Source organism: Halorubrum sp. Atlit-28R (assembly GCF_003665955.1).
GTDB lineage: Archaea > Halobacteriota > Halobacteria > Halobacteriales > Haloferacaceae > Halorubrum > Halorubrum tropicale.
Genome location: NZ_QPLS01000011.1, coordinates 57,672 through 112,898, shown reverse-complemented (window position 1 = coordinate 112,898; position 55,227 = coordinate 57,672). Strand labels below are relative to the sequence as shown.

Here is a 55,227-nt window from a genome sequence, read left to right as displayed (position 1 = left end):
CCGGGCGCGGGGACGGACCCGTCGGTCGCGGCGTCCGACTCGCTCTCCGACCCGCCCTCGCCGTCGGCCATCTACTCGACGACGGCGACGGCCTCGATCTCGACGCCCGCCCCCTTCGGGAGCGCGCCGGCCTCGACCGCGGAGCGGGCCGGCGGCGACGCGTCGAAGTAGTCGGCGTACGTCTCGTTCATCTCGTCGAAGTCGCCGATGTCGGCCATGAACACCGTCGTCTTGAGCACGTCCTCGGGACCGGCGCCGGCCTCCTCCAGCACCGCGAGGAGGTTGTCGAGCGCCTGCTCCGTCTGGACCGCGATCGGGGCGTCGTCGAGCAGGTCGCCCGCGGGCGTCAGCGGGATCTGCCCGGCCGTGAACACGAGGTCGCCGTCGGTCGTCGCCTGGCTGTACGCGCCCACCGCCGCCGGGGCGTCGTCCGTGTGGATCGTCTCTTTCATGCGGGTGCGCCTTCGACCGGCGGCCTCAAGAGTACTCTGGAGCGGGACCGCCGGTCGGCGCGGGGCCCGGATCGCGGTCGCGGACGGTCGGAATCACCGTCAGACACAAGCGCATGGAATGGTAACACTCCACGTATGACGGGAGACCAGCTCCTGCCGCTCGCCGCGATATTCGTCGGCGTGGCGGCGCTGAACCTCGCGGTGACGTGGCTGCTCGTCCGGCGGAACCGCGACCCGGCGGAGCTGCTCGGTTCGGCCGCAACCCGGTCGTCGGACGGCGACGGCGAGGGGCCCGAGGTCGGACCGACGCTCGCGCTCGACGGCGACGCCGGCTCGGCGAGCGGGGCGGGGGAGCCCGACGGGGGCGACCCGCCGCCGCTGGACGCCGACGGCGAGACCGTCGTCTGCCGGCACTGCGGCGCGGAGAACCGGGCGGGGTACCGGTACTGCCGGTGGTGCGTCCGGTCGGGGTTCGTCGACGAGGACGCCGGCGTCACCGCGGGGACCGCGATGGCCGACCGGTCGCTGTGAGCGGTCGGGGCGCGCGCCTCGCGGGGGACGGGGCGAGCGGGCCGACTCAGGCCGCGTCGATCTGACACCCGGCCGCGTAGTCGATGCCGTCGATGCTGTCGATGCCGTCGTCGCCGCACACCGGACAGTCGGGGTTGCGCGCGTACGGCACCGTCTCGAACGAGAGGTCCATCGCGTCGTAGAACAGCATCCGGCCGACGAGCGGGTCGCCCACGTCCATGATCAGCTTCGCGGCCTCGGTCGCTTGGAGGCAGCCGACCGTCCCCGGGAGGACGCCGAGGACGCCCGTGCTCGCGCAGTCGGGCACCGTCCCCGGCTCCGGCGGCTCGGGGAACAGGCACCGGTAGCAGGGGCCGTCCGGCGAGAGCGTCGTCACCTGCCCCTCGAACTTGTAGATGGCGCCGTGCGACACCGGCACCCCCTCGATCCGGGCCGCGTCGTTCACCACGTAGCGGGTGGCGAAGTTGTCCGAGCAGTCCACGACCACGTCGTGGTCGGCGATCAGCTCGCGGGCGTTGCCCGCGTCGAGCCGCAGCTCGTGGCGCTCGACGTCGACGTCGGGGTTGCGGTCGGCGACGAAGTCGGCCGCCGAGTCGACCTTCTTCCGTCCCACGTCGCCGTCGCCGTGGATCACCTGTCGCTGGAGGTTCGAGCGCTCGACGACGTCGTCGTCGACGATCCCGATCGCCCCGACCCCCGCGGCCGCGAGGTACTGGATCGCCGGGGCGCCGAGCCCGCCCGCGCCGACGACGAGGACGCGGGCGTTGAGCAGCCGCTTTTGCCCCTCCGGACCGACGTCGTCGAGGATGACGTGCCGGGAGTAGCGGTCGAGTTGGGTCGCGTCGAGCGAGAGACTCATGCATACGACCTGTGCGGGCGCGGATATAATCGTGTTCCCGGGCTGCGGTCGAGGCGCCGACCCCGGCGGAACGTCGCAGTACGCGAACGACTGAAGGGGGTGAGCACTGAAAGCGAGTTATGTACTTCCCCGACGCGGACGAGTGGGAACGGCGCGACCCCGAGGCGGTCGGGCTCGATCCGGACGCCGTCACGGCCGCAGTCGCCTACCACAAGCTGAACGGGACGCCGCGCGAGCAGATCGACTACGACTTCGCGGACCACGAGACGTGGGACGACGCCGAAGGCGAGCACGGGCAGCGGATCGGGCCCCACCCCGCGCGGCGCGGCGGCCCCGCGGGGCTCGTCCTCAAGGACGGCTACCTCGTCGCGGAGTGGGGCGACACCCGCCGCGTGGACCAGGCGTTCAGCGTCGCCAAGAGCTTCCTCTCGGTCGTCGCGGGCGTCGCGTGGGACCGCGGCGGGATCGACTCAGTCGACGACCCCGTCCGCGAGTACGTCGACGACGGCGGGTTCGAGGGCGACCACAACGGGGCGATCACGTGGCGCCACCTGCTCCACCAGACCAGCGAGTGGGAGGGGACGCTGTTCGGCAAGCCCGACGCCGTCGACCGCAACCGGGCGGTCGGGAAGGACGGCGAGGCGCTCGACAAGTCGGAGACGCGGTCGCTCCGCGAGCCGGGGGCGTTCTGGGAGTACAACGACGTGCGGATCAACCGCCTCTCGCTGGCGCTCCTGCGAACGATCGGCCGGCCGCTCCCCCGCGTGCTCGCCGAGAACGTCATGGAACCCGTCGGCGCCACCGACACCTGGGAGTGGCACGGCTACCACAACTCGACGGTCGACGTGGACGGGACGGCGATGAAGAGCGTCTCCGGCGGCGGTCACTGGGGCGGCGGGCTGTGGATCTCCGCCCGCGACCTCGCGCGGGTCGGCCTGCTGTACCTCAACGGCGGGGAGTGGGACGGGAACCGACTGCTCTCCGAGGCGTGGGTCGATGCGTCGACCGAGCCCTGTGAGGTCAACGAGCGCTACGGCTACCTGTGGTGGCTCAACGAGGGGCGGACGCTGTGGCCGAGCGCCCCCGAGTCAGCGTACGCCGCCCTCGGCCACGGACAGAACACCGTCTGGGTCGACCCCGAACACGACCTCGTCGTCGTGCTCCGGTGGCTGCGCTACGACGAGAACGCCGAAGAGACCGACGCGCGGACCGAACAGGACCGGTTCTACGCGAAACTGCTCGACGGGCTCGACTGAGCCCCGAGAGCGAGGCGCGCCGACTCACTCGGTCGACGCCGCCACGGCGTCGGTCATCCAGCAGTCGTCCACGTCGCCGAGGGAGGTGTCCGTGTCCCCGCTCCCGCCGGCGACGCGCACGAGTCGGAACTCGTACCGACCGGTGACGCTGCCGTTCTCCCGGGTGACGACCTCGACGTAGGCGGCGTCGTCGACGACGTCCGGCACGGAGTACTGGGCGGTGTCGTACGTGAGCATCGGTCCGTACCGCGGCGTCTCGAACAGGTCGGCGTACTCCCCGGTCGAGCCGACCAGGTCCCTGTTCCCCGGCGAGGCGAACGCCCGGAGGGTCCGGATCCCGTCGTTCGTCGCGTTGTCGTTGTAGCGGAGCGCGTTCATCTGGATCTGGACGACCTGGAGCGCGGACCGCTCGCAGGTGGGCGACGGCGCCGTGTTCCGCGCGGCCTCGCCGGTCGGGTCGCCGTCCGCGACCGAGACGGTGTTCGCACCGTCGCCGTCGGTCGATCCGCCGCTCCCGCCGTCGCTCTCGTTCGCCGCTCCCGTCGGGTCCGAGTCGCCCGCGGCCGGGTCGCTCGCCCCGCCGCCCCCCACGCCGGCGAGGCCGTCCGGACCGCCGACCCCGGCGGCGCCGGCGGCGAACCCGGCCCCGGCCGCCGCGACGAGGAGGACGACGACGCCGACCGCCGCGAGGAGCGCCCGTCGGTCCGTCCGTTCGGTCGCCCCGTCGGTCGGAGTCGCCTCGTCGCTCGTCTCGGCCGCGGCGGCGTGGCTCGCGTCGGTCGCGGCCGCCTCGTTTCTCGTGTCCGTCGCGGCCACCTCGTCCCTCGGTCGAGCGTCGGCCCCTGAATCGCCCGACGAACCGGAGGCGGTGCGGTCGGCGGACCGGAGACCCGAACCGGCGTCATCACCGGTGGTTTCGGACGAGGCGGCGCCCGGCGCGGCGGCACCCGACTCGTCGCCGTCGTCCGTCACCGCGTCGGCGTCCGCCGGGCCGGTACCGGAGTCCGGTGCGTCGGCGGCGGGGGCGGCCGCGCTCTCGTAGGCCGCGGACCGGATCGGCACGCCGAGGAACCGGTCGGAAATGTCGTTCGCCGTCGCCGGCGGGACGCCGTACAGCAGGCGCTCTCGGAGGTCGGCCGGGGCCACCACGTCGGCGTCGAACCCGGCGTCGAGGTCGTCGAGCAGCGAGTCGCTCGCGACGACGACGGCGTCCGCCGGGGCGTCGGGGACGGACCCATCGGCGGCCGCGACCGCGAGCAGTTCGGTCCGTCGGCCGCCCTCGGTCACCGTGACCCGCGGCGGGTCGACGTCGACGGCGTCGGCGGTCGCCGCGTACGCCTCGGCGACGAGCGCCGCGAACGCGTCGCCGTCGAGCGACTCGAGTTCGGTCGCGAACGGGTCGGGCGGAATGGGCGCGTTCGCGGTCACGTAACGATCGCCACGTGCGTGAGTATGTGACGCGGTCTCTTTGCTCTTGCGTCGCCGTCGCACGGCGCCGCGGCTCGTCGGGATCGCGGACCGCGAGGAAAAACGTCGGCGTCGTCGGGGACGTTACTTGCCCTGTCGGTCGTTCGAGGTGACGCTCGGGCGCGTCTTCTCCGTGCCCTTGCCGCGCTTGCGCTGGCCGCGGCCCTTGGTGCCGGCGGAGGTGAGGCCGCGGTACGCGCGGCCCTTGTGGTCGTCCGAGCAGATCCAGTTCAGGTCGTCGTCGTTCTCGATCGCGGGGTGGGCGGGGTCCACGAGGATGACCTCGTGCCACTTCTGGGAGCCGTCCTCACCGACCCAGTAGGAGTTGAGCACGCGGAGGTTGCGGTACTTCCGCGAGGCGCGCTCCTCGGCGATGCGCTGGATCGACTTGCGCCGCGAGACGCGGTTGACGCCCTGGCGCTTCGAGCGGCGGCCCGCCTTGAAGCGCTGCTTGCGCGAGCCGCCCTTCCGGACGCTCACGCGGGCGACGATGACGCCCTGCTTGGCCTTGTAGCCCAGTTCGCGGGCCTTGTCCAGCCGGGTGGGGCGCTCGATGCGCTCGATGGCGCCCTGGTCGCGCCACTCCTGTTTGCGCTGCCACTGCAGCTCGGCCAGTTTCCCCTCCTTGGGGGACCGCCACGCCTCCTTGATGTGCGAGTAGAAGCTTCGTGCCATTGTGTGTCCGCGGACGGTTGCGATTCAGCCGCGAGGGGCCACATGTCGTCTCGTCCCGGGCGCGCGTCGGCCGACCCGACGTTCCCGGCGGCGAGTGCCCGCTGTGTCCGCACCAGCGAGTTGGCGGATTTACCCGCGGTCCGCCCTTAACCGCTTCGCTCCGCGGGTCGCGTGCGGAGGAGTGACAGGGAGGCTCGGCTCCGCTCCCGGCGCCCCGCGTCGATCGATTAAAGTTCACTTGTATCGATTAACCGCCAGTGGTACACATCGACGCCGCGCCGGGGCGACGCAGCCTCGACGGAGGGGGTGTCCGGTGGGGGGCGTGACCCTCGTCGTCGTCGCCGGGACGACCGAGACGGCCGCGATCGACGGGATCAGCGCCGCGGGCGCCGACCCAGACCTGCGCGTCCACACGCCGAGCGCCGACCTCGAGATCGTCGCGTCCGGCCGCCCGGGGCCGGGCTCGCCCGTGCCGGTGAGCCCGGGCGGCTGTCCGACCCCCGCGGTCGTCACCCGCGCCGTCCGCGAGCTGCTCGGCCCCGAGTCGCTTCCCGCCGCGTTCGTCGACGCCGGGCTGGGAGCGCCCACCGCGGCCGCGACGCGCGGCGTCGGCGCGGCGCCGGGCGGCGACGTGCGCGACCCGGAACCGGTCCCGGGGGCGGCGACCGTCTTCGAGCGCGCGCGGTCGCTGGCGCCGGCCCTCGCCGCCGGGAGCGGCGACGACGCGGGCGGCGACGGGGCGACCGAGCTCCTCGTCGCGGAGACAATCCCGGGCGGCACGACGACGGCGCTCGGGGTCCTGACGGCGCTCGGCGAGCGCGCCGCGGTCTCCTCGTCGCTCCCGGCGAACCCGATCGAGCGCAAGCGCCGCGTCGTCGCCGAGGGGCTGGACGCGAGCGGCCTCGACCCGGGCGGCGCGGCGGGCGACCCGATCGAGGCGGTCCGGCTGGCCGGCGACCCGGTCCTCGCCGCGGTCGCCGGGCTCCTCGTCGGCTGCGCGGACGCGGGGATCGACGTCACGCTCGCGGGCGGCACCCAGCTCGCGGCCGCGGCGGCGCTCGCGCGGCACGCCGGCGTCGACCGCCGGCTCCCGCTGGCGACCACGTCGCTCGTCGCCGACGACCCCACGGCGGACCTCCCGGCGCTCGCGGGCGACCTCAACCTAGCGCTCGCGGCGGCCGACCCCGGGTTCGCCGAGGGCGACCACCCCGCGCTGGCGGCGTACGCCCGCGGCGAGGCGAAGGAGGGCGTCGGGATGGGCGGGGCGCTCGCGCTCGCCGACCGGGCGAGGGTCACCGACGCCGCCGTCCGCGATCGGATCGCCGCCGTGACCGACCGACTGCTCGCCGAGCGGAGGGCGAGCGACGGGAGCGGCGACGCGGAACCCGGCGGCTCGACGCCGACCGACGGGGGCGACCGGCGGTGAGGGGGCTCGTCGGACACCGGACCCTCGGCACGCACTGCCGCGTCCACGCGACGAGCGACGCGTTCGACGCGTTCCCCGACGAGGTGGAAGGGTGACGGGGACCGGACCGCTCCCGGCCGCGGCGGTCACGCTGGTCGCCCCGCTCGCCGTCGCCGTCGCGCTGGACCTCGCGGTCGCGGAGCCGCCCCGGCGGGTCCATCCGGTCGCGCTGTTCGGGCGCCTCGTCGGGCCCTTCGACCGCGAGTGGGCGCGTCCGGGACTCGTCGGCGCCCCGGTCGCGGTCGCGCTCCCACTTGTTTCGGCCGCGGTCTGCGGCGGGGGCGTCTGGCTCGCGGCCGCCCGCGGGCCGCGAGTCGGCGACGTTCCGGTCCTTGCCGTCGCCGTCGCGGCCGCCGTCTGCTTCTCGGTCGCGAGCCTGCGCATGCTGCTCGACGTGACGAGCGAGGTGGTCGCGGAGAGCGAGGCCGACCCCGACGCGGCCCGGGAGTCCGTCCGGGCGCTCGTCGGGCGCGACCCCGCCGCCCTCTCGCCGGCCGACCTCCGGAGCGCCGCGGTCGAGAGCGCCGCCGAGAACCTCGCGGACGGGTTCGTCGCGCCCCTCGCCTGGTTCGTCGCGGGCGCGACCGTCGCCGTCGCGCTCGCCGCCGCTGCGGGGGGCGCCGCCGCCCCGTCGGCCGCGCTCGCCGCCGGCGTCGCGGCCGCGGCCTGGGCGAAGGCCGTGAACACGCTCGACTCGATGCTCGGCTACCGCTCGAAGCCGGTGGGGCGGGCGAGCGCCCGGCTCGACGACGCCGTCATGTTCCTCCCGGCGCGGGTCGCCGCGTGCTGTCTCGCGGTCGCCGCTCGGTCGCCCGGGAGCCTGCGACGTGCGCGGCCGCTGGCCCGCGAGCCCGCCTCCCCGAACTCGGGGTGGCCGATGGCGACGGCCGCGGTCGCGCTCGGCGTCCGCTTGGAGAAGCCGGGCGCGTACGCGCTCCCCGGGGGACCCGAGCCGCCGACCCCGACCGCCGCCCGGGACGCCGTGCGCCTCGTCGGCGCCGCGGGCGGCGTCGCGGTCGCGGCCGCGGCGGGGTGGCTCCTCGCGCTCGCGGGGGTGGTCGCGTGGTACTGACGGTCGCCGCGCTCCGCGGCGCGCTCGGGTTCTGCTCGCGGGTCCCCGTCGGCCGCGACGAGGCGGCCTGGGAGGCGTTCCGGCGGACGCCGGCGGCGATGCCGGCGGTCGCCTACGCGCTCGGCGCCCTGGTCGCGCTCCCGGTCGCCGCCGCGACGCTGCTCCCGGTCCCGGTCCCGTCCCCCACGGTCGCGGCGGCGGTCCCCGCGTGGCTGTACCTCGTCACCGGGATCACCCACCTCGACGGCGTCGCCGACCTCGGCGACGCGGCGGTCGTCCACGGGGACGCCGAGCGCCGCCGCGAGGTGATGAAGGACTCGGCGCTCGGCGTCGGCGGCGCGCTCGCGGTGGCGCTCGGCGTCTTCGGCCTCGCGACGGCGGCGACGGTGGCGGTGGACCTCGGCCGGCTCTCGCTCGTCGACGCCGTCGCCCTCGTCGTCGCCGCCGAGGTCGGCGCGAGGGGCGCCGCGGCCGCGCTCGTCTGCGTCGGCGAGGCCCCCCACGAGGGGCTCGGCTCGGCGCTGACCGCCGAGTCCGGCCCGCGGGGCCTGATCTGGGTCGCGCTCGCGGCGACCCCCGCCGCGCTGCTGGGCCCCGCCGCGGCCGCGGCGGGCGTCGGATTCGACGCCGCGTTCGTCCCCGGCGCGGCGCTGGCCGCCGCGGGCGCCGTTGCCGTCGTCGGGCTGGCGTGGGCGAACGCGCGCCTCGGCGGGGTCAGCGGCGACGTGCTCGGCGCGACGACCGAGGTCGCCCGGGTCGTCGGGATTCACGCGGGGGTGATCGCGTGGACGCTCTCGTGATGTGCGGCGGCCGCGGCACCCGGCTCGGCGAGGGCGAGAAGCCGCTCGCGGCGGTCGCCGGGCGGTCGATGGTCGACCGCGCGCTCGACGCGCTCGCCGCGAGCCGAGTCGAGACGGCGTACGCCGCCGTCTCCCTGCACGCGCCGCGGACGCGCGAGCGACTGGTCGCGCGGCGGGACGGGAGTGCCGACGATCCGGACTCGGAAGCGGTCGACCTCCGGGTGGTCGACACGCCGGGCGACGGGTACGTCGCGGACCTCCGGGCGGCCCTCGGAGCCGGACCGGACGCGCCGGCGCTCACCCTCGCGGTCGACCTGCCGCTGCTCGACGGTCCGGCGGTCGACGCGGTCCTCGGCGCGCACGCCGCCGCCGACGCCGACGCGCTCTCGGTCCGCGTGCCCGCGGCGCGCAAGCGGGAGCTCGGCGCGAGCGCCGACGCCGCGACGCGGTACGACGAGGCGGACGACGGCGAGGCGAGCGGGGGAGTCGACGGCGACCTCGTGCCCGCCGGGATCAACGTCGTCGGCGCGCTCGACGGCGCGGGCGACGAGGCCGTCCGGGCGACCCGCGACGCGCGCCTCGCCGTCAACGTCAATCGCCCCGGGGACCGCCGGCTCGCGGAACGGCTGCTCGGCGGCGACGGACCCGAACCGCTCCCGACCGGCGGGGTCGACTGGCTCGACGCGACGGCGACGCGCGAGGGAGGTGGGCGGTCGTGAACCGCGAGCGCGCCGCGGCGCTCGGCCGCGAGCCGCACGGGAGCAGCGACGACCCCGACCTGCTGGACTTCAGCGCGAACGCGAACCCCGAGGTCCCCGACGGCGTTGAGCGCGTCTACCGGGCGGCGTTCGAGCGGGCGCGGACGTACCCGCCCGAGCCGCCGGCGGCGTTCCGGCGCGCGGCCGCCGACTACGTGGGCTGCGACCCCGGGGACGTGGTCCCGACTCCGGGCGGGCTGGCGGCGATCCGGGCCGCGGTCGCGCTCGCGGTCGACGAGGGCGACACCGCCCTGGTCCCGGCGCCGAGCTTCGGCGAGTACGCCCGCGAGGTCCGGCTCCGGGGCGGCGAGCCGTCGTTCGCCGACGCCGACCGCGTCCTCGACGCCGACCCGAGCGGTCACGCGCTCGCGGTCGTCTGTACCCCGAACAACCCCACCGGGACCGGCTACGACCGCGACGCGTTGCTCGCGTTCGCGGAGCGCTGTCGGGCGGCCGGGACCGTCCTGCTCGTCGACGAGGCGTTCCTCGGGTTCACCGAGCGCGCGTCGCTCGCGGGGACCGACGGCGTCGTCGTCGCGCGGGCGCTCACGAAGCTGTTCGGGCTCCCCGGAATCCGGGCCGGCTTCGCGGTCGCGACGGGCGACCTCGGCGCGGCGCTGCGGGGCGCCCGCCGGACGTGGAACCTGGGCGCGCCGGCGCTCGCGACCGGCGAGTACTGCCTCCGGCAGGAGGAGTTCGTCCGCGAGACCCGCGAGCGCGTCAGGCGGGAGCGCGACCGGCTGCGGGCCGCGCTCGGCGAGCGCTACGCGGTGGCCCCCTCGGAGGCGCCGTACCTCCTCCTCGACGTCGGCGACCGCGACGTGGACCGCGTGATCGAGCGGGCCCGCGACCGGGGCGTCGCCGTCCGCGACGCGCGGTCCTTCCGCGGCCTCGACGCGCACGTCCGGGTCGCGGTGCGCCGCCCGGCCGAGAACGACCGGCTCCTCACAGCGCTCGGGGTCGGCGACGAAGCGGGAGATGACGGCGGTTCGAGCGGTGGCGGAAGCCGAGGTGCGGACGCCGATGTTTGAGGCGACCGTCAGCGAGGGCGTCCTCCGGCTCCGCCGACCGGGGACGCGCTGGCTCTCGACCGGCTGGGACGGCGGGCGGTCGCGGGCGGCGGCCGCGTACAACGTCACCGTCTCGGAGGGGTTCGACCGGACGGACCTCGCGGCCTACCGCGACGAGCGACTGGCGCGGGCTGGATTCGCCGGCGATGCCGACGACAGCGTCGGCGACGGCGGTAGCGGAGACCGAAACCCCGACGCCTCCCCGGCGCTGTTCACGGGCGTCTCGATGGACCACGCCAGGGGGGCGCGGCTCGGACCCGCCGTCGCGTACGCGACCGTCGGCCTCTCGAACCCCGCGATGCTGCCGGCGGATCCGGCCAGCGCGGCCGAGTCGCAGGGGCCGACGGAGGCCGCGGAGGGCCCGCCCGGCCCCGGAACGGTCAACCTGGTCGTCGGGACGACGCGGCGACTGGCGCCCGGGGCCGCGGCGAACCTCGTCGCGGTCGCGGCCGAGGCGAAGGCGGCGACGCTGCTCGCGGCGGCCGGCGTCCCGGGGACGACGAGCGACGCGGTCGTCGTCGGCGACGACCCCGAGGACGAGCCCGCGGCGTTCTCCGGCAGCGCCACGGCGGTCGGCGGGGCGGCCCGCGCCTGCGTCCGGGACGCGGTCCGCGCGAGCCTGCGGTCGCGGTACCCGGACGGCGACGTGCCCGGCCCGGCGGCCGACGCCGAACACGGCGTCGTCACCGACGAGCGGGCGGAGGTCTTCGACCCATGACACCGAACGACAACACCACCGACGAGGCATCGACCGACGAGAACGGCGAGGGCAGCGAGCGCGACGCGACCCCGGCCGCCGACCGGAGCCGCACCCCGGGCGGCGGCGAGGCCCCCGAGCCCGAACCGATCGAGCCCGCCGCCCCCGAGGAGTTCGGGCTCGTTCAGGCCTGGTGGGGCGACGGGAAGGGGAAGACGACCGCGGCGATGGGGATGGGATTCCGCGCCGCGGGCCACGGCTACCGCGTCCACATGCTCCAGCTGATGAAGGGCGGCGCCGACAGCGTCGAGGGCGTCCGCGGCGAGTACAACGCCATCGCCGCCGTTCCGGGGTTCACCTACGAGAACGCCGGTCACTACGGCTGGCACGGCCTGCTCGACGGCTCGGCCGACGACGAACACGAGGCGAAGGCGGCCGCCGCCTTCGAGCGCGCGGAGGAGCTCGTCGCGGGCGCGGCCGACGTGGACCTGACCGAGCCGCTCCCGCTCGACGGCGACCCCGAGGACGGCGTCCACATGCTGATCGTCGACGAACTGCTGTACGCGGCCGACCGCGGGCTCGTCGCCCCCGACGACGTCGTCGCCCTCGCCGAGTCGAAGCCGGGCGACCTCGAACTCGTGCTCACCGGGAGCCACGCCGAGCCCGCGTACCTCGACGGCGTCGCCGACCTGATAACGAACGTCCGCAAGGTCGCGCACCCGTTCGACGACGGCCGGCGCGCCCGGCGCGGGACGGAGTACTGACGATGGGGGGCGGGGTCGCGTGACCGACGGCGAGACGGCGGCGGCCGAGGGAGACGCCCGCACCGTCCTGATCGCGGGGACCGCGAGCCACGTCGGCAAGAGCACGCTGGCGGCCGGGCTCTGTCGGCTGCTCGCGCGGCGCGGCGTCTCGGTCGCGCCGTACAAGGCCCAGAACATGAGCAACAACGCGCGGGTCGCGCTGACGCCCGACGGCGAGTGGGGCGAGGTCGGCGTCTCCCAGCACGTCCAGGCGCGGGCGGCCGAGGTCCCGGCGACGACGGACATGAACCCCGTGCTGCTCAAGCCCCGCGGCGGCGGCGAGAGCCAGGTCGTGATCGACGGCGAGGCGGTCGCGAACGCCCCGGCGAGCGAGTACTACGACGACCGCTGGGAGGCGGCGCGCGCGGCCGCGGTCGCGGCCCACGAGCGCCTCGCGGCCGGCCACGACGTGATCGTCGCGGAAGGCGCGGGCAGCGTCGCCGAGATCAACCTCCGCGACCGCGACCTCGCGAACGTCGAGTGCGCCCGGTTCGCGGACGCCGACGTCCTGATCGCGGTCGACATCGAGCGCGGCGGGGCGTTCGCGAGCCTCTACGGGACCCTCGAACTGCTCCCCGACGACCTCCGCGAGCGCGTCCGCGGCGCCGTGATCACGAAGTTCCGCGGCGACCCGGGCCTCCTCGAACCCGGCATCGAGGAGATAGAGGCGCGGACGGGCGTGCCGGTGGTCGGCGTCGTCCCGCACGACGACCCCGGGCTCCCGGCCGAGGACAGCCTCTCGCTGCCGGACGCGGAGGAGGACGGACCGGGCGGGAGCGACCGCGGCGGGGGCGTCCTCGGGAGCGACGACGGCGTCGCCGACGACGCGGCCGTCCGGGTCGGGGTCCCGCGGCTCCCACGCATCTCCAACTTCACCGACCTGGAGCCGCTGGCGCGCGAGCCGGGAGTCCGCGTCGCCTACCTCCCGCTCGACGCCGCGCTCGACGGGGTCGACGCGGTCGTCCTCCCCGGGTCGAAGAACACGGTCGACGACCTGCTGGCGCTCCGCGACGCCGGCTTCGACGCGGCGCTGCGCGCGTTCGACGGCCCCGTGGTCGGCGTCTGCGGCGGGTACCAGATCCTCGGCGAGCGGCTCGTCGGCGCCGCCGTCGAGGGCGTCGGCGACCGCGAGGCGGTGCCGGGGGTCGGGCTCCTCCCCGTCGAGACCGAGTTCTCGACGGAGAAGCGCGTCGAGCGCGTGACGTGCGCCGTCGAGGGCGTCGGACCGATCGCCGGCGCCGCGGGGCGCGCGACCGGGTACGAGATCCACGCCGGGCGGACGCGGCGCCTCGGCGACGCGGCCGACGAGGGGGCGGAGACCGCGGTCGCGACCGAACCGCTCGGCGCGGGGAGCGTCGCGACCGAGCGCGTCCTCGGGACGTACCTCCACGGGCTCTTCGAGACGGCGGCCGTGCGCGACGCCTTCGTCGAGCGGGTCTTCGCGCACGCGGGGCTGGCGCGTCCAAACGGCGCGGCGACCGACCGCTCGCCGTACGACCGCGCGGCCGACCTCGTCGCGAAGCACGTGGATCTGGGCGCGGCCGGGCTCGACGGCCTCCTCGGGCCGACGGAGTGACGCGCGAGCGGATCCGGCGGCGGAAGGTATATTGTTCTAAGTCTCCAATACTGTGATATGAGCGACGCAGCCGACGCGGACGAACCGACGGGCGACGACGCGAAGACCGAGCGCGAGCGCATCCGCGAACGGAAGCGGCGGGAGCTCGAGGCGCGCCTCGGCGACGGCGAGGCGGTCGACGGGAGCGCCGGACCCGACGCCGGCGACGACCGCGGAGCGGCGGCCCCGAGCGAGCCGATCCACGTGAACGGGACGGACGAGCTCCGGCGCGCGGTCGACGAGCACGACGTGGTCTTGGTGGACTGTTACGCCGACTGGTGCGGGCCGTGTCAGATGATGGAGCCGGCGATCGAGGCGCTCGCCGCCGAGACCGACGCCGCGGTCGCGAAGGTGGACGTCGACGCGAACCAGGCGGTCGCCCAGCAGCTGGGCGCGCGCAGCATCCCGACGCTCGTCCTGTACGCCGACGGCGAGGCGGTCGACCGCTTCGTCGGCGCGCAGGACCGCGCGACGCTGGAGTCCGCGATCGCCGAACACGCCGCCTGAGGCGAGCCGTCAGTTCCCGGCGAGCGTCTCCTCCAACAGCTTCCGCTGCGCCGTCGCGAGGTGCTCGGCGAACGTCGACGGGGAGATGTCGAGCGCGCCGGCGACCTCGCTCGCGTTGGCGTCGCGGGGGCGCTCGAAGTAGCCCATGCGGTAGGCGGTCCGCAGCACCTCGCACTGGCGGTCGGTGAGGCGGCCGCGGTCGACGAGCGTCCGGTCCGGCGACCCGTCGCCGCGCGCCGCGCCCTCGACGAGGTAGCGGACCTCGACGCGCTCCGCCGTCCCGTCGAGCGCCGAGACGATGTCGCGCAGGCGTTCGAGGTCGGGGAGGTGGAGCGTCAGGAGGAGGACGCCGTCCTCGGCGCGGGCGTCCGCGATCGGGCAGTCGAGCTCCTCGATGACCCGGCAGGCGCACGTCCCGTCGCGGGGGCGCTCGTACCGGTACACGCGCTCGTCGCCGAGGTCCACGACGGAGGCGGGCTCCGGAACGCCCTCCGCGCCGTCGACCGCGTCCGGGTCGCGGGCGCGGAACTCCTCGGTGTGCGTGTCGCCCGCGTGCGTCCAGGTGACGCCCGTGATCGGGCCCTCGTGGGCGGTCGAGGCGGCGACGACCGGGCAGTTCCCCGTCCCGTGGATCGCGACGCCCGCGCGGACGCCGTCGGGCGTCGCGCCCGCGCCGCCGTCGGCCGGCTTCCCTCCGGTTCCCATCGCGTCGGGGTTAGTGCGACGGGCACAAAGGCCTGATCCCAGACGCGCGCGGCGCACCGATGGGTCGCACCGAGAACACCCGCAATACTGAGGGCCGGTCGGTATCGGTCCACGCCCCGGAGTCGCGGCCGTGAACCGAGCGATCCACGCGGTCGGAGCGGTCGCCCTGACCGGCGCCGGCGCCGGGATGTGCGCCGCGGCGGCCGCGGGCCTTGCGGGCGGAACCGTCGGCGGACCGGAGCTACCGATCGGGGCGGCCGTCTTCGCGGTCGCCGCGGTGAGCCTCGGGTACACCGCCGCGAGGGAGACGCGGGACGCGCTGCGGACGGACGGCTTCGGCGTCACGCGGGTCGACCTCGGCAACGCGACCGCGGTGGCCGTCGCGGCGCCGGTCACGTACGCGCTCTCGGTGCGGGTGGGCGTCGGCGCGGTCGTGGCGTCCGCGCTCGTCGGCCTCTGCGCGCACCTCCTGACCGAGACGTACGGGGCGCCGGCGTACTGCGGCTCGTTCGTCGGGATGGCCACGCCCGCGGCCGGCGCGGACCTCGCGTCGGTGGCCGCGGCCGGGCTCGCCGCCGCCGTCGCCTTCGTCGCCGCCAAGCGCGCGTTCAACGGGTTCGGCGGGAAGCTGGGGACGACGGCGTTCGTCGGCTGCCTGTCCGTGGCGGCGCTCGGCGGGCTGACGCCGGGCACCGGGACCGTCCCGGACCCGGCCGTCGCGGCGGGACTGGTCGCCGCGGCCGCGGTCGCCGCGCCCGTCACGTTCCTCGTGAGCGTCCGGCTCGGCCACGGCCCGGTCGTCGCGAGCGCGGTCGTCGGGCTCGTCGCCGGCGTCGTCTGCCCGCCGCTGTTCGCCGCGGGCGACGCGGTCGCGGCGGTCGCCTTCTGCGCGTCGTTCGCCGGGATGGCCACGCCGGAGCGGATCCCCGGCCCCGGCGCGATGCTGCTGGCCGGCGGGACCGCGGGCGTCGGGTTCGTCGGCGCGGCGCCGTACGTCGTCGGCTTCGGCGGGAAGCTCGGCACCATCGCGTTCGCCGCCTGCCTCGTGACCGCCGGCGCCCTGTCGCTCGGGCGCCAGGTCGCGCCGGTCGGCGGCGACGCCGTGACGGGGTGACGCGCCCCGGTCGGCGGTCGCGCCGCCGGTCGCGGGATCGTTACTTAAAACACCACGCAGTTCCGGCCGCATCGGGAGGGTCGTGGAGGCCCTGCGTCTATCCGATGACCGATCCGACCGAGACGTCCGAGCGGCGCTTCGAGTCGAACCCGACCGTCTGTCCGTTCTGCGGGGTCGGCTGCAGCGTCGAGTACGCCGGGCGCGGCAGCGCGACCGGCGTCGAGGGACCGGTGAACGAGCGCGGGGAGATCTGCCCGAAGGGGGCGGCCGCGTTCGACGTGGTCGACAACGACGACCGCCTGACGGAGCCGCTGGTGCGTCACGGCGGAACCTTCGTCACGGCGCCGTGGGAGGAGGCGCTCGACCGCGCGGTCGAGGGGATCGGCCGCGTCGTCGACGAGCACGGGCCGGACGCGGTCCAGTTCTTCGCGTCGTCGAACTGTACGAACGAGGAGAACTACGTCCTCCAGAAGCTCGCGCGGGTGCTCGGGACGAACAACGTCGACAACTGCGCGCGGCTCTGCCACGCCTCGACGGTCGCCGCGATGAGCGAGCGGTTCGGCGCGGGCGCGATGACGAACACCTTGGACGACCTCGGGGAGGCGGACTGCATCTACGTCAACGGGGCGAACCCGGCCGAGCAGCACCCCGTCGCGTTCCGGTCGTACGTCCTCCCGGCGGTCCGCGACGGCGCGACGCTGGTCCACGTCGACCCGCGCGCGAACGACACGACCGAGGCCGCGGACGTCCACCTCCCGCTGCGGCCCGGCACGGACATCGAGGTGGCGAACGCGGTCGCCGCGGTGCTCGTCGAGGAGGACCTCGTCGACGAGGCGTTCCTCGCGGAGCGCACGACCGGCTTCGACCGCCTGCGCGAGCACCTCGCCGGCGTCGACGTGGCGGCCAACGCCGAGGCGGCCGGCGTCGAGCCCGAGGCGATCCGCGAGGCCGCCCGGGCGTACGGCGAGGCCGACCGCGCAGCGATCGTGACGGGGATGGGGACGAGCCAGCACCGCTGCGGCACCGACAACGTCCACGCCCTGCTCAACCTCGCGCTGTTGACCGGCAACGTCGGGCGACCCGGGACCGGCGTGAACCCGCTCCGCGGGCAGAACAACGTCCAGGGCGCCAGCGACGTGGGAGGACTCCCGAGCGTCCTCCCCGGCTACGAGCCCGTGACGGACCCGGAGGCCCGCGAGCGCGTCGCGGCGGAGTGGGGCGTCGAGCCGCCGGCGGAGCCCGGGCTGACCGAGGTCGAGGCGACGCACCGCTTCGGCGACGAGGTGCGCGCGGCGGTCGTCTTCGGCGAGAATCCCGCGGTCACCGAGCCGAACGCGACCGCGGTCGCGTCGGCGTTCGACGACCTCGACTTCTGCGTCGTCATCGACCTCTTCGAGACGCGGACGGCGGCGCACGCGGACGTGGTCCTCCCCGGCAGCGCGTGGGCCGAGAAGTCCGGCACGGTGACGAACACCGACCGGCGCGTGCTGCGGATGCGCCCCAACGCCGACCTCCCGGGGAACGCCCGGCGCGACTTCGAGATCCTGACCGCGCTCGGCCGGCGGCTGACCGACCGTCCCGAGGCGTTCGACTACGACGGCCCGGAGGCGGCCTTCGACGAGCTGACCCGCGTCGCGCCGATATACGAGGGGATGAGCTACGCGGGGATCGGCGACGGCTACCAGCGGTGGCCGTTCGACGCCGACGAGGGGCGCGGCACGGAGGTGTTACACGCGGAGGCGTTCGCGACGGGGGAGCGCACCGCCCCCCTCGCGGTCGTCGACCCGGTCCCGCCCGCCGACGACCTCGACGCGGGCGAACTGGTGCTCACGACCGGCCGCGTGCTCCAGCACTTCAACAGCGGCGCGCTCAGCCGCCGCTCGGACCGGCTCACGGCGATGCGCGGCGAGGACGCCCTCCAGGTCCACCCGAGCGACGCCGCCGAGCGGGGCATCGAGGACGGCGACCGGGTGACCGTCTCGAACGGGCGCGGGACCGTCGAGGTCGCGGCCGACGTCACGCCGGCGGTGCGCGAGGGGGTCGCGTTCTGCACGTTCCACTACGCGGAGCCGCTCGCGAACGCGCTCACGGGCGACGCGCTCGACCCGGAGGCGAAGATCCCCGAGTTCAAGCACTCGGCCGTCGCGGTCGAGCCCGCCGCCGAGGCGGGCGACGGAAGCGAGGCGGCCGGCGACGACTGAGCGACCGCCGACGCCGCGTTCACGGCCGTCAGTTCCCGGTACTCGCCGCTGAGCCCGGGTATCGCCGGTGAGAAGCGCGGGGCACCGTTTATATGACCCAAGCAGAGAGGCTCCGCCATGGCTACATCCGGAGAGTACGGCCGGGACGACTTCGGCCAGGGCGGGCTGAACGAGGGGCTCGACGCGTCGGAGCTCGTCGACGAGATCGGGCTCGACGCCGACGAAATCGCGTGGCGGAAGGAGTTCGTCGGCTTCGACGCGGAGGACGAGCGCCGACTGAGCCGGTACGAGGACGCGTTCGCGGAGAACGCCGACCGGATAGCGGACGACTTCTACGAGAACCTCACCGGCCACCAGCAGACGGTCGACGTGATCGATCGGTCCGAGAAGGGGATCGAACAGCTCAAGCGGACGCAGTCGGCGTACCTCGTGACGCTCGCCGGGGGCGAGTACGGCGAGGAGTACTTCGAGGACCGGGCGCGGATCGGGAAGATCCACGACGTGCTCGAGATGCCGATGAAACACTACCTCGGCCAGTACGGCGTGTACTACGACCTCATCCTGCCGATCGTCGGGGACCGACTCGCGGACTCGCTCACCGACCGATTGGCCCCCGACGCCGCCGGCGAGGCGCTCGACGACGCGACCGCGGCGGCGGTCGAGGAGGAGGTCGACGACGCGATCGAGGATCTGCTCTCTATCCTCCGGATCGTCAACCTCGACATGCAGGTCGTCACGGACACGTACATCCACTCGTACAGCGAGAAGCTCTCGGCGGCGGTCGAGCGGAACGAGCGGCTGATGGCGGACGTGGAAGCGGAGGTCGAGGAGCCGATCGCCGACCTGCGCGAGTCGGCGAGCGACGTCGCCGACAGCGCCGCTGAGGTCGGCGACGAGGCCGAGGACCAGTCGGAGCGGGTCGCCGAGGTCTCCTCGGAGGTGGCGAACCTCTCGGCGACGGTCGAGGAGGTGGCGTCGACCGCCGACGAGGTCGAGCGGACCAGCGGCCGGGCGGAGACGCTCGCCGAGGAGGGGGCGGACGCGGCCGACGACGCCGCGGCAGCCATGGACGACATCGGGACCGCGGTCGACGAGGTGGCGGAGGACGTCGAGGCGCTCCAGGAACGCGTCGAGGAGATCGACGAGTTCGTCGACGCAATAAACGGCATCGCCGATCAGACGAACCTCCTCGCGCTGAACGCCTCGATCGAGGCGGCGCGCGCCGGGGACGCCGGCGCCGGCTTCGGCGTCGTCGCGGACGAGATCAAGTCGCTCGCGGAGGAGTCGCAGGGCCACGCGAGCGACATCGAGGCGATGGTCGAGGGCATCCGCGCCGACACCGACGAGACCGTCGAGAGCCTCTCGGAGACGACGGTCCGGGTCGACGAGGGGAGCGAGCGCGTCGACGACGCGGCCGAGAGCCTCACGGCCATCGCCGAGGCGGTGACGGAGACGGCGAACGGGATCGACGAGGTCTCGGACGTGACCGACGAGCAGGCCGCCGCGGCCGAGGAGATCGCCGCGACGGTCGACGGGGTGGTCGAGCAGTCGAACCGGATCAGCGATCGGATGCGGCAGGTGGCCGAAGAGAGCGAGCGGCAGTCGGCGGCGGTCGAGACCGTCGAGCAGGCCGTCAATCGGTTGACCGCGGACGACGGCGGGCCTCTCGCGGCGTCTCACACGGACGGCGGCCCTTCCGCGGCGTCTCGCACGGACGGCGGACGGTCGGTGCCGGCCGGGCTCCCGGAGGGGATGCCGCAGTTCGTGATCGACCGCCTCTCGGACGAGGAGCTGCGGGCGATCGCGGCCGGAGAGGTGGAGATGGACGACCTGCGGTGAACCGGCGGCGGTGAGTCGTCGGTGGTGACCCATCGGTAACTCCTCCACCTGCGGGTCGGGCTCACGGTGAAAAGTACGCGTCCGGCCCCCGAACTCCCGAGAGCTCGCGGAGCGGACGGGCGCCGCACCGGCCGCAGGCGGCGGGCTCGTCGGGGTCGTCGGGCCGCGCGAACACCGTGTCGCAGGCGTCGCAGGCGACGTATCGCAGCGCGAGCGACGGGGCGTCGGGCATGGGCCCCGTAGGCGGGCGACGCACTTGAACCGGCGCCTCGTGCGCTCCTCACATTCGGATTCGGCGTCGCCGCCCGGGCCGCTGTTGCCCGGACCCGGCGTCGCCGGACGACTCGATCCGCGACTCGTACTTCGCCAGCGACTCGTCGAGCGCGGCGTCGGCGTCGATATCGGCCGCGTCGGCGAGCGCGAGCAGCGCGAACAGCGCGTCGCCGACCTCGTCGGTCGCGATCGCGGTGGCGTCCGGGTCCTCCCCGTAGTCGGTCGAGGTCGCCACCTCCTTCGCGACCTCGCCGACCTCGCTCTCCAAGTCGAGGACGCGGTACGCGAGGTCGGTCTCTAACCCGTGCTCGGCGACGAACGCGGCGACGCGGTCCTGCTCGTCCATGGGCGTCAACTCCGCGCGATCGGGCAAAAGTCCCCCGCCGTCCGGTCGCCTTCGGTCGTGGCGAGGACGGCCGGTCGCGCAACCCCTAAGACGCGAGCGGCCCCACGGACAGTATGAAAATCGCCATCTTGGGCGGCACCGGTGACATCGGCGAGGGGCTCGCGCTCCGGCTGGCGGCTGACACGCCCCACCGGGTCGCGGTCGGCTCCCGGGAGGCCGAGAAGGCCGAGGCAAAGGCCGAGGAGTACACGACCGAACTGGAGAGCCGCGGCCTCGACGCCGCGGTGACCGGCGGCGACAACGCCGCGGTCGCCGCCGACGCGCGGATCGTCGTCCTCGCGGTCCCGCCGTACCACGTCGGCGACACCGTCGAGGCGGTGGCGGGGTCGCTGGAGGACGGCGACGTGCTGGTCTCGCCCGCCACGGGGATGAAACGCGACGAGGAGGGATTCCACTACCACAAGCCGGGCGCCGGCTCGGTGACGCGGATCGTCGCGGACGCGGCGCCCGACGGCGTCGCCGTCGTCGGCGCGTTCCACAACCTCGCGGCCGCGCGGCTGGCGAACCTCGACGCCGAACTGGGCGTCGACACGCTCGTGATCGGCGACGACGGGGACGCCAAGCGGACGGTCGCGGACGTCGCCGAGGGGATCGAGGGGCTGCGCGCGCTCGACGCCGGCGGGATCGCCAACGCACCCGAAATCGAGGGGCTCACGCCGCTTTTAATCAACGTCGCCGCGAACAACGACGGGCTCGACGACCTCGGCGTGCGGTTCCGGTAGCGCGGCGGGCGCGCCGCCGCCGTCGTCCGAATCGCCCCCGGACGGCGTTCCGTTAGGCCTTTGCGCGCCGGGGCCCTCCGGGCGGTAGATGGAGTACCTGGAGCGTCGGGTCGGGCTCGTCGAAGACCGGATCGAGTCGGTCATCGACGGCGTCGAGCCCGAGGAGCTGTCCGACGAGGTCGGACACGTCGTCCTCGCGGGCGGCAAGCGCGTCCGGCCCGCGGTGACCGTCCTCGCCTGCGAGGCGTTCGACGGCGACCCCGAGGAGGCGGTCGACTTCGCGGCCGGCATCGAGTTCGTCCACAACGCCTCGCTCGTGATCGACGACATCATCGACCGCTCGGAGGTCCGCCGCGGCACCGACGCCGCCTGGGCCGAGTTCGGCTACGGCCCCGCGATCATCGCAAGCGACGGCCTGCTCGGCGAGGCGTTCGCGCTGTTCTCGACGGACCCGCGCGCGATGCGCACCGTCGCCGAGGCGATGGTCGAACTCGGCGAGGGCGAGGCGACGGAGCTGGCGGCGCGCCCGACGAACGAAGCGGAGTACATGGAGCTCGCGCGCCGGAAGACGGGCGCGCTGTTCCGCGCCGCCGCCGAACTCGGCGCGGTCGCGGGCGGCGCCGAGCCGCACGCGATCGACTCGTTCGGCGAGTACGCCGAGCGCGTCGGCGTCGCCTTCCAGATGCGCGACGACGTGTTAGACGCCACCGCCGACGCCGACGACCTCGGCAAGCCGACCGGGCAGGACGCCGAGATGGACCGCCCGTCGGTGCTCCAGGTCACGTCGCTGTCGCCCGAGGAGATCAACGAGCGCGCCCGGGCGGAGTCGGAGCGCGCGCTGGCCGCGCTCGACGACGCCGACCCGCCGGAGACGGAGGCGATCGAGTACCTCCGCGACCTCGCGGAGTTCGTCGTCGTCCGCGAGCGGTAAGCGGAAGCGCGGTTTCGGGGCCGCGCTCGTCGAGGTCGACGACCTCCGGCGACCCCGTCTCGGGGAGCGCGGGCCCGTCGTCGTCCGCCTGCGTCGGCTCCGCGCCGTCGCCGGTCGCCGCGGTGGAGACCGTCTGGCTCATACAGCCCGCCAGCCCGGCGACGCCCGAGAGCCCCGCCGCCCGGAGGATCGTTCGCCGCGCGAAGCCGCCGTCGGAGTCGGAACCAGCGTGGGTCATGTCTGGACCGAGGGGAAGCGGCACCATAACCGGGTCGCGGCTTCCCGATCGGAGGTACGACCGACGAACCGGTTCGGCCCGTAGTATAGAAAAGAATCAGCCGCGGCGGGAGCGGGCGCGGATCAGTCGTCCGCCGGCTCGCCGGCGGGCGCGTCCGACTCGTCGCCGGCCGCCGCGTTCTCGCCGATCGGCTCGCTGTCCCAGTACGCGTGGCCGTCGTCGGCCCGGAAGCAGGTCGCCGTCCGGCCGTCACCCACGTCGTACCTCGGCGGCGCCGACTCGCGGCAGGCCGCGCGGGCCTCCGGGCAGCGGGTGTGGAACCGGCAGCCCGCCGGCGGGTTCCGCGGCGAGGGCACGTCGCCGCGGAGCGTCTCGAACTCCTCGTCGCGCGCCTCCGTGCTCGCGCGCGGGACGCTCGACAGCAGCGCCTTCGTGTACGGGTGCGCGGGGTCGTCGAAGATCTCCTCCACCGGCCCGATCTCGACGATCTCGCCGAGGTACATCACCGCGACGCGGTCGCAGACGTGGCGCACCACGCCGAGGTTGTGCGCGATGAACAAGAACGTGAGCCCGAAGTCGTCCTGGAGGTCTTCGAGCAGGTTCAGGATCTGCGCCTGGACGCTCACGTCGAGCGCCGACACCGGCTCGTCGAGGACGACGAAGTCGGGGTCTAGGGCGAGCGCCCGAGCGATCCCGATGCGCTGGCGCTGCCCGCCCGAGAACTCGTGCGGGTACCGGTCCATCTGGTCGGCGGAGAGGCCGACCCGTTCGAGCAGGTCGCGGGCCGTCTCGCGGCGCTGTTCCCGGTCGGCGACGTCGTGGATGCGGAGCCCCTCCGTGACGATGTCGCCGGTGGTCATGCGCGGGTCGAGGCTGGAGAACGGGTCCTGGAACACGATCTGGGCGCGCCGGCGGAACTCGTTCAGGTCGCGGTCGGTCATCGCCCGAACGTCGGTCCCGTCGAAGGTGATCTCGCCGGCGGTCGGCTCCCGCAGGCGCAACACCGTCTCGCCGGTCGTCGACTTGCCGCAGCCGGACTCGCCGACGAGCCCCAGCGTCTCGCCCTCGCGCACGTCGAAGGAGACGCCGTCGACCGCCTTCACGCTCGCCGACTCCTGCCCGAGCAGGCGGTCGACGATCGACGAGTCGTCCGCGTAGTACTTCTTCAGCCCGTCGACGGAGAGCAGCGGGTCGCTCATTCGCCCTCACCCCCGTCGGTCGCGGCCTCCGCGTCGCCGACCTCGTCGAAGTGATCGTCCGGGAGCGCGTCCGCCGGGTCGTACTCGCGCTCGGCGAGGACGCACGTGGCGCCGTGGTCGGCGGCGGCGTCGACGGTCGCCTCCGCGGGCTTGTCGAGGCACGCCTCCATCGCCTTCGGGCACCGGTCCGCGAAGTAACACCGGTCGCCCATCTCGGCGTCGACCAGGCTCGGGACGTTGCCCGCGATCGGTTCGAGCCGCGGCCGCGGGTCGTCCACGTCGGGGATCGAGCCGAGCAGCCCCTGCGTGTACGGGTGGACGGTGTCCTCGAACACGGAGTCGAGCGTGCCGCGCTCGACGACCTCGCCGGCGTACATCACGCAGACGCGGTCGCACATCTCCGCGATCACGCCGAGGTCGTGAGTGATGAGCACGATGCTCATCCCGCGGTCGGCCTGGATCTCCTTCAGCAGGTTCAGGATCTGCGCCTGGATCGTCACGTCGAGCGCGGTCGTCGGCTCGTCGGCGATCAGCACGTCCGGCTCGCCGGCGAGCGCCTGCGCGATCATCGCGCGCTGGAGCATCCCGCCGGAGAACTGGCCGGGGTACTCGTCGACGCGGTCCTCGGGGTCGGGGATCCCGACCTGGCCGAGCAGCTCGACCGCCCGCTCCATGCTCTCCTCGCTGGTGTAGTCGCGGCCGGGGACGAGCCCGTCGAGGAGGTACTTACCGAGCCCGTACCCCTGCGTCCGCGAGCGCGTCGAGCGGGGGTTCGCCCGCGCCCGGCGCTGTACCTCGACCGCCTCGGCGATCTGCTCGCCGACCGTGATAGAGGGGTTGAAGCTGCTCATCGGGTCCTGGAAGATGACGCTGAACGAGGGGCCGCGCAGCGACCGGCGCACGCTCGGCGGCACCGTCCGGAGGTCGACGTGGTCGCCGTCGACGTGGACCGCCCCCGTCCCGCGGAACTCCTCCGCGAGGTCGGGGTCGCGGTACCACACCTCGCCGGCCGTGATCCGGCCGGGCGTCTCGACGAGGTCGACGAGCGACAGCGCGGTCACGGACTTGCCGGAGCCGGACTCGCCGACGACGCCGAGGATCTCGTCTTCCCGGAGGTCGAACGACACCGACTCCACCGCGTTGATCTGCCCCTCCTCGGTGAAGAAGCGCGTCGAGAGGTCCCGGACCGACAGCACGTCGTCGGCCGCGGGCAGCCCGGTCGGGGCCGCGCCGGCAGCGCCGACGGCGTCGGCCGTCGCGGCGTCGCTCGCGCCGCCGTCGGTCGCGCCGCCGTCGGTCGCCGCGGCGGACTCGTCGGTCGGCCGCTCGGCGTCGCTCATGCGGCACCCCCTTCGCCCTCGATACCGGGGTCTAAGGCGTCACGCAGCCAGTCGCCGAGCAGGTTGATCCCGATAACCGACAGCATGATCGCGAGCCCGGGGATGGAGGCGATCCACCACTGCCCGGAGGAGACGTAGTCGCGCCCCTGCGCGATGTCGAAGCCCCACGACAGCGTCGTCCCCGAGAAGCCGAGGAACGACAGCGAGCTCTCCAGGAGGATGATCGCCGCCACCTGTACCGTCCCGAGGACGATGATCGGCGTGATCGCGTTTGGGAGGATGTGGCGGACGATGATCGTGTTGTCGTCGGCCCCGAGGGCGCGAGACGCCTTCACGTACTCCTGCCCGCGCAAGGAGAGCGCCTCCCCGCGGGCGACGCGGGCGAACCACACCCAGTTGACGAGGCCGACGACGATCACCACCGTTATCGGCAACACGAAGCTCTCGGGCATCTCCGGCGCGAGCCCGGCGGCGACGAACGGGTCGGGGACGTTCACCGCCGCGCGCCCCCACAGCCCGATGAGCGCGACCGCCAGCACGAGCGAGGGGAACGCGAGGCTCACGTCCGCGATCCGCATCAGCGCGTCGTCGACGCGCCCGCGGTGGTAGCCGGCGAGCAGCCCGACCGGCACGCCGATCGACGCCGCCAGCAGGGTGCCGAGGACGCCGACGACGAGCGACGTGCGGGCGCCGTACACCACCCGCGAGAACATGTCGCGGCCGAGTCCGTCGGTCCCGAACACGTGGTCCGGGTCGGCCGTGATCTCCACCTCCTCGGTGACGGTCTGGATCTCGCCGTCGACCATCTGCGAGGAGGTCCGCTCGGCCGTCTGCGAGAAGCCGAGCGGCGGTAGCTCGCTCTCGTTGAGCTGTTGCTCGGTCGGGTTGTGGGGCGCGACGAACGGGGCGAACGCGGCGGTCAACACGATGACCACCACGAGCGCCAGCCCGAGCTTCGCGAGCCCGCTACCTCTGAACTCCTTCTTGAGATTGCGTATGACACGTGAAGAGACCATGTTAGTCGGTCACCACCTCCGGGTCGAGGTAGGCGTACACCACGTCGACGAGGATGTTGACGAGGACGAAGCTCGTCCCGATGACGATCAGGCTGCCCTGGAGCGCGGGCCAGTCGCGCTGGTTGATGCTCTCGATGACCAGCGTGCCGAGCCCCGGCCACGAGAACACCGCCTCCGTGATCACGGCGCCGCCGATCAGCGTCCCGAGCTGGAGCCCGAGGACGGTGATCACGGGGATCAGCGTGTTCCGGAGCGCGTGCTTGTACCGGATCAGGGTCCGCGGGAGCCCCTTGGCCCGCGCGGCCTGGACGTAGCCCTTGCTGAGCTCGTCGAGCATGCCCGACCGCGTCAGTCGGGTGATGAGCGCCATGAAGTAGGTCCCCAAGGCGATCGCCGGCAACGTGATGTACGCGAGCCAGGTCAACAGCGTGCCGACGAACGGCTCGGCGGTGATTGCCGACAGCGCCACGTCGCCGACGTCGGCGCCGCGGCCGCTGGTGTTGAAGACGTTGAACTCCACGGCGAAGATCAGGATGAGCATGATCCCGAGCCAGAAGTTCGGCGTCGAGATGCCGCCGAGCGACAGCAGGGTCGCGCCGTAGTCGACCGGCTCGTTGCGGCGGGTCGCGCTGATCACGCCGAGCGGGATCGCGAGGACGATGGCGACGATGCTGGCGGCGACGGCGAGCTCGATCGTCGCGGGCAGGCGCTCGAAGACGAGCGTCGTGACCTCCTGACCGCGGATGTACGACCGGCCCATGTCGCCCTGAAGCAGTTCGAAGACGTACCGCCCGTACTGGATGTACAGCGGCTGGTCGAGGCCGAGCTCGGCCGCGATCGCCTGTCGCGTCTCCTGTGACGCGTCGAGCGGTGCCACCGCGTTGATCGGGCTGCCGGGGGTGACGAACCGGAGCGCGAACACGACGGTGACGACGCCCCAGACGACCCCGATCCCCTGGAGGCTTCTTTTGAGTACGAATCTTCCGAATGACATTAATAACGATATTGGGAGATGACGGGCGCGTTACTGCCGGGTGGCGGTGTCCGGGTCGATGAACTCGTCGGCCCGCGGCTCCCACGAGATCTCGTTCGAGACGCCGTAGACGCTGAACTGCTGGTGCATGAACACCCACGGCGCGAGGTCGTGGGCGAGCTGGTTCGCCTGCTGGAGGATCTCGACGCGCTCCTCGGAGTCCTGCGTCGTCTCGGCCTCGTTGAGCAGCGCGTCGAGGTCGTCGTTCTTCAGGATCGTCAGCGCGCCGTTCGAGGCCATCAGCGGCGTCATGGTCTGACTGCCGTCGAACTCGCCGTTCCCCCAGCCGAGGAGGTTGAAGTGCGGCTTGTCCTCGATGTTGCCCGTCGTGATGTCCTGGACGAGCGAGGAGAACTCGCGCTGTTGCAGCTCACAGGAGACGTTCGACAGCGAGTCGATCTGGTTCGCCGCGGCCTGCGCGATCTCAACGTCGCGGAGGTAGCGACCGATCGGGGTCTGGAGCGTGATCTCGACGCCCGCGTGGCCGGACTCCTCGACGAGCCGCTCCGCCTCGTCTGGGTCGTACGGGTACGGGTCGATGTCGGGGTTGTAGCCGACGTGGCCCTCCAGCGTCGGCTGGCCGGTGATGTTCCCGAAGCCGTTGAGCACGTTCTCGATGATGCTCTCGACGTCGACGGCGTAGTTCATCGCCTGCCGGAACTGCTGGCTGGAGAACGGCTCCACGTCGTACCGCATCTGGAGGAAGATGATCCGCGCGCTGGGCACGGAGTTGATCGTCGCCACGTCCGAGCCGTTCACCCGGGAGACCTCGTTCGGCGGCACGTTCGTCACGATGTCCGTCTCCTCGGCGAGCAGCTGGTTGACTCGCGTGCTCGACTCGCTGGAGGCGGTCATGGTGAGCTCGTCGACCTCGGGCGCGCCGTCCCAGTACTCCTCGTTCGGCTCGTAGACGACCTGGTTGCCCGACTCGTAGTTCGCGAGGCGGAACGGCCCCGTCCCGTTGGCGTTCCGGTTGATGTAGTCGCTGCCGTTCTCCTCGATCCACGACTGCTGGACGACCGGGCCGTTCGTCGCGAACAGCTGGAAGGCGATCGGGTTGTAGCCGTCGAAGGAGACGGTCACCTGGCCGTCGCCGGTCGCGACCTCGGTGACCGGCCCGAGGTCGTTCGACTGCGGGCTGGCGATGCCGACGTCCTCGAACACGATCCGCCGGATGCTGTACCGCACGTCCTGCGGCGTGACCTCGTCGCCGTTGTGGAACGTGAGGCCGTCGCGCAGCATGAAGCGGACGTCGCCGTCCTCGGTGCGCTCCCACTCGTCCGCGAGGCCGGCGATGATGCCGCCCTGCTTGTCGCGGTCGAGGAGCCCCTCGTACAGCTGGCCGACGATGATCTCGGTGTTCGTCTCGGCGTGGTCCTGCGGGTCGAGCCCGGAGTCCATCTGGCCCATGGTGACGCCGAGTTCGAACGTGTCGTCGCCGCCGTCGCCGCCGTCGGAGCCATCCGACCCGTCGGAACCGTCGCCGCCGTCCATGCCGTCACCGCCGTCTGAACCGTCGCCGCCGTCGCCGCCGTCGCCGCCGCCGGCGCAGCCCGCGAGACCGACCGCACCGGCCGTTCCGGCGTACTTGAGCACCGTCCGCCTGTCGACGTGGTTGTCGTTGTCAGTAGGCATAGCCGATCTCATACGATAGAGCGTTATGAACCTACCGGCAGACGCGGCCCCTTTCGGGACCGACTGCCCGCGTCAGGCTGACAGTAGCGGGGCCGAGTCGCCGGGGCGAGCGCCGCCGGACTCGCCGGGCCGGGCGCGAGCGGAAACCGACGGGTATGTAGGGCCCCCGGCGGTAGGCGGGCGGTATGGACGGACCCGATCCCGGACCGCAGTGGGACACGGTCGAGGCGGACGCGGAGTCGACGGCGGCGGCGTACGGCGAGCGCGGCTGGACCGCGATCGCGGGCCACCCCGGGCAGGTGAACCCCGTCGCGGACGCCGCCCGGATCGACGTGCTGTTGCCCGGCTCCGAGTTCGACGACGCGCTCGCCGCGGTCGAGGACGCCGCGATCGACGGCGTCGACGTGTACGCGGGCGCCGCCGAGGGGGTCGCGTACCGGCTGGTGGTCGCCACCGACGAGTCCGCGCAGGTGGCGCTGTGCGTGCCCACCTACCTCGGGAGCGACGACCTCGACGCGCTGCGCGCGGCCGCCGAGGCGGCGGGCGCGCTCACCGTGCGGCTGCGCCCCCTCGACGACCGCGACCACGTCGAGGTCGCGATCGACGAGCCGGCGGTCTTCTTCGACGCGCCCGAGGCGTGAGACCCACACACGTGGGTATTCGATAGGCGTCTGACTTCGACGTATTCATATTTGTGCGATCGCGATCATCCGTATGAACCGCGCAGAGAAGGCGGCCCTCCAGCTACAGGCGGTCGCCGTGTTGCGGATGCTGAAGGAGACGCGAACGTACGAGGAGCTGTCGGACGTGACGGGGCTGCCCGCGGGCGACCTGAACCGCTACGTGAACGGCCACGTGCTGCCCGGCACCGACCGCGCGAGCGAGGTCGTCGAGTCGGTCGGCCGCGAGGCGCTCGCCGACGAGCTTGTCGCGCGCGTCGAGTTCGACGACGAGGGGTACGTCGACAACTCCGGGGTGGTCTTCGACCAGTCGTTCCTCGACCTCGTGGCGCCGGTCGCGGCGGAGACGTTCGAGTTCGAGTCGCCCGACGTGGTGCTGACGGCCGCGACCGACGGCATCACGCTCGGCGCGGCGATGGCCTCGTTCTTCGACGCGCGCCTGGCGTACGCGAAGAAGTCGAAGGAGACGGCGGTCGAGGAGTTCATCGAGTCGCGCCAGCGGCTCGCCTCCGGCATCGAGCTCACCTACTACCTCCCCGCGAGCGCCATCGACGCCGGCGACACGGTGCTGGTCGTCGACGACCTGATCCGCTCTGGCGAGACCCAGGAGCTCCTCTTGGACATCGCGCTCCAGGGCGACGCCGACGTCACCGGCGTGTTCGCGCTCATCGCCGTCGGCGACGAGGGGATGGACCGCGCGCGAGCGATCACCGACGCCCCGGTCGGGGCGCTCACGACGTTCGAATAGCCACGTTCACGCATACTCTTCGGGAAAAAATCCGTTTAGGAGAGTTTTTGATCCACATACGCGGATCATAGTTCGCGTCGTTCAGCAAGGCTTATCACTCGATCCACGGGAACCTCCACGCGTTCAATGGGGCTTTCAGACACGCTGGCTGCGCGGTTCGACGTGGAGTCGCACGGGTCGGACGTCCGCACCGAACTGGTCGCCGGGCTCACGACGTTCCTCGCGATGTCGTACATCATCGTCGTGAACCCCGCGATCCTCTCTGAGGCGATCCAGATCGAGGGGTACGGGCAGGGAGAGGTGTTCCAGATGATCGCCATCGCGACGATCCTCTCGGCGGCCATCGGGACGGCCGTGATGGCGCTGTACGCGAACCGGCCGTTCGGGCTCGCGCCCGGGCTCGGGCTCAACGCCTTCTTCGCGTACACGGTCGTGCTCGGGCTCGGAATCCCGTGGCAGACGGCGCTGGCGGCCGTCTTCGTGGAGGGCGTCGTGTTCATGGCGCTCACCGCGGTCGGCGCGCGCGAGTACGTCATCCGGCTGTTCCCCGAGCCGGTGAAGCGCTCGGTCGGGGCCGGTATCGGGCTGTTCCTGCTGTTCATCGGCCTCCAGGAGCTCCAGGTCGTCGTCAACGACGAGGCGACGCTCGTCGCGCTCGGGAACGTCTTCGCCAACCCGTGGGCGATCCTCGGCGTGCTCGGGCTCGTCTTCACGTTCGTGCTGTGGGCCCGGAACGTCACCGGCGCCATCATCGTCGGCGTCCTCACCACCGCAATCGCGGGGTGGGCGCTCACCCTCGGCGGGTTCTTCGCGCGCGGCGCCGTGACCCCCGAGACGCTCCCCTCGGCGCAGTACGACATCACGCCGCTGGCGGGAGCGTTCCTCAGCGGGCTCTCCGGGATCGACCCGCTCACGTTCGTCCTGGTCGTGTTCACGTTCTTCTTCGTCGACTTCTTCGACACCGCCGGGACGCTGATCGGCGTCTCGCAGTTCGGTGACTTCCTCGACGACGACGGCGACCTCCCCGACATGGACAAACCGCTGATGGCCGACGCCGTCGGGACCACGTTCGGCGCGGTGCTCGGGACCTCCACCGTGACGACGTACATCGAGTCGTCGACGGGCGTCGAGGAGGGCGGCCGCACCGGGCTGACCGCCCTCGTCGTCGCCGCGCTCTTCCTCGCGTCGCTCGCCGTGATCCCCGTCGTCGCCGCGATCCCGGCGTACGCCTCCTTCATCGCGCTGATCGTCGTCGGCGTGATGATGCTCCAGGGGCTCGTCGAGGTCGACTGGAGCGAGCCCGCGTGGGCCGTCTCCGCGGGCCTCACGGTCACCGTGATGCCGTTCGCCTACTCCATCGCCGACGGGCTGGCGGCCGGCATCGTCGCGTACCCGCTCATCAAGCTCGCGATCGGCGAGGGCCGCGACGTCGCCCTCGGCCAGTACGTCATCGCGGCGCTGCTCGCGGCGTACTACGTCCTCTCGACCGCCGGCTACATCCTCTGAGCCGGACCGCTCGGCGGTCGCGTCGACCGAACCCTCTTGTCGCGACGGGCCGCATACCGACCGAGAGCCGATGTCCGGTCCGCCAGACGCCGACCCGTCCGTGACCGTCGCCGACCGCGAGCGACACGCGAGCGACCCGCCCCGCGAGCTCGCGCTCGACTGCGTCGTCGCGGGGATCGAGGCGGCGCACCCCGCCGCGGTCGTCGCCGACGCGCTCGCGCTCGACGGCGACGTGCTGACCGTCGCGGCCGCCGACGGGACGGCGACCGCCCGCGACCTCGCGGCGTACGACCGCGTCGTGGTCGTCGGCGCGGGCAACGCGGCGGGCCACTTCGCGGCCGCGGTCGAGCGGCTGCTCGGCGACCGGATCGACGGCGGCGCGGTCGTCACCGACGACCCGGTCGAGACCGAGCGGGTCGCGGTCCTCCCCGGCGACCACCCGACGCCGAGCGAGGCGGGCGTCGAGAGCGCCCGGCGGGTGCGCGCGGTCGCGGCCGACGCCGGCGAGTCCGACCTCGTGATCGGACTCCTCACCGGCGGCGGCAGCGCGCTGTTGGCCGCGCCGGCCGAGGGGGTCGCGCTCGGCGACCTCAGCGAGACGACCGACGCGCTGCTGGCGAGCGGCGCGACCATCTCGGAGATCAACGCGGTCCGCAAGCACCTCTCGGCGGTGAAGGGCGGGCGGCTGGCGCGGGCGGCCGCCCCCGCCGACGCGCTCGCGCTGGCGGTCAGCGACGTGACCGGCGACGACCCGGCCGTGATCGCGAGCGGGCCCCTCTCGCCGGACCCGACGACCTTCGGGGACGCAATCGCCGTCCTCGACCGATACGGGATCGACGCGCCCGCCGCCGTCGCGGACCGCCTCGAAGGCGGCGCCGCGGGCGAGGTCGCGGAGACGCCCGGACCGGGCGAGTCACCGTTCGACGGCGGCGGCGTCGACGTCCGGATCGTCGCGAACGCGCGCACGGCCCTGACCGCCGCCCGCGAGGTCGCTGCCGAGCGGGGGTACGAGCCACTCGTGCTCTCGGCGCGGATGCGCGGCGAGGCGCGGGAGGCGGCGAAGGCGCACGCGGCGGTCGCCGAGGAGTGCCGGGCGGTCGGGGAGCCGATCGAGCCGCCGGCGGTCCTCCTCTCGGCCGGCGAGGTGACGGTGACGCTCGGCGACGACCCCGGAACGGGCGGGCCGAACGGGGAGTTCGCGCTGTCCGCGGCGCTCGAACTCGACGCGGCGGGCCCCGACGGCGAGGGGATCGTCGTCGCGAGCCTCGACACCGACGGGATCGACGGCGCCACGGACGCGGCGGGGGCGCTGGTCGACGACCGCCTCGTCAGCGACGGTCCGGAGGGCCCGCTGACCCGCGAGGCGGCCGCGGACGCGCTCGACGCGCACGACGCGTACCCGGTGCTCGACGACGCGGGGGCGCTGCTCCGCACCGGACCGACCGGGACGAACGTCAACGACCTGCGGGCGGTTGTGGTCGCGGAGCGCGGCGGGCGCTCGGACGACGGCGGCGCCCGGGCGGACGCCCGAGAGGGCGGTTCGGAAGGGACTAAGTAGCGGCCGGCAAATTCTGCGACATGCAGACGCTGCTCTTGAACGCGGACGACGTGGACGAGAACGCCGAGATGGACCGCGTGATCGACGCGGTCCGCGGCGCGTTCACGGCCTACGAGCGGGGCGACGCGAAGATGCCGGCGAAGTCGTACATCGACCTCCCCGAGTACAACGGCGACTTCCGCTCGATGCCGGCCTACCTCGACGTGCGCGAGGAGGACGTGGCCGAGGAGACCGAGGAGGGCGACGGCTGGGACGCCGCCGGGATCAAGTGGGTGAACGTCCACACCGACAACCCCGACCACCACGACCTCCCGACCGTGATGGGGACGATGATCTACTCCGACCCGGAGACGGCGTTCCCGCTCGCGGTCCTCGACGGGACGACGCTGACGATGAAGCGGACCGGCGCGGCCGCCGCGGTCGCGACCGATCACCTCGCGGTCCCGGACGCGACGAGCATGGGGATCGTCGGCGCCGGCGTCCAGTCGTACACCCAGCTCGAAGCGGTCGCGGCGGTCCGGGACATCGAGGAGGTCGTCGTGAGCGACCTCGACGAGGCGCGCGTCGCCGACTTCGTCGACGCCTTCGAGGACCGGTTCGACGTGCGCGCCGGCTCGGTCGCCGAGGCCGGTCACTGCGACGTGCTCTCGACGGTCACGCCCGTCGAGGACCCTATCGTCGGCCCGGACGACGTGGGCGATCACACCCACGTCAACGCCATGGGCGCGGACGCCGAGGGCAAACACGAGCTGGCGGACGACCTCCTCTCAGACGCCACCGTCGTCATCGACGACCACGAGCAGTGCACCCACTCCGGCGAGATCAACGTCCCGTACGCCGCGGGAACGCTCACCGACGACGACATCTACGGCGAGATCGGCGAGATCGTCGTCGGCCGCCGCGCGGGGCGCCCCGGCACGCCCGGCACGCCGGCCGACGCCGACGGCGTGTGCGGCGTCAGCGTCTTCGACTCGACGGGGCTCGCGATCCAGGACGTGGCGGCCGCGCGCGTCGTCTACGAGCGCGCCGACGAACTGGACAACGGCTACCCGTTCGACCTGCTCGGCCTCGACGGCTGAGTTCGGTCCGACCGCCGCGCTCGACCCCGACGACCGCGCTCGACGCGCCGCTTTTGCCCCTCCGTCCCCTATTACGTCCGTGAAGCTCGTCAGCGTCGCCGCGCTCGCGGAGAACCGGGTGATCGGGAGGGACGGCGAGGTGCCGTGGCCCCACATCGAGGCGGACGTCAGGCAGTACCGCGAGCGCGTCGCGGGCTCGCCGGTGATCCTGGGCCGGCGCACCTTCGACTCGATGCGCGACGACCTCCCCGGCAGCCGCCAGATCGTCGTGAGCCGGAACGTCGATGCGGTGGACGTGCCGACCGCGAGCGTCGCGAACGGCGACGAGGCGGCGATCGAACTGGCCCGCGACGCCGTCGCCGAGGCCGGCTTCGGCACGGCGTACGTCCTCGGCGGCGGCGGAATCTACGACCTGTTCCAGCCGCACCTCGACGGGATGGCCCTCAGCCACGTCGACGGCGCCTACGAGGGCGACACGTACTACCCCGAGTGGGACGACGACGAGTGGGAGGTCGCCGCGGAGACGGCGTACGACCGGTTCACGCTCCGCGAGTGGGTCAGGCGCGCCGGCGCAAGCTGACCGATCTCCCCGGTCGCGGACGACGACCGTTCACCGGCGGCGTGACCCACCGGGGCGACCGGCTCAGTCGCCGTCGACGCGCTCGGCGAACCCGAACCGGGGCTTCACGTCGGTGACCTCGACCGTGAGCGTCTCGCCGACGTCGCCGTCGACGAACAGCGTGTATCCCTCGACGTAGGCGATCCCGTCGCCCTCGTCGCCCTCCTCTTCGACCGTCACCTCGACGCGGTCGCCCTCGGCGACCGGGGAGGTCGTGTACCCCTTCGCGACGAGGTACACCTCCGAGGACGAGTCCCGCGAGGCGGGCGGCGAGACGGTCCGCACGTACTGGAACGACTCGCTCACGTCGTCGCGGAAGGCGTCGAGGTCCTGGCCCTGGAACACCTTCACGACGAAGTCGCCGCCGGGCGCGAGCAGCTCGTCCGCGGTGTCGAGCGCCTGCCGCGCGAGGTGGACCGACCGGGCGTGATCGAGGGAGTACTCGCCGGTCATGTTCGGCGCCATGTCGGAGAGGACCGCGTCGGCGCCGCCCTCGCCGACCGCCTCGCGCAGGTAGTGGCGGGTGCGCTCTTCGGTCATGTCGCCGCGGATCGTCTCCACGTCGTGGTCGTCGAACTCGTCGATGCGCTGGAGGTCGACGCCGACGACGGTGCCGCCCTCGCCGACCGCCTCGGCGGCGACCTGGAGCCAGCCGCCGGGCGCGGCGCCGAGGTCGACCACGGTGTCGCCGCGGCCGAGCAGGTCGGCCTCCTCGTCGAGCTGTTTCAGCTTGTAGGCGGACCGGGCGCGGTACCCCTGCTGTTTGGACCGGTTGTAGTAGTCGTCTTTCCCGCTCATGCGTCGGTCACCGCGGCCCGGGAGGGGGCCGCCGAACCCGCGGGCGAATTCGCGCTCATACCCGTAAGGACGGGGGCGACCGGGAAATGAACGTCGAATGCGTGCGCGCCGGCGAGACGGCGCGGAGCGCTTCTGCGGCGTGCGGATGAGGAAGGACTACTCGCGTCCTCGCAGCCACGTCGCGACCCGCCCGAGGCGAGACGCGAGCGCGGCGAGCGGTCGCCGCCCGTCGCTCCCGGTCGATTCGGTGGGCGTCGGCTCGGTCGATTCGGTGGGCGTCCGCTGCGCCGCGACGATCGACTCGTAGGTGTCGATCACCTGCTGGCGCTGCCGCTCCTTCGACGCGATTTCCGCTTCGAGCGCCGCTACCTCCGCTTCGAGCGCCGCCACCTCGTCCGCGAGCCGCTCGACTCGGTCCGCCGGCGGGTCGCGCTCGGCCGCGCGGGCACCGTCGCGGCCGGGTCGGTCCGGAACGGGCCGCTCGTCGTCGGTCGAGCGGTCGTCCGCGGACGCGGCCGGTCGGGGCGGGGGGCCGTCGATCGAGTCCACCGCCTCGACGTCGATACCACCGGGATCGAGGGATCCGGACGTTGAGGGCATCATCCGTGGGAAGCGTGGGTACGCGTACCATACTGAAAAATCTCAGTCAGCCGCGAGTCGGACGCGCCGCTTGCGCGGGGGTCAGTACCTCTCGCGACCGTCTGCGGAGATCCGCCCTTCGAGGCGCTCCGAGCGTCCGTCGGCGCCGTCGTCCGCCCCTCCCGCCGGGCGGACCGCGAACCCGAGGCCCTCGTAGAACCCCCGCAGCTCGGCGTCGAACGTCGCGGTGACGGCCGCGACAGCGGGGTCCGACGCCCCCCGGTCGAGCGCGGCCGCGACGAGCGCGGCGCCGATCCCTTCCCCTCGGCGCGCCCGCCTGACCGCGACGGCGTCGACGTGGAGTCGGTCCGGGCCGGGTCGCACGGCGACCAGCGCGCCGACGACGCCGTCGGTCCGCGCGGAGCGGGCGACGAGCGCGTCACCCGCGTCGATCCGGTCAGTGACGGCGTCCGCGTCGGTCTCCAGCATCGCGGCGTCGAGGACCCGGAGGACGTCGAGGCGGTCGTCGGGCGTCGCCGGCTCGACGGTCACGTCCGCGGGCGGGTCAGGGAGGCTCTCGTCGACCGTCACGGCGCGTCGCGGAGGCCAGTTCCGCCCTTGATCAGCCGCAGGACCCGCACCTCCGCGGCGTCGACGACGCGGTCGCCCGGGACCGGCGAGCCGTCGACCAGCGCGGACGCCTCCTGCGGGTGGTAGCCCGCCGCGCGGATCAGGTCGTCGTACGTCGCGTCGGCGGCGAGGCTGTACTCGTCGGTCCCCTCGCCGACGACCTCGACGGTCACGTCCATGTGCGCGGTAGCGGGCGCGGCGGCGTCAATCGCACGGTTTCGGCGGATCGGCTCAGTCGCCGGCCGGCTCGCGGACGTTCCACGTGTAGAGGAACCACGCGACCGCGGCGCCGACGGCGACCGCCACCAGCGCGCCGGGCCGCGGGATAGCACCGGTCCACGCGTCGACGACGAGGAGGCCCGTCGCGGCCGCGGCGACGACCAGCACGCGCGCCGCGTCGCGCGCGAGTTCGGCCTCGCGCTCGGGCGGCAGGTCGCCGTCGTAGCCGGCTATCAGGTCGGCCGCGTCGCCGCGGCGGATCGCCCACGCGAGAAGGAGACAGAATCCGCTGACGTGGCCGACCAGGACGGTTTCGACGATCGCCATGGCGCGTTGTCGGTCGCGTCGGCCGCGGCTCAGCCGTCCAGCTCCTCGCGGAGCAGGCCGTTCACCTGGCCGGGGTCGGCGCTGCCGCCGGTCGCCTGCATCACCTGGCCGACGAGGAAGTTGATCGCGCCCTCGTCGCCGTCGTGGTAGTCGGCGACCGCGTCGGGGTTCTCGTCGATGGCGGCCGCGACCGCGGCCTCGACCTCGCCGCTCTCGGCCTTGCCGAGGTCCTCGCGCTCGATGATCGTCTCGGGGTCGTCGCCCTCGTCGAGCATCTCGCGGAGGACGGTCTCCTCGGCGTTCTTCACGGTCAATTCGTCGGCAGCGACGAGCTCGATCAGGCGCGTGAACTCGTCGAGACGGTCCTCGACGTCCGTGATCTGCATCTCGCGGTAGTTGAGCTCGCCGAGTAAGTTGTCGGCGACCCACGTCGCCGCGAGGTCGGGGTCGAACTCGCTGGCCACGTCCTCGAAGAAGTCCGCGACCGCCTTCGTGGAGGTGAGCTTCGAGGCCGCCTCGCGGTCGAGCCCGTACTCCTCGCGGAAGCGCTCGCGGCGGGCGTCGGGCAGCTCCGGGATCGCGATCTGCTCTTTCCAGTCCGCCACCTCCAGCGCGGGGAGGTCGCCCTCGCGGAAGTAGCGGTAGTCCTTCTCGGCCTCCTTCGAGCGCATCCCGACGGTGACGCCGCGGTCCTCGTCCCAGTGGCGGGTCTCCTGTTCGATCTCGCGGCCGCGGCGGAGGACGTTCTCCTGGCGGGTGACCTCGTAGGCGAGCGCCTGCTCCGCGCCCTTGTGGCTGGAGATGTTTTTCACCTCGGCGCGGTTCACCTCGTCGAGCGCGTCCCCGTCGATCGTCCCGTCCCCGGCGACGTGTTCGGCGGGGACTAAGGAGACGTTGGCGTCGACGCGCAGGCTCCCGTCGCGGCCGGGGTCGAACACGCCGAGGTACTCCAGCACCTCCTCCAGCTTGGCGAGGAACGCCCGCGTCTCGGCCGGCGAGCGGAAGTCCGGCTCCGTGACGATCTCCATCAAGGGGGTGCCCGCGCGGTTGTAGTTGACGAGGGTGTGGCTCGCCGACTCGATGGAGCCGCCGGCGTGCTGGAGGCTGCCGGGGTCCTCTTCGAGGTGCGCGCGGGTGATCCCGATGGTCCGCGGGTCGCCGTCGACGCGGACCTCCAGTTCGCCCTCGGCGCAGATCGGCGCGTCGTACTGCGTGAGCTGGAAGTTCTTCGGGAGGTCGGGGTAGTAGTAGTTTTTCCGGTGGAACGTGGTCGTCTCGGGGATGTCGGCGTCGATCGCCTTCCCGACCTTCACGGCGGCCTCGACGGCGGCCTCGTTGAGGACGGGGAGCGCGCCCGGCAGCCCGAGGCAGGTCGGGCAGGTGCGCGTGTTCGGCGCCTCGTCCTCGGCGGGCTCCGTCGAGCAGCCGCAGAAGATCTTCGTGTCGGTCTCGAGCTGGACGTGGACCTCCAGCCCGATCACGACTGTCCGGTCCGCCGTCGCGGCCTGCGTGCTCATTACCGGAGCGTTGTGAGCGGGCCGCCTAAATCGTGTCGGGACCGTCGCCGCCGACGCCGACCGGTCGGCCGCGGTCAGGACGCGGCGAGGCACCGCCGCTATCGATTCCGAAAACGGGGAGGGAACGATTATGAGGGGGACGTTCGTAGCAGAGCCGATGACCGACGCGACGAGCCGGGAGGGCACCGAGCCGAACGGGGTCGGCGAGCCGGCCGTCCCTCCGGTCCGGCGACGAGAGGCGAGAGGACCGCGGCCGGGATGACGGCCGCAGACAGCCCCCGCCGCGGACGACCGCGACGCACGCCCGCGACAGATGCCTGGTGAGTCGACGCTCCATCTCGGAGAGCCGGTCGACGCCGCGTGGGGGACCCTCCCGGAGGGGACTCGGACGGTCCCGCACGGCGACCGGGAGAGCGACGGCGACGGCGTCGGGTGCCCGGACGCGGTGATCGTCCGGCTGCGCGACGGGGCGGCGGGCGAGCGCGGCCGCGCCGTGCGTGACCGGCTGCGGGCGGTCCGCGACCGCTACCCCGACGCGACGACGCTCGCGTACACCGTCGAAGACGACCCTGACGCGGCGATCGACGCGGGCCGGCTCGGGGTCGAGTACGCCTCCGGGCGCCGGCTGGCGGCCGACGCCGAGACGCTCGCGGACCGCCTCGACGCCGGGCGGGAGGGCCGACGACCCGACGACACGCCGCGTCGGGAGCGCGAGGCCGCCCTCGAACCGTTCATTCGGATCGTCTCGGACCGGACGACTGACCTCGACGAGAAGCTCGACGAGCTGTTGGCGCTGGGGCGCGACCGGCTCGGCCTCTCAATCGGCTACTCCTCGCGGGTCGAGGGCGACCGGATCGAACTCCGGCAGTACAGCGACGGGACCGGGACGGTGGCGTCGCTCGCCGAGGGCGCGCTCGACGACGACGACGGGACGCTGCCGCTGGACCTGACCTACTGTAAGCGAACGGTCCGGAGCGACGACGTGGTCGCGTTCACCGACCCCGAGGCGGCGGGCCTCGGCGACGACCCGGCCTACGAGGCGTTCGGCTTCGGCAGCTACGTCGGCGGCCGGGTCGTCGTCGACGACGAGACGTTCGGGACGCTCTGTTTCCTCGACCCGGAGCGACGCGGCCGGCCGTTCGACGAGAGCGAGCGGCTGTTCGTCGAGCTGCTCGCCGACTGGTTGGGGCGGGCGCTCGAACGGCGAGTCGCCCGCGAGGAGCGCGAGGCGGCCGTCGACCGATTCGAGGAAACCCTCGAACGGGTCGACGACGCCTTCTTCGCGCTCGACGACGACTGGCGGTTCACCTACGTCAACGAGCGGGCCGCGGCGCTGTTAGAGCGCGACCCCGACGAGCTGCTCGGCGCCGACGTCTGGGCGGAGTTCCCGGCGGCGATCGGCGAGGAGTACGAGACGAACTACCGGCGGGCGATGGAGACGCAGGAGTCCGTCTCCTTCGAGAGCTACTACGAGCCGCTGGACCTGTGGACGGAAGTGACCGCGTACCCCTCGCCCGACGGGCTCTCCGTGTTCTTCGCGGACGTCACGGAGCGAAAGCGCCGCGAGCGGATCCTCGAACGGCTCCTCGGCACCGTGGAGGGTATCCAGCGGGCCGACGGCAGGGAGGCCGTCGCCGACCGGCTGGTCGAGGCCGCCGACGAGGTGTTGGGGTACGAGATCAGCGGCGTACGGCTGTACGACGCCGACGCGGACCGGCTCCGGCTGGTCGCGACGAGCGACGGGGTCGGCGACCGGTTCGCCGACAGCCGCGGGCCGCGCCGCCCCGGCGAGGGGTTCACCGGCGGGGTGTTCGAATCGGGCGACCCGCGGGTCATGGACGACATCGAGGCGCTCGGCGACGGGCGGTCGTACCACGGGATGCGCTCCGTCGCGGCGGTCCCGCTCGGCGATCACGGCGTGGTCGTCGTCGGCGCCGTCGAACCGAGCGCCTTCGGCGAGGACGACGTCGCCGTCCTCGAACTGCTGGCGACGAACGCGGTCGCCGCGATGGACGCCGCGGACCGCCGCCGCCGGCTCCGGACCTACGAGGACGCGCTGAAGAACGTCGACGACATGGTGTGCGTGCTCGACGGCGACGGCGCCGTCACGTACGCCACCGCGCCGTTCGTCGCGTGGTTCGGGGCCGACGACCGCGACGAGGTCGTCGGGGAGCGGCTCGACGCGCTCGTCGACGCGGCCGACGCGCCGCGGGTGGCCGACGCGGTCGGGGCGCTCACCGACCCGATCGCCGACGCCGGCGGCGACCCCGCGCCGGCCCGGACGATCGAACTGACCGCCGAGCGCGACGGCGACCCGCGGCCGCGGCACGGCCAGCTGCGGCTGTCGCGGCTCTCCGACCACGGGGGCGGCGTCGTCGGGTCGCTGAGCGACACGACGGACCTCCGGCGGACGCAGACCGAGCTGTCGACGGAGCGCGACCGCTTCCGGCGGCTGTTCGACCGGATCCCCGACCCGGTGATGGAGGTCGTCTTGGAGGACGACGAGACGGTGATAGACGGGGTCAACCCCGCGTTCGAGCAGCAGTTCGGCGCGGACGAGGCGTCGCTCCGCGGCCGGACGATCGGCGCGTTGGACATCCAGGACGACCGGCTGGGGGACAGCGAGCGCGACGGCGACGAGGAGGCGGACCTCGACGCGCTGGTCCGCGAGCGCGGGTTCGCGACGCGCGAGGTCCGCCGGCAGACCGTGGACGGCCCGCGGGAGTTCCTCTTCCGCGGGTTCAGCTACGAGACGGAGGGGACCCGGCGGGCGTTCGGGATCTACACGGACATCACCGACCGGAAGCGCCGCGAGCGGTACGTGCGGATCGTCAACCGGATCCTCAGGCACAACGTCCGGAACGAGCTGAACGTCGTGTTCGGCTTCGCCGGCGAGATCGCCGACCGCAGCGACGACGGGCAGGTCGGCGACTTCGCGGAGCGGATCGAGGCCACGGGCAAGCGGCTGGCGGGCGTCGCCGACGGCGCCACCACGCTCCGCCGCGTCGTGGAGGAAGGGTACGTGACCGACCCGGACGCGGTCGACGTGGCCGAGGTCGTCGACGAGGTCGCGTCGAAGCACGCGGCCGAGCGGCCCGACGCCCGGATCACCGCCGACGCGCCGGCGGGGACCGCGGTGCGCGGCGACGACCGCCTCTCGGTCGCCGTCGACCACCTCGTGGAGAACGCCGTCGAGCACGGCGGGGACGCCCCGCGCGTCGCGGTGACCGCCGAGCGCGACCCGGACGACGGGGTCGTGGCGGTGCGCGTCGCCGACGACGGCCCCGGGATCGCGGCCGCGGTCCGGGACGTGATCACCGGCGACAGCGAGGTGACGCAGCTACGGCACAACACCGGCGTCGGGCTGTGGATCGTCGCCTGGGTCGTTGAGGCGTACGGCGGCGAGATCCGGTTCGGCCCCGGGCTCGACGGCGAGGGGACGACGGTGACGCTCGTGCTCCCGGCGGCGGAGCGGAGCGCTCCGGGGCTCGACGGCGGGGACGAGCGGTAGCCCTCCGCGTTCCGACCCGTTTATTGTCGGCGGCGGTCCGTCTCCGTGTATGACCGACGACCGACGACGCGAGCTGATCGCCGCGCTCACCGCGGCCGACGCCGTCCGGTTCGGCGAGTTCGAGCTGTCCCACGGCGGCACGAGCGACTACTACGTCGACAAGTACCTCTTCGAGACCGACCCTGACGCCCTGACGCTCGTCGCCGAGGCGTTCGCCGACCGGCTCGCCGAGACGGACGCGAAGCTGGCGGGCGTCGCGCTCGGCGCGGTCCCGCTGGTGGCCGTCACGGCCGCGGAGCTCGGCCGCCCGTACGTCATCGCGCGCAAGCGGGCGAAGGAGTACGGGACGGGCAACCGGATCGAGGGGCGGCTCGACGACGGCGAGGAGGTCGTCGTCATCGAGGACATCGCCACGACGGGGCAGTCCGCGGTCGACGCGGTCGAGGCGCTCCGCGAGGCGGGCGCGACCGTGGACCGCGTGCTGGTCGTCGTCGACCGCGAGGAGGGCGCCGCGGAGCTGCTCGAAGAGCACGACGCGGAGCTGGCGTCGCTGCTCACGGCGACGGAGCTGCTGGCGGAGCGGGACGCGGAGTAGCCGGGGCGCCGCGGCCCGGAGAGCGCCTCAGGCCTCCGGCGGCTCGACCGTCGGCACCGCGACGCGGTCGAGCACGTCGGCGATCACGTCGCGCTCGTCGACGTCGTTGACGGCGGCGTCGGGCGTCAACACGAGGCGGTGGGCGAGCGTCGGCTCCGCGACGCGCTTCACGTCGTCGGGCGTGACGAACTCGCGGCCGGCGACGACCGCCGCCGCGCGGGCGGTCTCGAAGAGCCGCTGGGTGCCGCGGGGGGAGACGCCGGCCTCGACGCGGCGGTCCTCGCGGGTCGCCCGCGCCAGCGCCGCCGCGTAGCGCAGCAGGTCGTCGTCGACGCGGACCGACTCGGGCACCTCCCGCAGCGCCGCCACGGCGTCGGGGTCGAGCACGCGGTCGACCGTCGGCGACTGCTCGACGCGGCCGGCCCGGCGCCGGAGCAGCTCCAGCTCGCCGTCCTCGTCCGGGTACCCGATGGAGGTCTTGATCGTGAACCGGTCGAGCTGGGCCTCCGGCAGCGGGAACGCGCCCTCGCTCTCGACCGGGTTCTGGGTGGCGATCACGTAGAACGGACTCGGCAGCTCGTGGGTCTCGCCGTCGACGGTCACCTGCCCCTCCTCCATCGCCTCCAGCAGCGCCGCCTGCGTCTTCGGCGGCGCGCGGTTGATCTCGTCGGCGAGGACGACGTTCGCGAAGATAGGTCCCGGCGAGAAGGTAAAGGAGCCGTCGCGCTCGTCGAACACGTTGGTGCCGGTGACGTCGGCGGGCAGGAGGTCGGGCGTGAACTGGATCCGGGAGAACTCCAAGCCGAGCGCGGTCGCGAACGAGCGCGCCGAGAGGGTCTTGCCGGTGCCCGGCACGTCCTCCAGGAGGACGTGGCCGCGGGCGAGGATGCCGAGCGTGACGCGGTCGAGGAACTCGCGGTCGGCGACGACGGCGCCGCCGACCTCGTCGACGACGCGAGAACAGGCGTCGGCCGCTTCGGGGACGTCCATACCGACCGCATGGGAGCCGGGCCGAAAAGCGTTGCCGGAAGCGGAGACCGCGGGGCTGACGGGGGCGCCCGGACCCCGGCGCGGTCGGCGGCGATCGGAGCACCGCGCCGCGGGCGCGATCGAAACGCATAACAGCGGAACCGGCCAACCGAATAGTGAGCCGAGGTAGCCTAGCCTGGCCAAGGCGGTAGATTCGAAATCTACTGTCCATTCGGACACCGGAGTTCAAATCTCCGCCTCGGCGCTTCTCTCAGCCCGATTCGGCGAGCGACGGCGCCGTCGCCGCTCAAACTAAGCGGAGTCGAGCGACCGCACTACGCAGTCTCAGTCGACCCCGCTACGCGATCAGCGCCGCCGCGAGGAACATCCCGCTCGCGGCGGCGGGCGGGATGGTGAGGTTGTCGTCGAGGGCGACGCCGCGGACGAGCGGCGGGAGCCCGTCCGCGACCGCGGCGGGGACCGCGCCCGCGAGCGCGACGATCACGCCCGGGTCGGGGCCGAACGCCGGGATCGCGTACGGGACGGCGATCCCGAAGCAGACGAACACCATCGCCGCGACCACGGGGATCCGCTTCGGCTCGGTCGCCGCGTTCTCGCCGAGGCCGCCGCTTATCGGGTCGCCGACCGAGAGCATCCACATCGCGGGCACGGCGAACACCGGCGCGAAGACGAGCGCGGTGCCGGCCATGCTCACCTGATACAGCGCGTAGCCCGCGACGCTGTCGGACTCGTAGTCGCGGACGAGCGCGTCGTACAGCGGGTCGAGCGGGCCGACCGACCCCGATAGTCGGAGCGTTTCGAGGACGGCCGCGACGGCGACGCTCACGAGGAGCAGCCGGCCCGTCGTGCGCCACGAGATCCAGCCCAGCAGGTACGGGACCGGGTACAGCGTGCCGCTCGCGTGGACCAGTCGCCGCTCGAACTCCACGCGCTCGCGCCACGCCGCGGCCGGGAGCGTCACGCCCTCAGTTCCCCGCGGTCTCGACGTCGGTGTCGACCGCGTCGTACCGGTCCGCGACCGCGGCGAACGGCTCGCCCTCGCGCAGCGCCGTCAGCTCGGCGGCGAGGTCCGCGACGGGGATCCGGACCTGCGCCGCGGAGTCGCGCTCGCGGAGCGTGACGGTGTCGGGGTCGTCGCCCTCGATGCCGTCGCGGTCGACCGTGACGCAGAACGGCGTGCCGACCTCGTCCTGCCGACGGTAGCGCCGGCCGATCGAGCCGGAGTCGTCGTACGCGACCGCGAGCCCCGCGGCCCGCAGGTCGGCCGCGACCTCGTCGGCGAGCGCCGTGAGGCGGTCGTCGTTGGTGACGAGCGGGAAGACCGCGGCGTCCTGCGGCGCGACCTCGGGCGCCAGGGAGAGGTACGTCCGCTCCTCGCCGTCGACCTCGTCGGTCTCGTAGGCGTGCGCCAGCAGCGTCTGGACGGTGCGACCGACGCCGAACGAGGGCTCGACGACGTGGGGCGTGATGTGCTCGCCGCTCTCGGTCACCTCCTCGACGGAGAAGTTCGCGACGTCGGCGTCGACCGCGTGGGTCTCCGCGTCGTCGCCCTCGCCGACCGTCACCTCGACCGTCTCGCCGTCGAAGGCGTCCGGGTCGCGCTCGGCGAGCGCTTCGAGCGCGTCCGCGACCGCGGCCGCGTCGCCGCCGAACTCCGGCCCCAGCACGGACATGTCGGGGTCGACCGTCGCGCGCTCGACCGTCTTCGGCTCGTCGTAGCGCTTGAATACGGTGAACGCGTCGTCACCGTACTCGTCGTGCTTCGAGAGGTCGTAGTCGCCGCGGTACGCGAAGCCGGCGATCTCGATCCAGTCGCCGTCGACCTCGCTCTCCGCGTCCCAGCAGTCGGCCGCGTAGTGGGCGCGCTCGCCCGCGAGGTGCTGGCGGAACCGGAACCGGTCGAGGTCGACGCCGACGCGCTCGTACCACTCCTGCGCGACGCCGAGGTAGTAGCCGACCCAGGGGGAGCCGATGACGCCCTCGTCGACCGCCTCGCCGACCGTCGTGTCGAGGTAGTCGCCGTCGTCGGCCTCCTGCTCGGTCGCGGGGTACAGCCGGACCTCCACGTCGCGGACGCGGTCGAGCGGCGGCTCGTCCTCCTCGGGGTCGACGAACTGCTCGAGCTCGGCCTGCGTGAACTCGCGGAGCCGGAGGAGCCCCCCGCGCGGCGAGATCTCGTTGCGGTAGGCGGGGCCGACCTGGGTGATGCCGAACGGGAGGTTCCCGCGGGCGTACTCCTTCAGCCGCGGGAACTCGACGAAGATCCCCTGCGCCGTTTCCGGGCGGAGGTAGCCGGGCTGGGCGTCGCCGGGACCGATGTCGGTCGCGAACATGAGGTTGAACGCCTCGACCGGCTGGCCGGCGAGCTCGGTGCCGCAGGCCGGGCAGGCGATCCCGGCGTCGGCGATCAGCTCGGCGACCTCCTCGCCGGGGAGCGCCTCGGCGTCCTCGACGTCGGTGGCGTCCTCGACGAGGTGGTCGGCGCGGTGGGACTCGCCGCACTCGGGGCACTCGACGAGCATGTCGTCGAACCCCTCCAGGTGGCCGGAGGCCTCGAAGACGGCCTCGGGCATCACCGTCGGCGCCTCGATCTCGCGGTTCCCCTCGCGGATGGTGAACCGGTCGCGCCACGCGTCCTCGACGTTCCGCTTGAGGGCGGCGCCCTGCGGCCCGAACGTGTAGAAGCCGGCGGTGCCGCCGTACGCGCCGTTCGAGCCGAAGAAGAACCCGCGTCGCTTCGCGAGTTCGGCGAGCGCGTCCGCGGCCATCTACAGCCCCTCCAGCAGGTCCACGTCCCGGACGATCCCGTCGAGGTCCGTGCCGGAGACGAGCGGGACCTGCTCGATGTCGTTGCTGATGAGCTCCTGGGCGACCTCCCGCGCCGTCCGCGTGGCGTTGACCGTGATCAGGTCCTCGGTCATGAAGTGGCGGACCGCCTCGGCCGGGATCTCGACGTTCCGGGTCGGGAGGTAGCGCGCGCCGGTTGCCTTAATCCCCTCCCAGGACCACTCGGAGTCCTCCTCGGCGATCGAGTCGCCGGTGCTGGCCTCGCCCTCGACGACGCGGGCGACCTCCAGGATGTCGACCTCGGTGAGCATCCCCGCGACCGCGGCCTCGTCGTCGAGGACGACCGCGTACGGGACCCCGGAGAGCCCGATCTCGCGCTCGGCGACCGGCAGCGGCGTGCCGGCGTGGGTCGCGTTGACGGCGCGCGTCGCGAGCTCGCCGACCTGGGTCTCCCCGTCGACCTCGCCGCGAGCGATCGCCCGCACCACGTCGGTGACGGTGAGGATGCCGACAAGCTCGTCGCCGTCGACGACGGGGAGGCGCCGCGACTCCTCCCCGGCCATCGTCCGGGCGGCCTCGACCATGTCGTCGTCGGCCCCGACGGTCGGCACCTCGCGCATCAGCAGCGCGAGCTGGTCCTCGTCCGGCTGCTCGATCAGGTCGTCGCGCGTGACGAGCCCGCGGTACACCTCGTCGCCGTCGACGTCTTTCACGACCGGCACCGAGGAGAAGCCGTACTCTTGAATGTACTCCAACACGTCGTTGCGGCTCCCGGGGATCTCGACGACGACGAGCTCCGACCGGGGCGTCATGGCGTCTGCGACGTTCATGCCCGTCATTCAGCGTGACACCTCTTGTATACTGCGAAGGTGGGCGGAGACGGACCGCGCGGCGCGCAGGGAATGGCCGACCCCGGGCGGAGACGCGCGGAGCCGGAATCCCCGGCGCGGGAGCCCCCGGCGAGCCGATGAGAAACTCGACACGTTCGAGCACATCGTCGGCCGAGGGGCCGCGCACGGGGAGATACGTCGGCCGGCGGTCGCCGGAAACTCGGATCTAACGGGGGATTCCGGTCGGGTTCGCAACTCTTATACGTACTGTGAACTATTCACAACCATGTCACGGAGTTCCACTCCTTGGGACGACCCGGACCCCGACCGCCGTCGGACGGCCCTGCCGACGGACCCGGCGCTCGACGCCGCCGAGGCGCCGGACGTGATGGCGTCCATCGACTCCTCGTCGTCGCGGCCGGAGCTCGTCATCGCGGACGTCTCGCGGGAGGACGCGTGGGTGTCGGTCGACGAGACCGACGCGACCGTCCTCGAGGAGTGGTGTTGAGCGCGTAGCGGCAGCGGACGCCGCCCGAACTGGTCCTTTTCGCGGTTCGTCTACCCCTGCCGGAGCCCCCGCGCCGCCTCCCAGCCGCGGATCAGCGACCCGACGGTCCGGCACGTCGGAACCGCCACGGCGCGACGCTCCGCTCGGTCGGCGATCGCCCCGTAGACGGCGTCGACCTCGGTCCGGCGGCCGTTCGCCACGTCCTCGCACATCGACGACCGGTTCGCGGCGGTGTCGTCGGCGACGCGCTCGACGGCCGCGACCGCCCGGTCGTCGGCGAGGTCGACCCCGACCGCCCGGGCCGTCGCGGCCGTCTCGCGGGCGGCCTCGCGGGCGACCTCGCCCGCCGGCCCGTCCAGCGTCGGCCCGTTCTCGGTCCGCGCGAGTGCGGAGGGGCCGTTGATCCCGGCGTTGACCGCGAGCTTCTCGAAGCGGCGGACCGGCATGTCCTCGGCGGCGACCGCCTCGATCCCGGCCGCCTCGAAGGCGGCGCCGACCCGCGCGGCCGCCGGGCTCGGGCCCCCGGAGAGCGCGCCGACCACTACTTCGCCGACGCCGGTACAGGTGACCCGGCCCGGCTCCGCGAACCGGGCGCCGTAGGTCGCGGTGCCGGCGAGGACCGTCGCGTCGAGCGCGGCGACCAGCCGCTCCTCGGTGAGCCCGTTCTGGAGCGAGCAGACCGCGTCGTACTCGCCGGTCGCGAGCGCCCGGGCGGCCGCATCGGTGTCGTACGCCTTCGTCGTGACGAGGGCGAGGTCGGCGGCGCGGTGTCGCCCCTCGGTGAGCGCGCGAGGGGTGACGCGGGCGTCGACCGCGCCGTCGATCCGGAGGCCGTCCTCCCGGATCGTCCGCATGTGCGGGTCGCGGCCGACGAGCGTCACGTCGTGTTCGCGCGCCAGCAGCCCGCCCACGAGGCTCCCGAGCGCGCCGGCGCCGTAGACGAGCACCTCCATACCGACGGCGACGGGCGCCGGCTGAATAGTGGTGACGGTGGGGCGGGTCGGCGCCGACCGCGCCGCCCGCCTCAGCCCTTCAGCCCGCTTCCGGTCAGCGGCACGACCACGTCCTCGTCCGGACCGATCTCGCCGCGGTCGCGAAGGGTCCGCAGCGCGGCGGGCGCGACCGCGCAGGTCGGCTCCGTGTAGAACCCGGCGGCGTGGAGGCGGTCGAGTTCGCGGGCCGCGGCCGCCTCGGTGACGGCAACCGCGTCGCCGTCCGTCGCGTCGACGGCCGCCAGGATCTCGCGGTCGCGGACCGGCTCCGCGATCTGGATCCCGTCGGCCGCGTCGTTGACGGCGCCTTCCGGGTCGGCCGCGTCCGGGCCGTGGAGCGCCCGGACGATCGGCGCGACGCCGGCCGCCTGCGCGCCGTAGAGCCGGGGGACGGAGTCGGTCCAGCCGGCGCGTTCGAGCCGCTGGAACCCGCGGTAGGCGCCGAGGAAGAGCGTGCCGTGGCCGAGCGGCGTCACGACCGCGTCGGGGGCGTCCCAGCCGCGCTGGTACGCGATCTCGTACGCGACGGTGGCGGTCCCCTCGAAGAACGCCGGGTTCCAGGCGTGGCTGGCGTACCAGGCGGGGTCGTCGTCACCGTCGGCGGCCGGGGCCCCGCCGTCGCCCGCGGGGTCGTCTCCGCCCCCGTCGAGCGTCGCGACGCATGCCTCGGTCACGTCCCGCCGGCTCCCCTCGATCCGGACCGGCTCGGCGCCGGCGCGGCGGATCGCCGCGAGCTTCGACTCCTTCGCGTCGGCGGGGACGTATATCTCGGCGTCGATGCCGGCGCGGGCGGCGTAGGTCGCGACCGCGGCGCCGGCGTTGCCGGAGGAGTCCTCGACGACGCGATCGACGCCCAGCTCGCGGGCCCGCGTCAGCGTCGTCGTCGCGCCGCGGTCCTTGAACGAGCCGGTCGGGAAGACGTACTCCAGCTTGAACGAGGCGTTCCACGGCGCGGCGTCGCCGTCCGCGTTCGCCGCGGCTCCGCTGTCGTCGTCGGCGTCGACGAGCGGCGTCAGGCCCTCGCCGAGCGTCACCCGGTCAGCGGGGTCGTCGCAGACGGCGAGCAGGTCGGCGAACGCCCACAGGCCGTCGCGCGCGTCGAACGACTCGGGGTCGGGCGCGGGACCGTCCGGAACCGGTGGCTCGGCGAAGTCGAGGGGGGCGCCGCACCGGCAGCGCCAGCGGTCGCGGTACGTCTCGCCGCACTCGGGACAGCGGAGGGCGCGCACTCCCCCGCTCGGTCCGTCGGGAGAACCCATCAGTACTCGTCGACGTTGGTGCCGACCGAGCAGACGTACTCGCCGGCGGCCACCTGCGGGAGGCGGCGGGTCCGCCAGAAGATCCCGTCCGTGTCGGCGGTGACGCGGCCCTCCAAGGCGCCGAAGGTGTCGGTCACCTCGAAGAGGACGTCGCCGGCCGAGACGCGCTCGCCGAGCTCGCACTCGAAGCGGACGAGACCGCCGGCGGGCGAACCGTACTGGTCGAAGCCGCGGGCGCGCGTCTGCGAGTCGAGGGCGGCGTTGCCGTCGAGGAACCCGTAGTGGCGGAGCACGTTGAACACGCCCTCGACGCCGTACCGGATCGACTCCTCGTCCCAGCCGACGCAGCCGCCGAGCTCGGGGTCGACGGTGGGGATCCCGTGCTCCGGGCCGGCCCGGGCGAGCTGGCCGTCCGGGCCCTTGATGTCGAGGACGTGGCCGCAGCCGAACGCCTTCGCGAGCTCCAAGCAGTCGCCGTGGAGGCGGTGGCGGACGCCGCAGCGGACGCGCGTCTCGTTTATCATCCGGCTCGTCGACCCCTGGTGGAGGTCGAGGATGTAGTCGGCGCGCTTGGCGACCTGGAACGTCTCGTGGGCGATCCGCTCGCTCGTCGTCCCGTCGGCGTCGCCGGGGTAGCCGCGGTTCATCTTCCGGTCGTCGACCGGGTTCCGGTGTTCCGCCGCCTGGAACGCGAAGTGGTTCACGATGCCGACGACGAGGACCGACCCCGACAGCTCGGCCGGGTCGAGCCGCGGGACGACGCGGTTGACGACGCCGAGCCCGTTCAATTCGTCGCCGTCGCTCACCGCCTGGACGTACAGCGTCGGCCCGTCGGCCGCGCCGTTGATCGCGGCGACCGGCAGCCGGACAGGGCTGCCGTCCCGCATCTCTCCCACCTCGAGACGGCCCGTGTCCGTCTCGCCCGGGGAGGCGCGGGCCGTTCCCAGCGTTATCATTACGCGGAGGTGGGGCGGGCGGGACTTTATCCGTTCGGTCCGCGGCGATCCGACCGACACAAGCTTTATCGCCGCTTTCGCCCAATCAGACGGTACCAACCCCCGCGGCGTCCGTCCCCGTCCGCCCGAACGGCGGCCGCGGAGCCCCCATGAGCATCGACATCGACCCGCTGCGCGAGGCCGACGGGATCACCGTCACGGACCACATCGAGAACACCCAGTTCGAGGTGTACACCGACCGGCCGGTCGAGCCGCGACGGCGCCCGGAGTCGGACCACTACTTCCCGGTCGACGCCAGCGTCGCGATCGAGACCGGGTCGATCGAGATCCCTCGGGTCGCCGTCGTCGAGACGCGCGCCGGCGACGGGACGCTGCTCACGCACGGCGACTGTTACACGATGCCCGACGGGACCTACCACGTCGGGATCAACCCGGCGCCGACGAAGCTGTACCTCACCTTCGACGCCGGCTTCTCCGTCTCCACGACCGACCGGACCACCCGGATCGACCTCGACGCGCCGGGGACCGTCGGGCTCGGCTTCCGGTCGCTCCACCAGACGCCGGCGGGGACGATCACCACGCCCACCGACCCCGAGTCGCTGATGGACGCCGTCTCGCTGCTCGGCTCCGCGCTCCAGACGACCAGCCCCGAGCGGTCGTTCCCCACCCTGCGGGGGCATCCCCCGCTGATCGAGCCGGGCGACGAGTTCCGCGTCCCCGAGCGGGTCGAGCCCGTCGACAGCGGCGTCCGGATCGTCGTTCCGCCCGAGTACCGCTACCTCTACCCCGTCGTCTCGCTGGCGTACTACTTCGCGGCCGACGTGGTGCCCGGCGACGACCCCCGAATCGAGGGCGACGGGTGGACGTACCCGCTCGAACCCGGCTTCGAGGCGCGGACCGCGCAGGTGCTCAGGCAGTCGTTCCATATGGACTGTCTCGCCCGCACGGAGGGCTTTTACCCGGTCGACCTCCACGAGCGCGAGACGACCGACCTCGACCTCGACTGGGGGCGGCTGTACGACCTCCCGCTCGCGGAGCGGCTCGGCGAGTACCTCGACGTGCCGTTCGCGGACGTCGAGCCCGAGCTGCCGCAGTGGACCCTGACGACGGACGTGCGCCCCGACCCCGGGAACGTGGAGATGCTCCCGTTCGTCGCGGGCGAGCTGTCCATCGTCCGCTCGCCGGAGACCGTCACGCCGGTGGAGGACGACGGCGGGGCCGGCGTCGGCTTCCTGGGCGGCCCGGACCGGAGTTTCGCGCGGGCGACGAGGCGGGAGGTCCCGGCCGGCGGCGGCGGCCTCGGAGACGACGAGTTCGTGCGCGGCGGCGCGAGCGCGGCGGCCACCCGCGGCGCGGACGCCTCCGCGGAGCGCGGCGCCGTCGCCGCCCAGACCGACTTCGTCCGGCCGGAGCCGGTCGACACCGTCGAGCACGCGTGGGTCGGCGACGGCGTCCCGCTCGACGCGAACAAGGCGACGCTCGACGCGTACCACCGCCGGCTCGAAGCGGGCCAGGTCGAGCAGTCCCGGATCTCGGTCCTCGTCGTCTGCAACGACGAGCAGATGCGCGAGGAGGGGAACGTCGCCGACCTGTACGGGCTCCGCGACATGGTCCAGTTCGACATCGAGGTGCGCCACGACCTCACGCGCGCGGAGATGCGCGAGACCCTCGAATCCGACGTGGACTTCCTCCACTACATCGGTCACGTCGACGACCGCGGGATGCAGTGCGCCGAGGGATACCTCGATCTGACCGACGAGGACCTCGAGATCGGCGTCAGCGCCTTCCTGCTCAACGCCTGCCAGTCCTACCGGCAGGGCGAGGCCCTGGTCCACCGCGGCTCGCGCGGCGGCATCGTCACGCTCTCCGACGTGGCGAACTCGCCCGCGACGACGCTCGGGCGAATCATCGCCCGCCTGATGAACAGCGGGTTCAACCTCCGCACCGCGCTTCACGTGGCGAAGCGCGAACTGATCACCGGCCACCAGTACATCGTTGTGGGTGACGGTGGGACGACGATCTGTCAGAGTCGGAGTGGGTCTGCGGTTGTTATTAATCTTAAAAGAGAGAGTTCCGGGGATTGGGAAGTATCTGCAGATATGCTTCCAAACGGTCCATACGGGAATGGAACCCTCACAACACTAAACCTGGCCACAGATGACTCAAACCATTACATTCCGGTGAAGCTAGACTACCAAGCGGTGAGTACTGAAGAACTTTCGAAATTCTTAGATTTAGAGACTGCGCCCGTTTTCAAGTCGGGTCAGCTGGTTTGGAGTGACGAATTGAATTTTAGGGTCCAGGGTTAGATGCAGCCATGTTCGCCGCCGCAGGCGCCGCCTGCGTTAACAGCAGCAGCGCGGTGAACAGGACGCCGGCCATTTTCGGGTTCTCTGCCACGTACTCCGCTACACTTTCGTGCATATTTAGAAAGTGTCAGGCTTATTAAATATTTAAATTGTTCTGCGGTTGAATAATACTCATATTTGAAGCGTTTAAAATTAGTATTAAATTGAGACAGCGTTAGAAGGGTGTAAAACGCCCACAACACACCGAAAGGCAGCAACGAACGGTCGTCACCGAAATGGCGACCAAGGACCGCGTTTTTTCACCGCCGCGCGCGGAGGTCGGGATGCTATGACCGACATCGAAGCAGCGATCCGGGCGGCGTTCGAGCACACGGAGTACGACCTCGGCGACGTCGCGGTGAACCGCCGACAGGTCCGCGTGCCGGTGATCGAGGAGGGCGCCGACCCCGACGCGCTCCGGGCCGTGATAGAGGAGGCGCTCGGCGCGGACGCGCTCGCGGCCGTGACCGTGACCACGGAGCGTATCGCCGGCGAGGACACCGTCGGGACCGTCGTGTCGTTCCGCTACCGGGACTGAGCGACGGGAGCGCGCCGGTCGCGGCGACCGGCGCCGCGACGCGGTACGGTTAACACGGCGGTACCCGTACACACGGATCGTACGATGACGGCCGAGGAGGGACACGACGGCGCACAGTACCTCGCCGGCTCGCCCGTTCGGGTCGCGATACTCCGGGCGCTGCGCGAGGAGCCGCGGCGTCCGGCCGAGCTGACCGACGCGGTCGACGCGACCCGAACGACGGTTCAGCGGATCCTCGGGGGGTTCCGCGAGCGGGACTGGGTCGTGAAACGCGACGCCGACTACCGGGTGACGCCGACCGGAGTGCGCGTTCACGACGCGTACGAAACGCTCCTGACCGAGGTGGAACGCGGCGAGCGCTACGGGCGGTTCGCCGAGGCCGTCGAGCGCGTCGGCGTCGACTTCCCGCCGGAGGGGATCCCAGACAGCGAGCTCACGGTGGCGTCCGACCAGAACCCCCTGGCGGTGGTCGACCGGCTCACGGACCTCCTGCGCGAGAGCCGCGGCGCCGATATCCGGGCCGTCTCCCCGGTCGTCCTCCAGCAGTTCAACGACGCGGCGGCCGCGGCGCTGGACGGCGGCGCGGACGTGGAACTGATCATCGACCGTCGCGTCGCGGACGCGTCGGTCGCGGAGTTCGGCCCGGCGACCGACCGCGCGTTGAACGACGACGACGCGACGGTGTACGTGAGCGCCGAGCCGATAGAGTACGGGCTCGTCCGGTGCGGCGACGTCGCGTGCGTGGCCGCGTACGACGAGCGGAACAACCCGCGATGCGTGCTCGAATCGACGGACGAGACGGTCGTCGACTGGGTCGACGAGGCGTTCGCGTCGCTTCGGGACGAGGCGACGCCGCTCGGCGCCGTCGTCGAACGCGTCTGAGAAGTCGGCTACGCGTCGTCGGTCGCCGCGGCCTCCTCGGCCGCCGCGTCGGCCGCGTCGTCGTCCGGGTCGAAGTTCGCGGGAACGACCGT

The 55,227-nt window shown here is 73.1% G+C and carries 55 protein-coding genes and 1 tRNA gene (2 of these 56 running past the window's edge); 29 read left to right on the top strand and 27 right to left on the bottom strand.

Annotation, left to right across the window (positions count from 1 at the left end; translation table 11 throughout):
* Positions 1–71: the 5' end (the start) of a hypothetical protein gene (locus tag DVK06_RS14755; RefSeq protein WP_053771871.1), read on the bottom strand. 223 nt of this gene lie to the left of the window's left edge; the window shows 71 of its 294 coding nt (coding positions 1–71); it begins with the start codon at positions 69–71; its stop codon lies off the left edge, out of view.
* Entirely contained in the window at positions 72–452 is a 381-nt protein-coding gene (locus DVK06_RS14750) for a Rid family detoxifying hydrolase (RefSeq protein WP_053771872.1), read from the bottom strand. It abuts the gene before it with no gap.
* A gap of 135 nt (positions 453–587) precedes the next feature.
* On the opposite strand from DVK06_RS14750, the gene DVK06_RS14745 reads away from it, so the two are divergent.
* Positions 588–983 (top strand): zinc ribbon domain-containing protein, encoded by a 396-nt coding sequence (locus tag DVK06_RS14745; protein ID WP_053771873.1) that lies wholly within the window; start codon positions 588–590, stop codon positions 981–983.
* Between the two features lie 46 nt (positions 984–1,029).
* On the opposite strand, the gene DVK06_RS14740 is transcribed toward DVK06_RS14745, so the two are convergent.
* Positions 1,030–1,842, bottom strand: coding sequence for a molybdopterin-synthase adenylyltransferase MoeB (locus DVK06_RS14740; protein ID WP_121600842.1), 813 nt, complete (start codon positions 1,840–1,842; stop codon positions 1,030–1,032).
* Between the two features lie 119 nt (positions 1,843–1,961).
* Here DVK06_RS14740 and DVK06_RS14735 point away from each other — a divergent pair, with 119 nt between their 5' ends.
* Positions 1,962–3,098, top strand: a complete 1,137-nt coding sequence (locus DVK06_RS14735; protein ID WP_121600841.1) for a serine hydrolase — start codon at positions 1,962–1,964, stop codon at positions 3,096–3,098.
* Positions 3,099–3,122: 24 nt separating this feature from the next.
* On the opposite strand, the gene DVK06_RS14730 is transcribed toward DVK06_RS14735, so the two are convergent.
* Both DVK06_RS14730 and DVK06_RS14725 read right to left on the bottom strand, forming a co-directional pair.
* The gene (locus DVK06_RS14730) at positions 3,123–4,526 is read right to left on the bottom strand and encodes a hypothetical protein (protein ID WP_121600840.1); all 1,404 of its coding nucleotides are present in this window, start codon (positions 4,524–4,526) and stop codon (positions 3,123–3,125) included.
* Between the two features lie 123 nt (positions 4,527–4,649).
* Positions 4,650–5,240 carry a 50S ribosomal protein L15e gene (locus DVK06_RS14725; RefSeq protein ID WP_049931415.1) on the bottom strand — a complete coding sequence of 197 codons (591 nt, stop codon included), beginning with the start codon at positions 5,238–5,240 and terminating at the stop codon, positions 4,650–4,652.
* 313 nt (positions 5,241–5,553) lie between these two features.
* On the opposite strand from DVK06_RS14725, the gene DVK06_RS14720 reads away from it, so the two are divergent.
* The 9 genes from DVK06_RS14720 to trxA all read left to right on the top strand — a co-directional run bounded on the left by DVK06_RS14720 (position 5,554) and on the right by trxA (position 14,027).
* Positions 5,554–6,666, top strand: coding sequence for a nicotinate-nucleotide--dimethylbenzimidazole phosphoribosyltransferase (locus DVK06_RS14720; RefSeq protein ID WP_121600839.1), 1,113 nt, complete (start codon positions 5,554–5,556; stop codon positions 6,664–6,666).
* Between the two features lie 91 nt (positions 6,667–6,757).
* The gene (locus tag DVK06_RS14715) at positions 6,758–7,777 is read left to right on the top strand and encodes a CobD/CbiB family cobalamin biosynthesis protein (RefSeq protein ID WP_121600838.1); all 1,020 of its coding nucleotides are present in this window, start codon (positions 6,758–6,760) and stop codon (positions 7,775–7,777) included.
* Positions 7,768–8,577, top strand: a complete 810-nt coding sequence (locus tag DVK06_RS14710) for an adenosylcobinamide-GDP ribazoletransferase (protein WP_121600837.1) — start codon at positions 7,768–7,770, stop codon at positions 8,575–8,577. Before DVK06_RS14715 ends, DVK06_RS14710 begins: the two co-directional genes overlap by 10 nt.
* The gene (locus DVK06_RS14705; protein ID WP_121600848.1) at positions 8,577–9,296 is read left to right on the top strand and encodes an NTP transferase domain-containing protein; all 720 of its coding nucleotides are present in this window, start codon (positions 8,577–8,579) and stop codon (positions 9,294–9,296) included. Before DVK06_RS14710 ends, DVK06_RS14705 begins: the two co-directional genes overlap by 1 nt.
* Positions 9,293–10,366 (top strand): aminotransferase class I/II-fold pyridoxal phosphate-dependent enzyme, encoded by a 1,074-nt coding sequence (locus tag DVK06_RS14700; protein WP_121600836.1) that lies wholly within the window; start codon positions 9,293–9,295, stop codon positions 10,364–10,366. Before DVK06_RS14705 ends, DVK06_RS14700 begins: the two co-directional genes overlap by 4 nt.
* Positions 10,359–11,123, top strand: coding sequence for an adenosylcobinamide amidohydrolase (locus DVK06_RS14695; protein WP_121600847.1), 765 nt, complete (start codon positions 10,359–10,361; stop codon positions 11,121–11,123). Before DVK06_RS14700 ends, DVK06_RS14695 begins: the two co-directional genes overlap by 8 nt.
* A complete protein-coding gene (locus tag DVK06_RS14690) occupies positions 11,120–11,866 on the top strand; it encodes a cob(I)yrinic acid a,c-diamide adenosyltransferase (RefSeq protein WP_121600835.1) in 747 nt (248 codons plus the stop codon). Before DVK06_RS14695 ends, DVK06_RS14690 begins: the two co-directional genes overlap by 4 nt.
* A gap of 19 nt (positions 11,867–11,885) precedes the next feature.
* On the top strand, positions 11,886–13,481 hold the full coding sequence (locus DVK06_RS14685) for a cobyric acid synthase (RefSeq protein ID WP_121600834.1): 1,596 nt from the start codon (positions 11,886–11,888) through the stop codon (positions 13,479–13,481).
* A gap of 57 nt (positions 13,482–13,538) precedes the next feature.
* Positions 13,539–14,027 (top strand): thioredoxin, encoded by a 489-nt coding sequence (gene trxA, locus DVK06_RS14680; protein WP_121600833.1) that lies wholly within the window; start codon positions 13,539–13,541, stop codon positions 14,025–14,027.
* Between the two features lie 9 nt (positions 14,028–14,036).
* Here the strand turns inward: trxA and DVK06_RS14675 are convergent, their stop codons facing one another.
* A complete protein-coding gene (locus DVK06_RS14675; RefSeq protein ID WP_053771882.1) occupies positions 14,037–14,732 on the bottom strand; it encodes a helix-turn-helix domain-containing protein in 696 nt (231 codons plus the stop codon).
* Positions 14,733–14,862: 130 nt separating this feature from the next.
* Between DVK06_RS14675 and DVK06_RS14670 the strand changes: the two genes are divergently transcribed.
* The 3 genes from DVK06_RS14670 to DVK06_RS14660 all read left to right on the top strand — a co-directional run bounded on the left by DVK06_RS14670 (position 14,863) and on the right by DVK06_RS14660 (position 19,886).
* Positions 14,863–15,846: a hypothetical protein gene (locus DVK06_RS14670; RefSeq protein ID WP_121600832.1), complete on the top strand. Its 984-nt coding sequence runs from the start codon at positions 14,863–14,865 to the stop codon at positions 15,844–15,846.
* Between the two features lie 104 nt (positions 15,847–15,950).
* Complete coding sequence (gene fdhF, locus DVK06_RS14665) at positions 15,951–18,047, top strand: formate dehydrogenase subunit alpha (RefSeq protein WP_121600831.1); 2,097 nt, start codon at positions 15,951–15,953, stop codon at positions 18,045–18,047.
* Between the two features lie 117 nt (positions 18,048–18,164).
* On the top strand, positions 18,165–19,886 hold the full coding sequence (locus DVK06_RS14660; protein WP_233561755.1) for a globin-coupled sensor protein: 1,722 nt from the start codon (positions 18,165–18,167) through the stop codon (positions 19,884–19,886).
* A 61-nt stretch (positions 19,887–19,947) separates the two neighbouring features.
* Here DVK06_RS14660 and DVK06_RS19055 read toward each other — a convergent pair whose 3' ends face one another.
* Both DVK06_RS19055 and DVK06_RS14655 read right to left on the bottom strand, forming a co-directional pair.
* Positions 19,948–20,118, bottom strand: a complete 171-nt coding sequence (locus DVK06_RS19055; RefSeq protein WP_199236345.1) for a hypothetical protein — start codon at positions 20,116–20,118, stop codon at positions 19,948–19,950.
* Between the two features lie 48 nt (positions 20,119–20,166).
* Positions 20,167–20,505 carry a MazG-like family protein gene (locus DVK06_RS14655; protein WP_121600830.1) on the bottom strand — a complete coding sequence of 113 codons (339 nt, stop codon included), beginning with the start codon at positions 20,503–20,505 and terminating at the stop codon, positions 20,167–20,169.
* Between the two features lie 113 nt (positions 20,506–20,618).
* Here DVK06_RS14655 and npdG point away from each other — a divergent pair, with 113 nt between their 5' ends.
* Positions 20,619–21,287 carry an NADPH-dependent F420 reductase gene (gene npdG / locus DVK06_RS14650; RefSeq protein WP_121600829.1) on the top strand — a complete coding sequence of 223 codons (669 nt, stop codon included), beginning with the start codon at positions 20,619–20,621 and terminating at the stop codon, positions 21,285–21,287.
* An 88-nt stretch (positions 21,288–21,375) separates the two neighbouring features.
* Positions 21,376–22,218, top strand: a complete 843-nt coding sequence (locus DVK06_RS14645; RefSeq protein ID WP_053771886.1) for a polyprenyl synthetase family protein — start codon at positions 21,376–21,378, stop codon at positions 22,216–22,218.
* Positions 22,219–22,578: 360 nt separating this feature from the next.
* On the opposite strand, the gene DVK06_RS14635 is transcribed toward DVK06_RS14645, so the two are convergent.
* Genes DVK06_RS14635 through DVK06_RS14615 form a run of 5 tightly spaced genes read right to left on the bottom strand, consistent with a single transcriptional unit; the run spans position 22,579 to position 28,679 of the window.
* Positions 22,579–23,655: an ABC transporter ATP-binding protein gene (locus DVK06_RS14635; protein ID WP_121600828.1), complete on the bottom strand. Its 1,077-nt coding sequence runs from the start codon at positions 23,653–23,655 to the stop codon at positions 22,579–22,581.
* Positions 23,652–24,995 carry an ABC transporter ATP-binding protein gene (locus DVK06_RS14630; RefSeq protein ID WP_233561754.1) on the bottom strand — a complete coding sequence of 448 codons (1,344 nt, stop codon included), beginning with the start codon at positions 24,993–24,995 and terminating at the stop codon, positions 23,652–23,654. The genes DVK06_RS14635 and DVK06_RS14630 overlap by 4 nt, the downstream gene beginning before the upstream one ends.
* A complete protein-coding gene (locus DVK06_RS14625) occupies positions 24,992–26,011 on the bottom strand; it encodes an ABC transporter permease (RefSeq protein WP_053771888.1) in 1,020 nt (339 codons plus the stop codon). The genes DVK06_RS14630 and DVK06_RS14625 overlap by 4 nt, the downstream gene beginning before the upstream one ends.
* Position 26,012: 1 nt before the next feature.
* The gene (locus DVK06_RS14620; protein WP_121600827.1) at positions 26,013–27,005 is read right to left on the bottom strand and encodes an ABC transporter permease; all 993 of its coding nucleotides are present in this window, start codon (positions 27,003–27,005) and stop codon (positions 26,013–26,015) included.
* Positions 27,006–27,035: 30 nt separating this feature from the next.
* Positions 27,036–28,679 carry an ABC transporter substrate-binding protein gene (locus DVK06_RS14615; RefSeq protein ID WP_121600826.1) on the bottom strand — a complete coding sequence of 548 codons (1,644 nt, stop codon included), beginning with the start codon at positions 28,677–28,679 and terminating at the stop codon, positions 27,036–27,038.
* Between the two features lie 185 nt (positions 28,680–28,864).
* Between DVK06_RS14615 and DVK06_RS14610 the strand changes: the two genes are divergently transcribed.
* The 6 genes from DVK06_RS14610 to DVK06_RS14585 all read left to right on the top strand — a co-directional run bounded on the left by DVK06_RS14610 (position 28,865) and on the right by DVK06_RS14585 (position 34,830).
* Positions 28,865–29,320, top strand: a complete 456-nt coding sequence (locus tag DVK06_RS14610) for a hypothetical protein (RefSeq protein WP_121600825.1) — start codon at positions 28,865–28,867, stop codon at positions 29,318–29,320.
* Positions 29,321–29,393: 73 nt separating this feature from the next.
* Positions 29,394–30,107 carry a phosphoribosyltransferase family protein gene (locus DVK06_RS14605; protein ID WP_053771892.1) on the top strand — a complete coding sequence of 238 codons (714 nt, stop codon included), beginning with the start codon at positions 29,394–29,396 and terminating at the stop codon, positions 30,105–30,107.
* Between the two features lie 126 nt (positions 30,108–30,233).
* Positions 30,234–31,613, top strand: a complete 1,380-nt coding sequence (locus DVK06_RS14600) for an NCS2 family permease (RefSeq protein ID WP_053771893.1) — start codon at positions 30,234–30,236, stop codon at positions 31,611–31,613.
* A gap of 70 nt (positions 31,614–31,683) precedes the next feature.
* Complete coding sequence (locus DVK06_RS14595; protein WP_121600824.1) at positions 31,684–33,171, top strand: glycerate kinase; 1,488 nt, start codon at positions 31,684–31,686, stop codon at positions 33,169–33,171.
* A gap of 20 nt (positions 33,172–33,191) precedes the next feature.
* Positions 33,192–34,250 carry an ornithine cyclodeaminase family protein gene (locus tag DVK06_RS14590; protein ID WP_121600823.1) on the top strand — a complete coding sequence of 353 codons (1,059 nt, stop codon included), beginning with the start codon at positions 33,192–33,194 and terminating at the stop codon, positions 34,248–34,250.
* 79 nt (positions 34,251–34,329) lie between these two features.
* Positions 34,330–34,830 (top strand): dihydrofolate reductase, encoded by a 501-nt coding sequence (locus DVK06_RS14585; protein WP_121600822.1) that lies wholly within the window; start codon positions 34,330–34,332, stop codon positions 34,828–34,830.
* A 63-nt stretch (positions 34,831–34,893) separates the two neighbouring features.
* Here DVK06_RS14585 and DVK06_RS14580 read toward each other — a convergent pair whose 3' ends face one another.
* From DVK06_RS14580 to gatB, 6 genes are all read right to left on the bottom strand, one after another.
* Positions 34,894–35,667 carry a 23S rRNA (uridine(2552)-2'-O)-methyltransferase gene (locus tag DVK06_RS14580; protein WP_053771897.1) on the bottom strand — a complete coding sequence of 258 codons (774 nt, stop codon included), beginning with the start codon at positions 35,665–35,667 and terminating at the stop codon, positions 34,894–34,896.
* A 156-nt stretch (positions 35,668–35,823) separates the two neighbouring features.
* Complete coding sequence (locus tag DVK06_RS14575) at positions 35,824–36,267, bottom strand: hypothetical protein (protein ID WP_233561752.1); 444 nt, start codon at positions 36,265–36,267, stop codon at positions 35,824–35,826.
* Positions 36,268–36,348: 81 nt separating this feature from the next.
* A complete protein-coding gene (locus DVK06_RS14570; RefSeq protein WP_121600820.1) occupies positions 36,349–36,837 on the bottom strand; it encodes a GNAT family N-acetyltransferase in 489 nt (162 codons plus the stop codon).
* Positions 36,834–37,055, bottom strand: coding sequence for a ubiquitin-like small modifier protein 2 (locus tag DVK06_RS14565; protein ID WP_121600819.1), 222 nt, complete (start codon positions 37,053–37,055; stop codon positions 36,834–36,836). The genes DVK06_RS14570 and DVK06_RS14565 overlap by 4 nt, the downstream gene beginning before the upstream one ends.
* A gap of 52 nt (positions 37,056–37,107) precedes the next feature.
* Positions 37,108–37,422 (bottom strand): hypothetical protein, encoded by a 315-nt coding sequence (locus DVK06_RS14560; protein WP_053771901.1) that lies wholly within the window; start codon positions 37,420–37,422, stop codon positions 37,108–37,110.
* Positions 37,423–37,451: 29 nt separating this feature from the next.
* Entirely contained in the window at positions 37,452–38,939 is a 1,488-nt protein-coding gene (gene gatB / locus DVK06_RS14555; protein ID WP_121600818.1) for an Asp-tRNA(Asn)/Glu-tRNA(Gln) amidotransferase subunit GatB, read from the bottom strand.
* A gap of 313 nt (positions 38,940–39,252) precedes the next feature.
* Between gatB and DVK06_RS14550 the strand changes: the two genes are divergently transcribed.
* Entirely contained in the window at positions 39,253–42,450 is a 3,198-nt protein-coding gene (locus DVK06_RS14550) for a PAS domain-containing protein (protein ID WP_121600817.1), read from the top strand.
* A 49-nt stretch (positions 42,451–42,499) separates the two neighbouring features.
* The gene (gene pyrE, locus DVK06_RS14545) at positions 42,500–43,045 is read left to right on the top strand and encodes an orotate phosphoribosyltransferase (RefSeq protein ID WP_053771904.1); all 546 of its coding nucleotides are present in this window, start codon (positions 42,500–42,502) and stop codon (positions 43,043–43,045) included.
* A 27-nt stretch (positions 43,046–43,072) separates the two neighbouring features.
* Here pyrE and DVK06_RS14540 read toward each other — a convergent pair whose 3' ends face one another.
* Complete coding sequence (locus tag DVK06_RS14540) at positions 43,073–44,035, bottom strand: MoxR family ATPase (protein ID WP_053771905.1); 963 nt, start codon at positions 44,033–44,035, stop codon at positions 43,073–43,075.
* A gap of 159 nt (positions 44,036–44,194) precedes the next feature.
* Here DVK06_RS14540 and DVK06_RS14535 point away from each other — a divergent pair.
* Positions 44,195–44,279 (top strand) — tRNA-Ser (locus DVK06_RS14535).
* A gap of 93 nt (positions 44,280–44,372) precedes the next feature.
* Here DVK06_RS14535 and DVK06_RS14530 read toward each other — a convergent pair.
* Genes DVK06_RS14530 through DVK06_RS14520 form a run of 3 tightly spaced genes read right to left on the bottom strand, consistent with a single transcriptional unit; the run spans position 44,373 to position 47,652 of the window.
* Complete coding sequence (locus DVK06_RS14530; protein ID WP_121600816.1) at positions 44,373–44,996, bottom strand: dolichol kinase; 624 nt, start codon at positions 44,994–44,996, stop codon at positions 44,373–44,375.
* A 4-nt stretch (positions 44,997–45,000) separates the two neighbouring features.
* Positions 45,001–46,803, bottom strand: coding sequence for a glycine--tRNA ligase (gene glyS, locus DVK06_RS14525; protein WP_121600815.1), 1,803 nt, complete (start codon positions 46,801–46,803; stop codon positions 45,001–45,003).
* On the bottom strand, positions 46,804–47,652 hold the full coding sequence (locus DVK06_RS14520) for a CBS domain-containing protein (RefSeq protein ID WP_121600814.1): 849 nt from the start codon (positions 47,650–47,652) through the stop codon (positions 46,804–46,806).
* Between the two features lie 286 nt (positions 47,653–47,938).
* On the opposite strand from DVK06_RS14520, the gene DVK06_RS14515 reads away from it, so the two are divergent.
* Positions 47,939–48,160 carry a hypothetical protein gene (locus tag DVK06_RS14515; protein ID WP_053771909.1) on the top strand — a complete coding sequence of 74 codons (222 nt, stop codon included), beginning with the start codon at positions 47,939–47,941 and terminating at the stop codon, positions 48,158–48,160.
* Between the two features lie 50 nt (positions 48,161–48,210).
* Here the strand turns inward: DVK06_RS14515 and DVK06_RS14510 are convergent, their stop codons facing one another.
* The 3 genes from DVK06_RS14510 to DVK06_RS14500 form a co-directional block, all read right to left on the bottom strand.
* Positions 48,211–49,113, bottom strand: coding sequence for a ketopantoate reductase family protein (locus DVK06_RS14510; RefSeq protein ID WP_121600813.1), 903 nt, complete (start codon positions 49,111–49,113; stop codon positions 48,211–48,213).
* A gap of 71 nt (positions 49,114–49,184) precedes the next feature.
* Entirely contained in the window at positions 49,185–50,411 is a 1,227-nt protein-coding gene (locus DVK06_RS14505; protein ID WP_121600812.1) for a pyridoxal-phosphate dependent enzyme, read from the bottom strand.
* The gene (locus DVK06_RS14500; RefSeq protein WP_121600811.1) at positions 50,411–51,367 is read right to left on the bottom strand and encodes a succinylglutamate desuccinylase/aspartoacylase family protein; all 957 of its coding nucleotides are present in this window, start codon (positions 51,365–51,367) and stop codon (positions 50,411–50,413) included. The genes DVK06_RS14505 and DVK06_RS14500 overlap by 1 nt, the downstream gene beginning before the upstream one ends.
* Before the next feature lie 149 nt (positions 51,368–51,516).
* Between DVK06_RS14500 and DVK06_RS14495 the strand changes: the two genes are divergently transcribed.
* From DVK06_RS14495 to DVK06_RS14485, 3 genes are all read left to right on the top strand, one after another.
* Positions 51,517–53,676: a caspase family protein gene (locus tag DVK06_RS14495; protein ID WP_121600810.1), complete on the top strand. Its 2,160-nt coding sequence runs from the start codon at positions 51,517–51,519 to the stop codon at positions 53,674–53,676.
* 328 nt (positions 53,677–54,004) lie between these two features.
* Positions 54,005–54,253 carry a hypothetical protein gene (locus tag DVK06_RS14490; RefSeq protein WP_121600809.1) on the top strand — a complete coding sequence of 83 codons (249 nt, stop codon included), beginning with the start codon at positions 54,005–54,007 and terminating at the stop codon, positions 54,251–54,253.
* 84 nt (positions 54,254–54,337) lie between these two features.
* Positions 54,338–55,135, top strand: coding sequence for a winged helix-turn-helix domain-containing protein (locus DVK06_RS14485; RefSeq protein WP_121600808.1), 798 nt, complete (start codon positions 54,338–54,340; stop codon positions 55,133–55,135).
* Positions 55,136–55,143: 8 nt separating this feature from the next.
* On the opposite strand, the gene DVK06_RS19625 is transcribed toward DVK06_RS14485, so the two are convergent.
* Positions 55,144–55,227, bottom strand: the 3' portion of a protein-coding gene (locus DVK06_RS19625; protein ID WP_255410379.1) for a hypothetical protein. The gene runs 39 nt beyond the window's last position; only the last 84 of its 123 coding nucleotides appear in the window; its start codon lies off the right edge, out of view; its stop codon occupies positions 55,144–55,146.

Excerpts from the sequence above, each read along its gene's own strand:
- DVK06_RS14750 (WP_053771872.1), bottom strand. The coding sequence starts at position 452 with ATGAAAGAGACGATCCACACGGACGACGCCCCGGCGGCGGTGGGCGCG.
- DVK06_RS14745 (WP_053771873.1), top strand. The coding sequence starts at position 588 with ATGACGGGAGACCAGCTCCTGCCGCTCGCCGCGATATTCGTCGGCGTG.
- DVK06_RS14740 (WP_121600842.1), bottom strand. The coding sequence starts at position 1,842 with ATGAGTCTCTCGCTCGACGCGACCCAACTCGACCGCTACTCCCGGCAC.
- DVK06_RS14735 (WP_121600841.1), top strand. The coding sequence starts at position 1,962 with ATGTACTTCCCCGACGCGGACGAGTGGGAACGGCGCGACCCCGAGGCG.
- DVK06_RS14725 (WP_049931415.1), bottom strand. The coding sequence starts at position 5,240 with ATGGCACGAAGCTTCTACTCGCACATCAAGGAGGCGTGGCGGTCCCCC.
- DVK06_RS14705 (WP_121600848.1), top strand. The coding sequence starts at position 8,577 with ATGTGCGGCGGCCGCGGCACCCGGCTCGGCGAGGGCGAGAAGCCGCTC.
- DVK06_RS14695 (WP_121600847.1), top strand. The coding sequence starts at position 10,359 with ATGTTTGAGGCGACCGTCAGCGAGGGCGTCCTCCGGCTCCGCCGACCG.
- DVK06_RS14690 (WP_121600835.1), top strand. The coding sequence starts at position 11,120 with ATGACACCGAACGACAACACCACCGACGAGGCATCGACCGACGAGAAC.
- trxA (WP_121600833.1), top strand. The coding sequence starts at position 13,539 with ATGAGCGACGCAGCCGACGCGGACGAACCGACGGGCGACGACGCGAAG.
- DVK06_RS14675 (WP_053771882.1), bottom strand. The coding sequence starts at position 14,732 with ATGGGAACCGGAGGGAAGCCGGCCGACGGCGGCGCGGGCGCGACGCCC.
- fdhF (WP_121600831.1), top strand. The coding sequence starts at position 15,951 with ATGACCGATCCGACCGAGACGTCCGAGCGGCGCTTCGAGTCGAACCCG.
- DVK06_RS14660 (WP_233561755.1), top strand. The coding sequence starts at position 18,165 with ATGGCTACATCCGGAGAGTACGGCCGGGACGACTTCGGCCAGGGCGGG.
- DVK06_RS19055 (WP_199236345.1), bottom strand. The coding sequence starts at position 20,118 with ATGCCCGACGCCCCGTCGCTCGCGCTGCGATACGTCGCCTGCGACGCC.
- DVK06_RS14655 (WP_121600830.1), bottom strand. The coding sequence starts at position 20,505 with ATGGACGAGCAGGACCGCGTCGCCGCGTTCGTCGCCGAGCACGGGTTA.
- npdG (WP_121600829.1), top strand. The coding sequence starts at position 20,619 with ATGAAAATCGCCATCTTGGGCGGCACCGGTGACATCGGCGAGGGGCTC.
- DVK06_RS14645 (WP_053771886.1), top strand. The coding sequence starts at position 21,376 with ATGGAGTACCTGGAGCGTCGGGTCGGGCTCGTCGAAGACCGGATCGAG.
- DVK06_RS14635 (WP_121600828.1), bottom strand. The coding sequence starts at position 23,655 with ATGAGCGACCCGCTGCTCTCCGTCGACGGGCTGAAGAAGTACTACGCG.
- DVK06_RS14630 (WP_233561754.1), bottom strand. The coding sequence starts at position 24,995 with ATGAGCGACGCCGAGCGGCCGACCGACGAGTCCGCCGCGGCGACCGAC.
- DVK06_RS14625 (WP_053771888.1), bottom strand. The coding sequence starts at position 26,011 with ATGGTCTCTTCACGTGTCATACGCAATCTCAAGAAGGAGTTCAGAGGT.
- DVK06_RS14620 (WP_121600827.1), bottom strand. The coding sequence starts at position 27,005 with ATGTCATTCGGAAGATTCGTACTCAAAAGAAGCCTCCAGGGGATCGGG.
- DVK06_RS14615 (WP_121600826.1), bottom strand. The coding sequence starts at position 28,679 with ATGCCTACTGACAACGACAACCACGTCGACAGGCGGACGGTGCTCAAG.
- DVK06_RS14610 (WP_121600825.1), top strand. The coding sequence starts at position 28,865 with ATGGACGGACCCGATCCCGGACCGCAGTGGGACACGGTCGAGGCGGAC.
- DVK06_RS14605 (WP_053771892.1), top strand. The coding sequence starts at position 29,394 with ATGAACCGCGCAGAGAAGGCGGCCCTCCAGCTACAGGCGGTCGCCGTG.
- DVK06_RS14600 (WP_053771893.1), top strand. The coding sequence starts at position 30,234 with ATGGGGCTTTCAGACACGCTGGCTGCGCGGTTCGACGTGGAGTCGCAC.
- DVK06_RS14595 (WP_121600824.1), top strand. The coding sequence starts at position 31,684 with ATGTCCGGTCCGCCAGACGCCGACCCGTCCGTGACCGTCGCCGACCGC.
- DVK06_RS14590 (WP_121600823.1), top strand. The coding sequence starts at position 33,192 with ATGCAGACGCTGCTCTTGAACGCGGACGACGTGGACGAGAACGCCGAG.
- DVK06_RS14580 (WP_053771897.1), bottom strand. The coding sequence starts at position 35,667 with ATGAGCGGGAAAGACGACTACTACAACCGGTCCAAACAGCAGGGGTAC.
- DVK06_RS14575 (WP_233561752.1), bottom strand. The coding sequence starts at position 36,267 with ATGCCCTCAACGTCCGGATCCCTCGATCCCGGTGGTATCGACGTCGAG.
- DVK06_RS14565 (WP_121600819.1), bottom strand. The coding sequence starts at position 37,055 with ATGGACGTGACCGTCGAGGTCGTCGGCGAGGGGACCGACGAGTACAGC.
- DVK06_RS14560 (WP_053771901.1), bottom strand. The coding sequence starts at position 37,422 with ATGGCGATCGTCGAAACCGTCCTGGTCGGCCACGTCAGCGGATTCTGT.
- gatB (WP_121600818.1), bottom strand. The coding sequence starts at position 38,939 with ATGAGCACGCAGGCCGCGACGGCGGACCGGACAGTCGTGATCGGGCTG.
- DVK06_RS14550 (WP_121600817.1), top strand. The coding sequence starts at position 39,253 with ATGCCTGGTGAGTCGACGCTCCATCTCGGAGAGCCGGTCGACGCCGCG.
- pyrE (WP_053771904.1), top strand. The coding sequence starts at position 42,500 with ATGACCGACGACCGACGACGCGAGCTGATCGCCGCGCTCACCGCGGCC.
- DVK06_RS14540 (WP_053771905.1), bottom strand. The coding sequence starts at position 44,035 with ATGGACGTCCCCGAAGCGGCCGACGCCTGTTCTCGCGTCGTCGACGAG.
- glyS (WP_121600815.1), bottom strand. The coding sequence starts at position 46,803 with ATGGCCGCGGACGCGCTCGCCGAACTCGCGAAGCGACGCGGGTTCTTC.
- DVK06_RS14520 (WP_121600814.1), bottom strand. The coding sequence starts at position 47,652 with ATGAACGTCGCAGACGCCATGACGCCCCGGTCGGAGCTCGTCGTCGTC.
- DVK06_RS14515 (WP_053771909.1), top strand. The coding sequence starts at position 47,939 with ATGTCACGGAGTTCCACTCCTTGGGACGACCCGGACCCCGACCGCCGT.
- DVK06_RS14510 (WP_121600813.1), bottom strand. The coding sequence starts at position 49,113 with ATGGAGGTGCTCGTCTACGGCGCCGGCGCGCTCGGGAGCCTCGTGGGC.
- DVK06_RS14505 (WP_121600812.1), bottom strand. The coding sequence starts at position 50,411 with ATGGGTTCTCCCGACGGACCGAGCGGGGGAGTGCGCGCCCTCCGCTGT.
- DVK06_RS14500 (WP_121600811.1), bottom strand. The coding sequence starts at position 51,367 with ATGATAACGCTGGGAACGGCCCGCGCCTCCCCGGGCGAGACGGACACG.
- DVK06_RS14495 (WP_121600810.1), top strand. The coding sequence starts at position 51,517 with ATGAGCATCGACATCGACCCGCTGCGCGAGGCCGACGGGATCACCGTC.
- DVK06_RS14490 (WP_121600809.1), top strand. The coding sequence starts at position 54,005 with ATGACCGACATCGAAGCAGCGATCCGGGCGGCGTTCGAGCACACGGAG.
- DVK06_RS14485 (WP_121600808.1), top strand. The coding sequence starts at position 54,338 with ATGACGGCCGAGGAGGGACACGACGGCGCACAGTACCTCGCCGGCTCG.